General features: G+C 62.4%; 38 protein-coding genes (1 of these 38 running past the window's edge). 22 read left to right on the top strand and 16 right to left on the bottom strand.

Going from position 1 to position 41,225, the window contains the following annotated elements:
• Nucleotides 1-239 precede the first annotated feature (239 nt).
• Complete coding sequence (gene tyrS / locus C8D92_RS08285) at nt 240-1,448, bottom strand: tyrosine--tRNA ligase (RefSeq protein WP_116919030.1); 1,209 nt, start codon at nt 1,446-1,448, stop codon at nt 240-242.
• Nucleotides 1,449-1,764: 316 nt separating this feature from the next.
• Here tyrS and C8D92_RS08280 point away from each other — a divergent pair, with 316 nt between their 5' ends.
• Nucleotides 1,765-3,231 (top strand): OapA family protein, encoded by a 1,467-nt coding sequence (locus C8D92_RS08280; RefSeq protein ID WP_243402402.1) that lies wholly within the window; start codon nt 1,765-1,767, stop codon nt 3,229-3,231.
• Nucleotides 3,221-4,321, top strand: coding sequence for an anhydro-N-acetylmuramic acid kinase (locus C8D92_RS08275; protein ID WP_116919029.1), 1,101 nt, complete (start codon nt 3,221-3,223; stop codon nt 4,319-4,321). The genes C8D92_RS08280 and C8D92_RS08275 overlap by 11 nt, the downstream gene beginning before the upstream one ends.
• 20 nt (nt 4,322-4,341) lie before the next feature.
• Here C8D92_RS08275 and erpA read toward each other — a convergent pair whose 3' ends face one another.
• The 4 genes from erpA to argC form a co-directional block, all read right to left on the bottom strand.
• Entirely contained in the window at nt 4,342-4,695 is a 354-nt protein-coding gene (gene erpA / locus C8D92_RS08270; RefSeq protein ID WP_095609431.1) for an iron-sulfur cluster insertion protein ErpA, read from the bottom strand.
• 68 nt (nt 4,696-4,763) lie between these two features.
• On the bottom strand, nt 4,764-5,219 hold the full coding sequence (locus C8D92_RS08265) for a bactofilin family protein (protein ID WP_095609432.1): 456 nt from the start codon (nt 5,217-5,219) through the stop codon (nt 4,764-4,766).
• Between the two features lie 5 nt (nt 5,220-5,224).
• On the bottom strand, nt 5,225-5,962 hold the full coding sequence (locus C8D92_RS08260; protein ID WP_116919028.1) for a DUF6776 family protein: 738 nt from the start codon (nt 5,960-5,962) through the stop codon (nt 5,225-5,227).
• 12 nt (nt 5,963-5,974) lie between these two features.
• Complete coding sequence (argC, locus tag C8D92_RS08255; protein WP_116919027.1) at nt 5,975-7,015, bottom strand: N-acetyl-gamma-glutamyl-phosphate reductase; 1,041 nt, start codon at nt 7,013-7,015, stop codon at nt 5,975-5,977.
• A gap of 141 nt (nt 7,016-7,156) precedes the next feature.
• Between argC and C8D92_RS08250 the strand changes: the two genes are divergently transcribed.
• The 5 genes from C8D92_RS08250 to hemL are packed head-to-tail and all read left to right on the top strand — an operon-like array spanning nt 7,157 to nt 12,091.
• The gene (locus C8D92_RS08250; protein WP_116919026.1) at nt 7,157-8,944 is read left to right on the top strand and encodes a chloride channel protein; all 1,788 of its coding nucleotides are present in this window, start codon (nt 7,157-7,159) and stop codon (nt 8,942-8,944) included.
• 4 nt (nt 8,945-8,948) lie between these two features.
• Complete coding sequence (gene hemJ / locus C8D92_RS08245) at nt 8,949-9,371, top strand: protoporphyrinogen oxidase HemJ (RefSeq protein ID WP_095609436.1); 423 nt, start codon at nt 8,949-8,951, stop codon at nt 9,369-9,371.
• Between the two features lie 13 nt (nt 9,372-9,384).
• Entirely contained in the window at nt 9,385-10,167 is a 783-nt protein-coding gene (gene thiD / locus C8D92_RS08240; protein ID WP_116919025.1) for a bifunctional hydroxymethylpyrimidine kinase/phosphomethylpyrimidine kinase, read from the top strand.
• Complete coding sequence (thiE, locus tag C8D92_RS08235) at nt 10,164-10,805, top strand: thiamine phosphate synthase (RefSeq protein ID WP_116919024.1); 642 nt, start codon at nt 10,164-10,166, stop codon at nt 10,803-10,805. The genes thiD and thiE overlap by 4 nt, the downstream gene beginning before the upstream one ends.
• Entirely contained in the window at nt 10,805-12,091 is a 1,287-nt protein-coding gene (gene hemL, locus C8D92_RS08230) for a glutamate-1-semialdehyde 2,1-aminomutase (protein ID WP_116919023.1), read from the top strand. Before thiE ends, hemL begins: the two co-directional genes overlap by 1 nt.
• A 155-nt stretch (nt 12,092-12,246) precedes the next feature.
• On the opposite strand, the gene C8D92_RS08225 is transcribed toward hemL, so the two are convergent.
• Nucleotides 12,247-12,768, bottom strand: a complete 522-nt coding sequence (locus C8D92_RS08225; protein ID WP_095609440.1) for a tetratricopeptide repeat protein — start codon at nt 12,766-12,768, stop codon at nt 12,247-12,249.
• A complete protein-coding gene (gene mrcB, locus C8D92_RS08220) occupies nt 12,768-15,068 on the bottom strand; it encodes a penicillin-binding protein 1B (RefSeq protein WP_095609441.1) in 2,301 nt (766 codons plus the stop codon). The genes C8D92_RS08225 and mrcB overlap by 1 nt, the downstream gene beginning before the upstream one ends.
• Before the next feature lie 53 nt (nt 15,069-15,121).
• Here mrcB and C8D92_RS08215 point away from each other — a divergent pair, with 53 nt between their 5' ends.
• Together C8D92_RS08215 and C8D92_RS08210 are read left to right on the top strand one after the other, a co-directional pair.
• Nucleotides 15,122-16,738, top strand: coding sequence for a bifunctional aminoglycoside phosphotransferase/ATP-binding protein (locus C8D92_RS08215; RefSeq protein ID WP_095609442.1), 1,617 nt, complete (start codon nt 15,122-15,124; stop codon nt 16,736-16,738).
• 27 nt (nt 16,739-16,765) lie between these two features.
• On the top strand, nt 16,766-17,119 hold the full coding sequence (locus C8D92_RS08210) for a pentapeptide repeat-containing protein (protein WP_095609443.1): 354 nt from the start codon (nt 16,766-16,768) through the stop codon (nt 17,117-17,119).
• Here the strand turns inward: C8D92_RS08210 and sfsA are convergent.
• Nucleotides 17,101-17,817: a DNA/RNA nuclease SfsA gene (sfsA, locus tag C8D92_RS08205; RefSeq protein ID WP_095609444.1), complete on the bottom strand. Its 717-nt coding sequence runs from the start codon at nt 17,815-17,817 to the stop codon at nt 17,101-17,103. The two genes, C8D92_RS08210 and sfsA, sit on opposite strands and share 19 nt — an antisense overlap.
• Nucleotides 17,818-18,094: 277 nt before the next feature.
• Here sfsA and dksA point away from each other — a divergent pair, with 277 nt between their 5' ends.
• The 5 genes from dksA to C8D92_RS08185 all read left to right on the top strand — a co-directional run bounded on the left by dksA (nt 18,095) and on the right by C8D92_RS08185 (nt 24,100).
• Nucleotides 18,095-18,535, top strand: coding sequence for an RNA polymerase-binding protein DksA (gene dksA / locus C8D92_RS08200; protein ID WP_095609445.1), 441 nt, complete (start codon nt 18,095-18,097; stop codon nt 18,533-18,535).
• A gap of 60 nt (nt 18,536-18,595) precedes the next feature.
• Nucleotides 18,596-19,495: a tRNA glutamyl-Q(34) synthetase GluQRS gene (gene gluQRS / locus C8D92_RS08195; RefSeq protein ID WP_095609446.1), complete on the top strand. Its 900-nt coding sequence runs from the start codon at nt 18,596-18,598 to the stop codon at nt 19,493-19,495.
• Nucleotides 19,496-19,558: 63 nt separating this feature from the next.
• Nucleotides 19,559-19,735 (top strand): hypothetical protein, encoded by a 177-nt coding sequence (locus C8D92_RS15670; RefSeq protein WP_165819254.1) that lies wholly within the window; start codon nt 19,559-19,561, stop codon nt 19,733-19,735.
• Entirely contained in the window at nt 19,725-22,667 is a 2,943-nt protein-coding gene (locus C8D92_RS08190) for an ATP-binding protein (protein ID WP_116919022.1), read from the top strand. Before C8D92_RS15670 ends, C8D92_RS08190 begins: the two co-directional genes overlap by 11 nt.
• A gap of 17 nt (nt 22,668-22,684) precedes the next feature.
• The gene (locus C8D92_RS08185; RefSeq protein WP_095609448.1) at nt 22,685-24,100 is read left to right on the top strand and encodes a sigma-54-dependent transcriptional regulator; all 1,416 of its coding nucleotides are present in this window, start codon (nt 22,685-22,687) and stop codon (nt 24,098-24,100) included.
• A 682-nt stretch (nt 24,101-24,782) separates the two neighbouring features.
• Here the strand turns inward: C8D92_RS08185 and fhuB are convergent.
• The 3 genes from fhuB to C8D92_RS08165 are packed head-to-tail and all read right to left on the bottom strand — an operon-like array spanning nt 24,783 to nt 28,486.
• Nucleotides 24,783-26,795 (bottom strand): Fe(3+)-hydroxamate ABC transporter permease FhuB, encoded by a 2,013-nt coding sequence (gene fhuB, locus C8D92_RS08175; protein ID WP_116919020.1) that lies wholly within the window; start codon nt 26,793-26,795, stop codon nt 24,783-24,785.
• Complete coding sequence (locus C8D92_RS08170; protein WP_116919057.1) at nt 26,788-27,717, bottom strand: iron-siderophore ABC transporter substrate-binding protein; 930 nt, start codon at nt 27,715-27,717, stop codon at nt 26,788-26,790. The genes fhuB and C8D92_RS08170 overlap by 8 nt, the downstream gene beginning before the upstream one ends.
• Nucleotides 27,718-27,721: 4 nt before the next feature.
• Nucleotides 27,722-28,486, bottom strand: coding sequence for an ATP-binding cassette domain-containing protein (locus C8D92_RS08165; protein ID WP_116919056.1), 765 nt, complete (start codon nt 28,484-28,486; stop codon nt 27,722-27,724).
• Between the two features lie 162 nt (nt 28,487-28,648).
• Between C8D92_RS08165 and pcnB the strand changes: the two genes are divergently transcribed.
• From pcnB to pgi, 5 genes are read left to right on the top strand one after another with little or no spacing between them, the layout of a single operon-like run.
• Nucleotides 28,649-29,992, top strand: a complete 1,344-nt coding sequence (pcnB, locus tag C8D92_RS08160) for a polynucleotide adenylyltransferase PcnB (protein ID WP_116919019.1) — start codon at nt 28,649-28,651, stop codon at nt 29,990-29,992.
• Between the two features lie 50 nt (nt 29,993-30,042).
• Nucleotides 30,043-30,492, top strand: a complete 450-nt coding sequence (folK, locus tag C8D92_RS08155; protein ID WP_095609478.1) for a 2-amino-4-hydroxy-6-hydroxymethyldihydropteridine diphosphokinase — start codon at nt 30,043-30,045, stop codon at nt 30,490-30,492.
• Between the two features lie 38 nt (nt 30,493-30,530).
• Nucleotides 30,531-31,325 carry a 3-methyl-2-oxobutanoate hydroxymethyltransferase gene (gene panB, locus C8D92_RS08150; RefSeq protein ID WP_095609451.1) on the top strand — a complete coding sequence of 265 codons (795 nt, stop codon included), beginning with the start codon at nt 30,531-30,533 and terminating at the stop codon, nt 31,323-31,325.
• A complete protein-coding gene (gene panC / locus C8D92_RS08145; RefSeq protein WP_095609452.1) occupies nt 31,322-32,170 on the top strand; it encodes a pantoate--beta-alanine ligase in 849 nt (282 codons plus the stop codon). The genes panB and panC overlap by 4 nt, the downstream gene beginning before the upstream one ends.
• Nucleotides 32,171-32,182: 12 nt before the next feature.
• Complete coding sequence (gene pgi / locus C8D92_RS08140; protein ID WP_116919018.1) at nt 32,183-33,838, top strand: glucose-6-phosphate isomerase; 1,656 nt, start codon at nt 32,183-32,185, stop codon at nt 33,836-33,838.
• A gap of 61 nt (nt 33,839-33,899) precedes the next feature.
• Here pgi and folK (C8D92_RS08135) read toward each other — a convergent pair whose 3' ends face one another.
• The 5 genes from folK (C8D92_RS08135) to C8D92_RS08115 form a co-directional block, all read right to left on the bottom strand.
• Nucleotides 33,900-34,457, bottom strand: a complete 558-nt coding sequence (gene folK / locus C8D92_RS08135; RefSeq protein WP_116919017.1) for a 2-amino-4-hydroxy-6-hydroxymethyldihydropteridine diphosphokinase — start codon at nt 34,455-34,457, stop codon at nt 33,900-33,902.
• The gene (folB, locus tag C8D92_RS08130; RefSeq protein ID WP_116919055.1) at nt 34,454-34,813 is read right to left on the bottom strand and encodes a dihydroneopterin aldolase; all 360 of its coding nucleotides are present in this window, start codon (nt 34,811-34,813) and stop codon (nt 34,454-34,456) included. Before folB ends, folK (C8D92_RS08135) begins: the two co-directional genes overlap by 4 nt.
• A 41-nt stretch (nt 34,814-34,854) precedes the next feature.
• Nucleotides 34,855-35,883, bottom strand: a complete 1,029-nt coding sequence (gene tsaD / locus C8D92_RS08125) for a tRNA (adenosine(37)-N6)-threonylcarbamoyltransferase complex transferase subunit TsaD (RefSeq protein ID WP_116919016.1) — start codon at nt 35,881-35,883, stop codon at nt 34,855-34,857.
• Between the two features lie 157 nt (nt 35,884-36,040).
• A complete protein-coding gene (locus C8D92_RS08120; RefSeq protein WP_095609457.1) occupies nt 36,041-36,370 on the bottom strand; it encodes a DUF7352 domain-containing protein in 330 nt (109 codons plus the stop codon).
• Between the two features lie 111 nt (nt 36,371-36,481).
• A complete protein-coding gene (locus C8D92_RS08115; RefSeq protein WP_095609458.1) occupies nt 36,482-37,348 on the bottom strand; it encodes a LysR family transcriptional regulator in 867 nt (288 codons plus the stop codon).
• A 227-nt stretch (nt 37,349-37,575) separates the two neighbouring features.
• On the opposite strand from C8D92_RS08115, the gene rpsU reads away from it, so the two are divergent.
• The 3 genes from rpsU to rpoD form a co-directional block, all read left to right on the top strand.
• Nucleotides 37,576-37,791 (top strand): 30S ribosomal protein S21, encoded by a 216-nt coding sequence (gene rpsU / locus C8D92_RS08110; protein ID WP_095609459.1) that lies wholly within the window; start codon nt 37,576-37,578, stop codon nt 37,789-37,791.
• A 116-nt stretch (nt 37,792-37,907) separates the two neighbouring features.
• Nucleotides 37,908-39,617 (top strand): DNA primase, encoded by a 1,710-nt coding sequence (dnaG, locus tag C8D92_RS08105; RefSeq protein ID WP_116919015.1) that lies wholly within the window; start codon nt 37,908-37,910, stop codon nt 39,615-39,617.
• 180 nt (nt 39,618-39,797) lie between these two features.
• Nucleotides 39,798-41,225: the 5' portion of an RNA polymerase sigma factor RpoD gene (gene rpoD / locus C8D92_RS08100; protein ID WP_095609460.1), read on the top strand. Its footprint extends 396 nt past the window's final position; only the first 1,428 of its 1,824 coding nucleotides appear in the window; its start codon is at nt 39,798-39,800; its stop codon lies off the right edge, out of view.

Genomic DNA, 41,225 nt, shown 5'->3' with positions numbered 1-41,225 from the left:
ACCGAACCAGCGCCCACACGAATTACTCAGCCTGCTTTTTAAAGAGCTGGGCTTTCGCCCTTAAGAGACCGCGCATGATACGCCAAATCTCTTTGTTGTCAACCGTTATTTTCAAACCAATGAAAAAGCCAGAAAATCAGTCGGTTGTCTCTTCCCGAAACACCCCGCTAATGGGCTGTGCCTCGAAAGGAATGCGCATTCTACAGGGACAGCCAACACTGTCAACAACATTTCTTCAATCAATCGCCTTCAACGATCCGGACCCTGGCAATCTTCTTCTTCCCGGCCTGCAGCACCGACTCATCACCGACCCCAAACATGACACTGCCTTCCGCCGGCTGACCATCCATATAGACGGCACCGCGCTTGAGTACGTCCTTCGCTGCCGCCGCATTCTTCACCAGCCCGGCCAAGCGCAACACTCGTGCCAGCGGAAGCGCTTCCTCATCACCCAGCGCCACATCAACCGCCGGGACATTCTCTGGTATCTCCCCCAGCGCAACGAGATTGCCAGCGGACTTATGCGCCGTCTTTGCGGCCTCCTCATCATGGAAGCGGGTGATAATCTCCTCCGCCAGCAGCTTCTTATACTCCTGCGGGTTGGCCCCCTGCTCGATCGCAGCCTGGAACTCCCGGACTTCCGACAGCGGACGCAGACTCAGCAACTCATAGTAGCGCCAGAGCAATTCGTCCGGCATCGAGAGAATCTTGGTGTACATCTCACCCGGTGAATCGGTCACGCCTATATAGTTGTGAAGCGACTTCGACATCTTCTGGACGCCATCGAGCCCTTCAAGAATCGGCATTGTCAGGATGACCTGAGGCTCCTGATCATAGTGCTTCTGAAGAATGCGCCCCATCAGCAGATTGAACTTCTGATCCGTACCGCCCAGCTCCACGTCCGCTTTGAGCGCTACAGAGTCGTACCCCTGAACGAGCGGGTACAGAAACTCATGAATGGCGATTGGCTGTTCCGCCTCATACCGCTTGGCGAAGTCATCGCGCTCCAGCATTCGGGCGACCGTGTACTGCCCGGCCAGGCGAATCATATCCGCCGCACTGAGCTCATTCATCCAGTCCGAGTTGAAGACCACCGTCGTCTTCCCAGGATCGAGGATCCGAAACACCTGCTCCTTGTAGGTGGCGGCATTGCGGACGACTTCCTCGCGGGTTAATGGCGGACGGGTGGCACTCTTCCCCGTCGGGTCACCGATCATGCCGGTGAAATCACCGATCAGAAACACCACCTCGTGCCCCAGGTCCTGGAATTGGCGCAGCTTGTTGATCAAAACGGTGTGCCCGAGATGCAGATCAGGAGCCGTCGGATCGAACCCCGCCTTAATGACCAGTCGGCGCCCGGACTTCAGCTTTTCAACCAGATCCTCTTCAGGCAGCAGTTCATCCACACCTCGCTTGATGACCGCCAGGGCCTCATCGATCGTTGTCATGCGTGCGCTTCCTCGCTTTCTCGCTGCACCGGGGCCACACCCGGTTTACATGAACACAACAAAAGGCGGCAAAACATTACGCCCAAACGGGGCTCAGCTCTCAGAATGATACGATGCGCCTCTTGATAATGACGGGGGTCTGGCGACCGAACACACCGAGAAAACGCCAGCCCGTGAAGAATCGCGCCGGATTATAACAGGGCCAGCCATGAAGTCTCCCCCCGGCGGGAAGAGCCTGACGCCCCAATGGACGCTTTCTCAGCGCCCATGAGTACTCTATACTTCATCGACAAGTTGAATTGAGCGTCACAACATCATGACTCAACGCCAAAAGTCCCTGTTTAGTCTGGTCCGGGCCTTTCCCCGCCGCCACGTCGTCGCCATTGCGACCATCAGTGTTGCTGTGGCGGCCGGAATGGCAATCGGCCCCGAAGAGCCCGAAAAGACCACGCGAACCACGGTCGCACTTGCACCGCCGGAGAGGGCCGCCAATGCGACGGCTCCCGTTGCGGTCTCAACGCCGGACACGACCGACAGCGCACAAACACAGCCGACACTGCCTTCGGCAGCCAAGATCAAGCCCGCAAATCCAGCGGGCAGCGTCTCCATCGCCGAGTCTTCTCCAGAGAAACCGGAAGCCGCCCCTCCGGCGACGCCGAAGATCAACTGGCAGGCCTTTGAGATTGAATCGGGCGACAGCCTTTCGAGTCTGTTTCAGAAAGCAGGCTTCAGCGACGCGCTCATGCTGTCGGTCGTTAACGGCGAAGGCAAGGCAGGAAACATCGAGCGCCTGTACGCGGGCGAAACAATCCGCTTCGGCACCGATGCAAATGGCGACCTGACAACGATTCGCCTCAAGCGGGACCGGCTGGAATCGCTGGTGATTGACAGGAAGGACGGGGGCTTCTACGGCAGTGTCGAAACCCGCGAGCCCGACATCCAGACCGAATTCGCGACCGCCGAGATCGACGGGTCGCTTTATCTGGCCGCTCGGGAAGCGGGTCTGAACGACCGGCTGACCATGGAAATCGCCGGATTGTTTGGGTGGGAGATTGACTTCGTTTACGACATCCGCCGAGGCGATCGCTTCGAAGTGCTGTACGAAACCAAGCACCTGGATGGCGAGCGCATTGGTACCGGCGACATCCTGGCGGCCAGTTTTATCAATCAGGGCGAGCGCATTACCGCATTGCGCTACACCGACCAGGACGGCGACACGGACTACTACACGCCGGACGGGCGCAGCATCAAGAAAGAATTCCTCCGGACGCCGATTAATGCCCGCGTGTCGTCACCCTTCAACCTGCAGCGCCGCCACCCGGTGCTGGGCACTGTTCGCCCGCACGAAGGGACGGACTACGCGGCCGCCGTTGGCACCCCCATCAAGGCGTCCGGTGACGGCCGGGTTCGTTTTTCAGGGTGGAAAGGGGGCTATGGGCGTACCGTCGTCATTCAGCACGGCGACAACATTTCCACGCTGTATGCGCACATGAGCCGCATCAAGAGCAACATCGGGCGCGGCACACGAGTCGAGCAGGGAGAAATCATCGGGTATGTTGGCGCCTCCGGCATGGTGACCGGCGCTCACCTGCATTACGAATACCGCATCAACGGCGCACCGCGTAACTCACGAACAGTGAGCCTGCCAGAGGCCAAACCGGTGCCGGACTCGGAAATGCCGGCATTCCGGGCATCGACCCGCCCCCTTCTGGCAGCCCTGCGCCAGGAGGAAGGCGAGCATCAGCTGGCCCTTGGACCAAGAGCCACTGACAATGACGGCTGACATCTGGCTCGGCCTCATCTCAGGCACCAGCATGGACGGCATTGACGCCGTGCTGGTGTCCTTTCTCCCCGAACGCATCGAGATTCACAAGACCCTCTCCCACCACTACGACCCGACGCTCCGCCAGCAACTTCTCAGACTCAGTCAGAATCAGGGGACACCGGACGATGTTGGGGCCATTGATCAGGCCGTCGGCAAGACGTTCGCGGAAGCCGCCTGCCGCGTCATCAAGGAAAGCGGGTTGAACCGCGACCGAATTCGGGCGATCGGCAGCCATGGCCAGACCATCCGCCACCAACCCAATGGCGATCAGAACTTTTCCCTGCAGATCGGTGATCCGAACGTGATCGCAGAACGCACGGGCATCCAGACGGTCGCCGATTTTCGGCGTCGGGACATGGCTGCGGGCGGCCAGGGAGCGCCCATGGTGCCCGCGTTCCATCGGGCCTGGTTTGGGGATGAGGCGGAAGATCGTTGCATCGTGAACATCGGTGGCATCACCAACATCACGTGGCTACCGGCTGGCGATGCCAGTGCCGCCAACGGCTTTGATACCGGACCCGGCAATGCGCTTCTGGATGCCTGGTGCCTGGACCAGAACGGCCGCCCCTTTGACGATAATGGCGACTGGGCGCGACAGGGGCAGATTGACCAAGGCCTTCTGGAGGACATGCTGACCGACGCCTATTTCGCCCTGCCGGCCCCCAAAAGCACCGGAAAAGAACGCTTCAACCTGGAATGGATACAGACATACCGGCGGCGCCACCCGGACACCTCACCGGAGGATGTTCAGCGAACACTGTTGGCGCTGACCGTCGAGACGCTGAACCGCCAGTTGCCTGCCGGCGCCCCGAAGACGCTCTACATCTGTGGTGGTGGCGCCCAAAACCAATTCCTGATGGAGTGCCTGAGATCAACCATCAGCGCGCCAATCGACACAACCGATACGCTCGGCCTGGCACCGGACTGGGTTGAGGCCGTCGCCTTTGCCTGGCTCGCACGGCAGACACTTAACGGCCAGCCGGGCAACCTTCCGTCGGTTACAGGCGCGAACTCGCCGAAAATTCTTGGGGGGATCTGGCCAGCGTAGAGGAGCGCGCCGGCCGGCCCTCAAATCGAAAAGGAGGAACCACACCCACAGGTTGTGGTGGCATTGGGGTTGTTGACAAGGAATTGAGCACCCTGAAGCCCTTCCTGGTAGTCGATGGTCGCGCCCACCAGGTATTGGTAGCTCATGGGATCCACAACGAGCGTAACGCCTTCACGCTCAATCGTCGTGTCCTCGTCTTCCAGATCCTCATCAAACGAAAAGCCATACTGGAAGCCGGAGCAACCGCCCCCGGTGACAAACACCCTCAACTTGAGTTCCGGATTGCCTTCCTCTTCGACCAGCTCCTGAACTTTTGACACGGCACTGTCGCTGAAAAACAGTGGCGTCGGAACCTGTTCCTGGACTGCGCTCAAGGCTGCCTCCTGAACTTACCCTCGAATACTGTCTGGATTATCCAATGCCTGAGTAAAACCGTCAATTATTAAGAGGCATCGTCTTCACTCACCCCGTGCACCGGTTCATCCTGAGCGGCGGGCTCAGGATTCGCCTGCCGCAGAAGGCCGACCGGCTCTTTTCGATGGACGAGATTGCCATTCACTTCCGCGCCCATCGCCATCTGCACCAGGTTGTAGTAGACGTTTCCGGTAATGGAGGCCTTTGGGGCCAACTCCAGATGCTCAGAAGCGTAGACATCACCGTGGACGGTCCCGTTGATGATGACATGTGGTGCAACGATATCCCCATCGATTCGCCCGATTTCAGACAGTCGCAAAACGGCCTCCTCGCCTTCTTCAGACGAAACCGTACCATGGACCCGACCATCCACATGCAGCCCGCCAGTGAAGTGAACATCACCAGAAACAGCCGTCTTGCTGGAAATCAGCGTGTCAAAATTCCCGGTCGGCTTGCGGGTCTTCTGTTTTTTGTTCCCCATCATGGGTGTCAGCTCTCCACCGTTGCTTGCCAGTTAAACGTGCGTTCGCTTTGAGCCGGGCTGCGCCCTTCGGCTTTGGCCACTACCTGGACTTCAAGAGGCGTAAAGCCCTCCGGTAATGCCATTACACCCTCGATATTCTGAAAATACCGGTAGCGAAAACGAATGCCCAGCTCCTCAACCTCGCCGGAAAGTTCCCGTAACGCGATTACCCGTCGCTCACCATCCTGACGCCCGATCACATTGACGGCCACAACGCCCTCAATATAACGACGGTTGTCATCCACTTGCGTCAGGCTGAGGCTATAGGCATATCGCCGCGCCATTGGCTTTGCCTTCAACTCAAGGCGCTGTATGCGCAGTCCATCATTCGCTTCCGATGGTGCCATGATGTTTTTGTAGAACGTCAGATCCGCCTGGAGCTCATCAATCCGCCCTTCCAGAGCGGCGATTGAGTGCCGGGCATCGGCCAGCGCCTGTTCGTCGATGCGTCGCCCCCGCCTCAGCGTCACCATCTCGCGCCGGGCCTCGGCGTATTTCTCACGGACCTCGGCCAGGTCCTCCGACAGCATCGAGCGGGTCTTGGCCATGTCACTGAATCGAAAACCGCCTTCCGCCATGCCCACCATGTAACCGATCAACATACTGGCGACTGACAGGACCAACAGGATCACGAACTGCCAGACCCGACGCCCCGGCTGATGACGGACGACGACATAATCTCCGGAAGACGGTTCACTCGCCAAGCCGCAAACCCCTTACGGCAGCAGGGCAGGGATGTCCAGCCCCGCCGTTTCCGACAGACCGCACATCAGGTTCATGTTCTGAACGGCCTGACCCGCCGCGCCCTTAACGAGATTGTCAATGACCGCCGACACAATCACCACCGAGCTGTTCTCCTGGCGATGAAGGGCGATCCGGCACATGTTGCCACCCCGCACGCTGCGGGTCTCCGGATGAGTCCCAAACGGCATGACATCAACAAACGGCTCGTCGCTGAAACGTTCTTCGTAGAGCGCCTGGAGGCGGTCAAACTGAGACGGATCCTTCAGATCAGCATACAATGTGGCTTCTATCCCGCGCACCATCGGAATCAGGTGCGGGACAAACGTGACGCCCACCGGCCCGCCACTGGCCCGCTCGAGCCCCTCGCGGATTTCCGGCAGATGGCGATGGCCGGACGCACCATAGGTCTTGAAGCTCTCGCCAACTTCGCCGTGCAGCATGGCGACCTTGCCCTGACGCCCGCCACCACTGGCACCGGATTTGGCATCGGCAATGAGTCGCGATGGATCCACCAGCCGCTCCTCAAGCAGTGGCAGGAAGCCGAGCTGTACCGCCGTCGGGTAGCAGCCGGGGTTGGCAACCAGGCGGGCTTCCCGAATCCGGGAGCGGGCAGTTTCCGGCAATCCATAGATCGCCTCCCCGGCCAGCTCAGACGCTTCGTGCTTCATGCCATACCACTGCTGCCAGACCGACAGGTCGCGAAGCCGGAAATCAGCGGAGAGGTCGACGATACGGGTGCCAGCGTCCAACAAGGTCTGTACGGAGCGCATGGCCACACCGTGCGGCGTGGCAAAGAACACCACGTCGCAATCGGCCAGCTGTTGATCGTCCGGGTCGGTGAACGCCAGCCCATCGCAGTAGCCGCGCAGGTTGGGATACATGTCCGTCACCGGCATACCGGCCTCGGATCGTGACGTAATGGTCACGATCTCAGCGTCCGGGTGGACCGCCATAATCCGCAGCAACTCCACCCCGGTGTACCCGGTGCCCCCCACGATACCGACCTTGATCAACGCTGCCTCCTCGCTCTTTAATGCACATTTGTTGCAACCGAGTTTAACATGATCACGGCTCCGTTTTTGCGCCGCCAGAGGCGACGGGTACAATAACGGCTCCCCCATCGAGAAACGAGAGCAAAGGACATCAGACTCTGAATGAGCAGCTGGAAGGACCGGATCAACCTCGAACTGTTTCCCCTGTTCCGGCGGAAACTGGCCGGTGTTGACGGGCTTCCCCAGCTCACCATCCTTGGCCTCGTCTCCGGCATTATCACCGGCGCGGTCATCCTGGCGTTCCGGTTTGCGATCGAGTGGCCGCTGGCCACCTGGCTTCCGGGCCAGACCGGAGAGGCATTCGAGAGCCTCCCCCTGCTGACCCGCAGCCTTCTGCCACTTGGAGGCGCCCTGCTGCTCGGCCTGCTATTGCACCGGCTGCACATCTCGGACCGGAAAGTCGGCGTCACCTATATCCTTGAGCGCCTGAACTACCACCAGGGTTACATCTCACTAAAGAGCGCGATGGTGCAGTTCATTACCGGGGTCGGCACGGTCGTTACCGGTCAGTCCTCGGGACGGGAGGGGCCGGCGGTTCACCTCGGTGCCGCGGCGTCCAGCCTGATCGGCCAGTGGATGCGACTCCCCAATAACAGCATTCGGACTCTGGTGGCCTGCGGAGCTGCCGCTGCCATTTCCGCCTCGTTCAACACGCCCATCGCGGGCGTTATCTTCGCTATGGAAGTGGTTATGATGGAGTACACCATTGCCGGGTTCACGCCCATCATTATGGCCTCCGTCAGCGCTGCGGTCGTCACCCAGGCCGTCTACGGCACAACGCCGGCCTTCGATGTGCCTGCGCCCACCATGCAATCACTGCTGGAAATCCCCTGGATACTGGCCATCGCCGTGGCGATCGGTGTCGCATCGGCCGGTTTTGTTCGGCTCCTGGTGGCGGCCACCCGTTTCAACCACCACCCGATCACGCTCCGGATGGCCGTCGCGGGGCTCATCATGGTGCCGTTTGCGGCGTTGGTGCCGGAAGTCATGGGCATCGGCTACGACACGGTCAGCAAGGCCATTCATGGCCAGCTCACGGTGGGCGTACTGATCGGGGTCGCCCTGGCAAAACTGGTGGCCACCGCGGTCACGATCGGGCTGGGAATGCCCAGCGGCCTGATCGGCCCCACGATTTTCATCGGTGCCACTCTGGGCGGCGCGTTCGGGCTGATCGGCGCGCAGATCGCACCGAACGCTGTCTCCGGCATTGGCTTCTACGCCATGCTTGGCATGGGCGCCATGATGGGCTCCGTCCTGCAAGCCCCGCTTGCCGCTCTGATGGCATTACTGGAACTGACACGGAACCCGAACATCATCCTGCCCGGCATGCTGATTATCACCACCTCGAGCCTGATCGCCAACCAGGTCTTCGGACAGCGATCCATCTTTCTCAGCGTGCTGCGCAGCCAGGGCATGAGCTACCAGACCAACCCGGTCATCCAGGCACTCCGACGGGTGTCGGTCGCGGGCATCATGGAGCGCAGCGTACGTCGCACACGACGGAACATCACCCTCAAGGCCGCCCGAAAGCTGCTCAAGACAGAGCCCCGGTGGCTGGTCATTGATGGTCAGAAGGGCCCCACAGCGGCCATGCCGGCAGTGGATCTGGCCAGGCACCTGGAAGACCATGCCGAGGAACTGACGGCAGCCGAGGACGCGTTAGACGAGCCGGAGCCCGCTGTCATCGACCTCATGAAGATTCCGGCGAACCGGCGGGACCTGGCGCCCGTAGAATTCCAGGCCACGCTGGAAGAGGCCCTGAATCGGTTCGACGAAACCAAAGCCGAAGCCCTTTACGTGACCCGCCACGGCGCGCCGGGCATCCAACGCATTCTAGGGCTGATCCAGCGGGCCGACATCGAACACCACTACCAGTACAAGCGGAGATAACACCATGCTGTGGGTCAAGGCGTTTCATGTGATTGCCATGGTCTGTTGGTTTGCCGGCCTGTTCTACCTACCCCGGCTGTTTGTCTATCACAGCGGCGCCACGGACACTGCCAGCGTCGAACGGTTCAAAATCATGGAACGAAAGCTCTACCGGGGGATCACGACGCCTTCGATGGTGGCGACGGTCCTGCTCGGAATCTGGCTCATCAGCTATCACCCCTCGGCCTATTTCAGCCAGGGCTGGCTGCATGTGAAACTGGTTCTCGTGGCCATTCTGCTGGCGTACCATTTCTACTGCGGTTATCTGGTCCGCGTTTTCCGTGACGATGCCAATCGTCGCGGGCACATCTTTTACCGCTGGTTCAATGAATTCCCGGTACTGATTCTGACGGCGGTCGTGATACTGGCGATCGTCAAACCCTTCTGATAACGAGTAACTGATGAAACGTCCCAACGTGCTGATTCTTTCCGGCCTCGACCCCTCCGGAGGGGCTGGTCTCCAGGCGGATATCCAGGCGGTCACCGCCATGGGTGGGCACCCCCTGCCATTACTTGGCTGCCTGACGGTGCAGGACACCCATAATGTCCATAATGCAGCGCCAGTCGACGCGGACCTGATTCGTCAACAGCTTCAGGCGCTGGCGGGCGACATTCCGATCCATGCAGTCAAGACCGGGGCGCTGGGAAACGAGGCAGTGGTCTCTGTCCTGGCGGACTTCCTGGAGCAACACGGGCCGTTACCACTGGTCGTCGATCCGGTCATCAAGGCCGCCGGCGGAGGCGATCTGGCCGACGCGGCATTGCTGGACGCCATACGCACCCGGCTCTTCGAACGGGCGACGGTCATCACACCCAACGGTGTTGAACTGGCCAGCCTGGGCGGCCGTGACGATCCCGCAGAAGCGGCCAGAACACTGACCGATCAGGGCTGTCGGGCCGTTCTGGCAACGGGGGGGCACGGTAGAGGGCCCGAGGTGGTCAACCAGCTGTTCTATCAGGATGGCACATCGCAGCATTGGCGCCTCCCGCGTCACGGTGGCGAATATCACGGCTCGGGCTGCACGCTGGCAGCCGCCATCGCCTCAGGCCTGGCGGAGGGCCACGATCTGGAAACCGCCATCGACCATGCCCAACAGTACGTCCGACGTACCATCGAGCACGCGATGAACGTGGGTGGAGGACAACCCGTACCGGACCGCCATCAGCCGGGGGATCACGCATGAGGACCGTGCCGCGGGGGCTCTATGCCGTCACGGATCCAACCCTGCTGCCGGAAGACCGCCTGATCCCGGCGGTCGAAGCCGCCCTGCAGGGGGGCACGGTATTAGTCCAGTACCGGGACAAAGCCGCCGGCGAGGTGGACCGTCGCCGACGCGCGGAATCGCTGCTATCTCTCTGCCGGAACTATCATGTGCCGCTGCTGATCAATGACGACCTGGACCTGGCGCAGCGCATTGACGCCGACGGCGTCCACCTGGGTCAGTCGGACGGGCGCGTCGATGAGGCTCGACACCGGCTGGGCGATCAGGCCCTGGTTGGCAGAACCTGTCACGACCGACTCGACCTCGCCCGGGAAGCGGCCGATCAGGGCGCCGATTATCTCGCCTTCGGTCGCTTCTTTCCATCAGTGACAAAACCTGAGGCGCCCGCCGCCACGCCCGACATCCTGACCGAGGCCCAAACTCTGAACCGGCCCACAAGCGCGATTGGTGGCATCACGCTTGAGAATGCCGCCCTGCTGATTGCCCATGGTGCGGACCTGCTGGCCGTCATCGGCGGCCTGTTCGCGACAGACGATGTGGCGGCGCGGGCTCGCGCCTTCGACCAACTTTTTCATGCCAGCCCAGACAGGAGCTCCTGATGACACAGTCTGACACCCTTTTTGCGAATGCCTGCAAAGTCATCCCCGGTGGCGTCAATTCGCCGGTACGGGCCTTCAAAGGTGTTGGTGACGTGCCATTGTTCATCAAGACCGCACGTGGCGCCTATATGGTTGACGAGGACGACAACCAGTACATCGACTACATCGGCTCCTGGGGACCGATGATTCTTGGCCACCACGACCAGCGCGTCGTGGACGCCCTGCACGCACAGATTGATGTCGGCATCGGCTATGGCGCCCCGACTGCCATTGAAACCGCCATGGCAGAAAAGATCTGCGAGCTGGTGCCGTCCATCGATATGGTCCGGATGGTCAACTCCGGCACCGAGGCCACCATGAGCACCGTCCGGCTGGCCCGCGGTTACACCGGCCGCGACAAAATCGTCAAGTTCGAGGGAAATTATCACGGTCACGTCGACAGCCTGCTGGTCAAGGCGGGGTCCGGCGCATTGACACTGGGCATTCCCAATTCCCCGGGCATTCCCGCCAGCCTGGCGGAACACACCCTGACAGTCTCCTACAACGACATCGACAGCGTCCGCGAGGTCTTCCGTGAGATGGGCGACCAGATTGCCGGCATCATCGTCGAGCCGGTGGCGGGCAATATGAACTGTGTGCCGCCAGTACCCGGGTTCCTCGAAGGGCTCCGCGAGGTCTGTGACGAACACGGCAGTCTGCTGATCTTCGACGAAGTGATGACCGGCTTCCGGGTCGCCCGGGGAGGCGCACAGGAACGCTATGGCGTCACGCCCGATCTGACAGCGCTTGGCAAGGTAATCGGCGGCGGACTCCCGGTGGGCGCCTTCGGCGGGCGACGGGAGATCATGGAATATGTTGCGCCACTGGGCCCGGTGTACCAGGCGGGCACCCTCTCCGGGAATCCACTGGCCATGCGCGCCGGTCTCACGACACTGGAAGCCCTCTCAGAACCAGGCTTCCACGCCCGCCTCGAAGAAAAAGCCCAGAGGCTGACCGAGGGTCTTCAAGCCGCATCGGACAAGGCGGGCATCCCCATGGTCACACAACGGGCCGGAGCGATGTTCGGGCTCTTTTTCACGGAGGAATCCTCCGTGACGCGGTTTGATCAGGTGGCCGCCTGCGACAAGGAACGGTTTGGCGCCTTCTACAAAGGCATGCTTCGGGAGGGAGTGTATCTGGCGCCTTCGGCCTTTGAAGCCGGGTTCATCTGTGCCGCGCTGTCGGACGAGGACATTCAGCACACGATCACGGCCGCCGAGAAAGTGCTTTCTGAGCTTCCACAGTGATCGACCCATAACAAAAGAGGCCGCACATGGCGGCCTCTCTCTGCTCGCTCAGGGGAATTCGGTTACCGGGGCAGACCGCCTGACAGGGCATCGCCAAGCTGGCCAACGCCATTCCCCAGCTGGGACTCAGGCACACACCATCGCCATTTAGGCGCTTACAGGGCCCGGGCCCTCTGCTGAGCCTTCTCGGCCCCCGCCATATCCCCGGCCGAGCGCCGGATATCCGCCAGCAAAGACCACCCTGTTCGCTGCAGCGGCACACTGTCACCAGTCAGCGACAGACCACGCAGGGCGAACTGCTCCGCTCTCCCCAACTGATCGTTCGCGCGATAGGCGTGGGCCAACCGATAGTAGACCTCCGCCGAGCGGGGAGAAATACGCTGCGCCCGTTCCAGCCGTCCGATGGCGGCACCGACCTGGTCATTGCGCATCAATCGGTCGGCATCCCGTATCAGGCTCACAGCGGCAGGCGAGAGGGACGGCGCCTCACTCTGGTGACTCGGCGCCGAACGCGCCTCCACCGAAGGACGTGAGGCGGGTTCATCACCCTGCGCTTCAGACGAGGTGTCGCTGTCCACCGGCCGCTGCGCCGGAACGTAGATATCAGGTCCGGGGCCGCCGGCACACCCGGCAAGAAGAATGCCGCCCAGAATCAGTCCGCCAATTCGAGTCCCCATCAAAAGACGCTCCGCAGCCAGTTGCGAATTTGACCGCCCAGGCTGCCGGAGCAGGCCACACGATCGGTCGGCTCACTGCCCGCAATGAACGGCATATAACGGCCCTCGCCACAGCCTTCTTCGGTCAGCGCTGCCTTGTCACTGTCCACCCAGTGGTAGTTCACCTCCGCCGGCACCACCGGTGAGAAGCTGTTCTGGGGGATACGCGACATCAGATCGGCCCAGACCGGCAAGGCACCGGTCGCCCCTGTCAGTGGCGTCGGGCCGTTGTCATCCCGGCCGACCCATGAAACCGCGAGCAGGTCACCGCTGAATCCGGCAAACCAGCTGTCCCGACCGTCGTTGGTGGTCCCGGTCTTGCCGGCCAGCCCGAGTTCGCGGGGCAGATACCGATAGGCACTCTTGCCGGTGCCCTCCTGCATGACCTCCTGCATCGCATACTGCACCAGATGAACAGCGGCCGGATCGACCACCTGTTTCACCTCAAGGCCGTAGCGGGACAGGCTCTCGCCACCGGCCGTCGTCACTTCGCGGATGGTCCGCAGCGGCGTATTGAACCCGCCGGTCGCAATCCCCTGATAGAGCGACGCCACCTCTACGGGCGAGAGGGATGCCGCACCAAGCAGCATGGAAGGGTAGGTGGGGATATCACGGGCCAGCCCCAGCTTGTCCAGGGTGTTGCGCACCGCTGGAACCCCCACACCCAGGCCAAGCCGGACCGATGCCAGATTGTACGAGTGGGACAGGGCCCGATGCAGCGGCACCTCTCCATGAGCCTCACCGCTGTAGTTCTCCGGCTTCCACTCCCGACCGTTGTCGAACACCAGCGCGAACGGCCTATCCTTCAACGGCGTGACCAGCGTATAGTCCTCCGGACGCGACAGAGCAGACAGGAAGACAAACGGCTTCATGAGGGAACCGATGGGACGACGGGCATCCACCGCCCGGTTAAACCCGTCGTATTGCGACTCACGGCCGCCAACCAGCGCCACCACTTCACCACTGTCTCGACTGGTGACCACCACGGCGGACTCGAGCGTTTTCTCCGATCGGTCATTGAGACGGGCCAGGCGCTCGGCGACGGCGTTCTCAGCCGATCGCTGAATGGCCGGGTTCAGCGTGGTGAAAATCCGCAGCCCTTCACTCTGCAGGTCCTCCTGTCGATAGTCCCGGGACAGGTGGCGCTGCACCAGATCGAGATACGCCGGGTATTCGGCGCCTGTGAAGGACGGCCGGTCAACCACATCCAGCGAACGGGCCTGTGCCTGGTCGGCCCGCTCACGGCTGATATGACCGGCCTGTTCCATCAGTCGGATCACCAGATTACGGCGCTCACGGGCCCGCTCCGGGTGCCGGCGCGGGTCGAAGTAGCTGGGGCCTTTGATGACCGCCACCAACAAGGCCACTTCATGCAGATCCAGGCGTCGGAACGATTCCCCGAAATAGAACTGACTCCCCAGACCGAAACCATGGATCGCCCGGGACCCGGCCTGCCCCAGGTAGACCTCATTCAGGTAGGTTTCGAGAATGTCGTTCTTTTCATAATGCGCTTCCAGCAGAAGCGCCATGATGGCCTCGTTCGCCTTGCGCACCAGGGTCTGGTCCCGGGTGAGATAGAAGTTCTTGACCAGTTGCTGAGTCAGGGTGCTGCCCCCCTGAACCACGTGACCGGCCTGGATGTTTGCCCAGAGGGCACGCAGAATCGACAAGGGCGCGATGCCCCAGTGATCGAAGAAGTCCTCGTCTTCCGTGCTCAGCAGCGCTTCCCGGAACAGGGCCGGCGCCTCATCCAGCGATACCAGCACCCGGTCCTCGCCGTGAGAGGGGTAGATGCCCCCCACCTGCACCGGCTCAAGGCGCATCACGCGGGTCGTCGGCCCTTTGCGAACCTGAAAGGCTTGGACCCGGTCGCCGTTGATGGTCAGCGAGATTTGCCGCGCCGGTTGCTCCCCATCCGGGAAGCGAAAGGCACGGGTGTAAATCGTAAAACGCCCTCCGGAACGGCTGTAGCTGCCGGGTTCCGACGGGAGGCGTACCGGCTCGTAACCGAGGCGATCCAGCTCGTATCGCAGGCTGTCCACGCTGATCGGGGCGCCATCGTAGATCTCAAGCGGCCGCGCGAAAACACGGGACGGCACCTCCCAGCGTCGTCCTTCAAACTTGGAAGTCACAACAGCATCGAGATAGACCACCCAACCGGCCAGGATGATCAGCGCAACGATAACGAGTTGCCAGATCAGCCGCCGCCAGGGATGACTCGGAGACTTCTTGGAGGAACGGGCCTTTTTCATGCGGCGCATTATATACAAATATCCCTTTCGCGCCGTTAAGATACAGCAACAAACACTGATAAATGGCCAAGGAGAACTCTGTGAGCAGCGAGCTGATCAGCGCCCTGCAGGACCCTGCGCTCTACGATCACCCGGTGGATGGTTTCCGGGTGTTCGAAACCCATATTTCCTGGGTGATTCTGACGGGCGAGTTTGCCTACAAGATCAAGAAGCCAATGGACTTCGGCTTCCTCAACTTCTCGACGCTCGAGCGCCGCAGAACCTTCTGCCATGAAGAGGTCCGTCTCAACCGCCGCATGGCGGACAGCCTCTACCTGGACGTGTTGCCCATCACCGGCAGCGCCAGCGCCCCGGTCCTCAACGGCGACGGCGAGCCGTTCGAGTACGCCATCCGCATGCGCCAGTTCGATCAGGCCGGGATGCTGGACGGCATGCAGGAGCGTGGTGAGCTGACGAGCGGGATCATCCGGGATCTGGCTCACCAGACCGCCCTGTTCCACCGCAACCTGCCCACTGATCCGCCGGATGACGAACTGGGCACCGCGGGCGCCATTGGCAGCGCCATGCAGGAGAACTTTGATCAGGTCCGGCCCATGCTTGAGGACGCCGATCTGCTCCGGCAGGTGGATGAGCTGGAGGCCTGGACCCAGTCTACCTTCGAGCGGCACCGGGACCGTATCCAGAAACGCCGGGATGATGGATTCGTCCGCGAATGCCACGGTGACCTGCATTTGTCGAACATCACCCTCCAGAACGGCCAGGCTACCGTTTTCGACTGCATTGAGTTCAACGACTCCTTCCGCTGGATCGACGTCCTCAACGATCTGGCGTTTCTACTCATGGATCTTGAGTCCCGCGACGAGTACGGCCTCGCCACGGAGGCACTGAACACCTGGCTGGAATACACAGGCGACTATGAGGGACTGGCGCTGCTGCCGCTTTACAAGGCGTATCGCGCCATGGTCCGGGCCAAGATCGCGCTGTTCACCCGTGAGAATCCGGACCTGGACGACGAGGCAAGGGCCGAACTGCTGGACAGTTACCGCCGCTATGCGGCCCTGGCCGACACCTACACCCGAATCCCGAACGCCTACCTGCTGGCCACAACCGGACTTTCCGGCAGCGGCAAATCCGTCATCAGTGCAGCCCTGTCCCGCAGCCTCGGGCTGGTTCGGCTTCGCTCCGACGTGGAGCGCAAACGCCTGTTCGGGCTCGACCCACTGGAACAGAGCCACAGCGAACAGGAGGGCAATCTGTACACCGCCGAGGCAACGCGCGAGACCTACGACCGGCTGAGTCAGCTTGCCGGCGCCCTGCTCCAGGCTGGCATGCCGGTCATCGTCGATTCCGCCGCGCTCAAGCAGCAGGAGCGGGAGCAACTGGAGTCGGTCGCCGCCAATCTGGGGCTTCCGTTCTGCCTGATTGACTGCGAGGCGCCGGAAGAAACCCGACGCCAGTGGGTCCGCGAACGTCAGGGCGACGCATCGGAAGCCACTGAGTCGCTGCTCGACGCCCAACGGCAGTGGGCCGAATCGCTGACGGAAGAGGAGCGCACCCACACCATTCATGTCCGCACCGATGCGGAAGGCGCGGCGGAGCTGCTGGCCGAACGCATTCGCGGGCATTTCCGGGTCGACCCGCGCACGGATCACCCAGGCGAGTCGGCGTCACCGGCCTAAGCACTCAACAAACGGGGAGGCATCACCGTGGAAGAAGACATTCACACCATTGATCACCCGCTTTACCAGACTCTGCGGAACGAAAACATTGACGCGTTCAACGAGGCCAGGGAGCGACTTGAGACGCTGCCGGACTTCGCCCATGGCGACTTCCGGGGACTGGACCTGCGAGGCATGCATGCCCAGGGCCTGAACATGAGCCACGCGTATTTCCGGGGCGCGGATCTTCGAGGGATCGACCTGAGCGAGACCATGCTCGAGGGCGCCAGCATCGCCGGCGCGAAGATCTCAGGCTGCCTGTTTCCGCGCGAGCTGCACGCTGATGAAATCGTGATGTCCCTGAACCACGGCACCCGGATGCGCTACAACATGGGGAAGTAGACATCGACCGGATGCGTCAGAGTGATGGCCTGGCCGGTGATGTCCGCTTGCCAGGCCATCACCTCGACGCCAGCCGCCAGCGCCTCCCGAAGCAGGCGCCCGTAGGCCGGGTCAATGTGATCGGCCGGCACCACCGAGCGGATGCCGGTGTGATTGACACAGAAGAGCAGGACCGCGCGGTCGCCAAGCCGGACCTGCTCCATCAGTTCCCGGAGGTGCTTCTGACCGCGAGTGGTGACGGCATCGGGAAAGTACCCCTGCCCTGATTCGGCCAACGTCACGTTTTTCACTTCCACCCAGGCGTCCGCCCGACGGGCATGCCCCGACAGGTGCAGATCAATACGGCTTTTCTCCTGCCCGTAACGCACCTCGGAACGGATCGTCGGATACCCCGCAAGCTCCGGCACCCCGCCCGACTCAAGCAGCTCCCGAACCTGCCGGTTCGGTCGTGCCGTATTGATACACGCGATCTCACCCGGCGACGTCTCCACCAGTTCCCAGGTATACCGCAGCTTGCGTTTTGGATCGCTCGACTCACTGAGCCAGACCCGGCTCCCCGGAACACAGCAGCCCAGCATGGAACCCGTGTTGGGGCAATGCGCCACCACCTCGGCCCCGTCGGTCAGCCTGATATCGGCCAGAAAGCGTTTGTAGCGGCGCACCAGGACCCCCTCAATCAAGGGCGGCGAAAAATCCATTGCAGGCCTCTTGCTCCGTTCCTCATCAAGGCGCGTATTATGGGCCAGAGAGTGGACTGATTCGACCCGTGTCTGCGCCGTGTCACGGGGCTGGTACACCCCTCGGTAATCTGCTATTTTCCGCAGATTCGCCGGTCTGCCGGGTCGGACCAAAGGGGCAGCATCTGCTACGCTTGACGGCTGCGGTGACCGGTCGTCAGACCCTCCCAGGGAACGGGCCTCCGGCGGCATCCCGTGCCGGAGTTTTTACCGGAGCACAACAAAGAGGCTGTTTTCTATGCCGAACACAGACGACAAGATTCAGGAAAGCCTGGGCAACTTCACCCCCTACGAGCAGGGCAAGGGTGAAGAGTACATGAGTGACGAGATGCTGGAGCATTTCCGGCAGTTGCTGATGGAATGGAAACAACAGCTCATGGAAGAAGTGGACCGCACCATGCACCACATGCAGGAGGAGGCGGCCAATTACGCCGATCCCAGCGATCGGGCCACCCAGGAAGAAGAATTCAGCCTGGAGCTCCGGACCCGGGACCGTGAACGCAAACTGATTCGTAAGATCGACCAGACCATCGACCGGATCGATAAAGACGATTACGGCTTCTGCGATCAGTGCGGCATTGAGATCGGCATTCGTCGTCTGGAGGCCCGGCCCACGGCGACTCTGTGCATCGACTGCAAGACCCTGTCCGAAATTCGTGAGCGGCAGACCGGCATCTGAACCGGTGACACCGACATCACTGACCGGAGCGGGCGGAACCCGCTCCGGCCGGCCGTGATTATGACATCAGCCTACCGGGGCCGATTCGCCCCCTCACCCACCGGCCCACTGCACTTCGGTTCGCTGGTCGCTGCCCTGGCCAGTTATCTGGATGCCCGTGCCCATAACGGCCAGTGGATGGTGCGCATCGAGGACCTGGACCCGCTACGGGAACCGCCCGGTGCCGCCCGGCAGATCCTGCAAAGCCTGGAGGTCCATCACCTCCAAAGTGACGAACCGGTTCGCTATCAGTCCAATCGCCACCACGCCTATGACCGCGCGATTGAGCAGCTTCTCGCCCACCATCAGGCCTACCGGTGCCCCTGCTCGCGGCGGGAGCTGCGCGAGCATGACGGTCGCCACCCCCGCCACTGCCGGGAACAGCCTCAGCCAGCCGATCAGGCCCACGCGATCCGACTGACGCTGGACGATGCCACCATCGGCTGGACGGATCGGGCACTGGGCGAGCAGGCCGCCATCACACGCGCTGAAATCGACGACCCGGTCATTCGCCGCAAGGAAGGGTTTTACGCCTATCAATTGGCGGTGGTCGTTGATGACATGGACCAGGGCATTACCGACGTGGTCCGGGGAGACGATCTGCTGGACACCACCCCGGCGCAGATCCGCCTTTATGACCTGCTCGGCGGCACGACACCCTCCTGGCTGCACCTGCCCGTCATCCTCAACACCAGCGGCCAGAAGCTGAGCAAGCAGACCCACGCCCCGCCACTGGATGACGATCAGCCCGGCACCAACCTCTTCCGCGCCCTGCAGGCGCTCGGCCAGTCACCGCCGGCGACACTCGCATCGGCCTCACCGGCGTCGCTCATCGACTGGGGCATTCGCCACTGGCGCCCGGATCAACTGCCGGCACAGCCGGCTCCCGCGCCTGACAGCGCCGGTGACCCCATGGTATAAGGGAACCGATCCGGCTGAACGCCTTGTATTGCTCGATAGCGTCATCCCGAAAAGGACGATCGCATGTACATTTACCGGCTGGTCTTTCTGCTGGTTCTGGCCATCTACATCTTCTCGCCGAACATCCTCGACTGGTGGATCCGTCCCGGCAGCATCTGGTACTCCCCTTTCCTGGCGTGGGCCGCGCTGATTATGCTCGGTTTCTGGCTGGAGTGGCGACGGGACCCCAATGAGTTTTAGTCCACCGGTTCTGGTTACCGTCAGCCTGGGCTATCTGCTCCTGCTGTTCGCTGTTGCCTGGGTGTCAGAACGTCCCCGCGTCCCCTCACGATGGGTCCGCCATCCGCTCGTCTATGTGCTGAGCCTGGGTGTCTTTGCCGGCATCTGGGCCGTCTATGGCGCCCTGGGCATGGCGGACCAGTTCGGTTTCGGGTACCTGGCCTACTACATTGGCATCAGCGGCGCCTTTCTGCTGGCACCCGTCCTTCTGTCACCGGTGCTGCGCATCAGCCGGGCGTACCAGCTCACGTCACTGGCGGATGTGTTCGCGTTCCGCTACCGGAGCCAGGTCGCCGGCACGCTGGTCACTGTCATCTCCGGGGCCGCGATCCTGTCCCTGCTCAGCATGCAGATCAAAGCGGTGGCCGATGCGGCGGCCCTGCTGGCTCCCGACCTGTCACCCAGCGTCGCCGCCACGCTGTTCAGCCTGGCGCTGATCCTGTTCACCGCTCTGTTCGGGGCCCGGGATTCAGACAGTGGCGGCACCCATCAGGGGCTGGTGGCCGCCATCGCGTTCGATTCGCTGGTCAAGGTCGGGGCCCTGACACTGCTGGGCGCCGTTATCCTGCTGACCGTATTCGGCGGTCTGGACGATCTCAGCACCTGGCTGGCCACCAATGACCGGGGCAAAATGCCCTTCCGTCAGCCACTGCATGACGGCAGCTGGCGCGCCCTGATGCTGATGGCGTTTGCTGGCGCGCTGGTGTTGCCGCACATGTATCACATGATCTTCAGTGAGCAGCCCACCCCCCGAGCGATGGCCAAGGCCACCTGGGGCATGCCGCTTCAGCTACTGCTGCTGGCTCTCCCCGTGCCCGTCATCTACTGGGGTGCACAGGCACTGGGGGTCACGTCGCCGGCCAGTCTCCATGTGCTGGGCATTCCCATGGCACTGGGCAGCCCATCACTGACTCTGCTGATGTACATCGCTGGGCTGTCAGCGGCATCGGCACTGATCATCGTCAGCACACTGTCCCTCTCTGGCATGTTGCTGCATCACACGGTCCTGCCACTCTACCCCCCGCGGGAGCGCTCCGATATCTACAGCTGGCTGCGATGGGTCCGGCGTTCACTGATCGCCGTCACGATCCTTGCCGCATTGCTGTTCCACGAGTGGATCGGCAAGGAGCTGTCGCTCGGGGCGCTGGGCATCATCGCACTCTCCGGCGTGCTGCAATTGTTGCCGGGGGCGCTCGGCGTCATCTACTGGCCGGAGGGCAACCGCCAGGGACTGATTTCGGGCATGGCGGCCGGTATGGTGCTGTGGATCGTCACCCTGGTCGTTCCGTTCTCGACGGTCCCGGACCTGCTCACCCATCTGGGAATGCCCGCTGCAACACTGGAAACCGCCCACATCTACGCATTCGTCGCCCTGACGGTGAACGTTTCGGTCTTTGCCCTGACCTCCATGGTCAGCACCACCACGCCCGACGAGGACAGTGCCGCACAGGCCTGCTCCATGGGCGCCCTGTCCCGCCCCCAGCGTCGGGAGTTGCTGGCCGGGTCCTCGGACGAGTTCCGACACCAGCTGGCCATCCCACTGGGCGCCAACGTCGCCCGGCGCGAGGTGGATCGGGCGCTGAATGCCCTGAAACTGCCGCCCGTGGAATACCGGCCCTATCAGCTGCGACGCCTGCGGGACCAGATCGAGGTCAACCTGTCGGGCATGATGGGGCCATCGGTCGCCCAGGACATCGTCAAGCATTACCTCGGCTTCAAACCGCAGGCAGGCCGGGACCCCGCGCAGGACATCCACTATATCGAAAAAGCACTGGGGGACTATCAAAGCCAGCTGACCGGGCTGGCCGGAGAGCTGGACAACCTCCGCCGCCACTACCGCCAGACACTCCAGAACCTGCCGATCGCGGCCTGCTCCGTCGGCGACGATGGCGAGATCCTGATGTGGAACCACGCGATGCAGGCGGTCACCGGCATCGAAGCGGATGACGTGGTCGGGGCACGCCTGAGCACCCTGCCCGACCAGTGGCGGCAACTGCTCGAGGACTTTGTACTCGGGGACGAGGTGCACCGGTACAAGCACCGGCTGGACCTGAGGGGCCGCCCCCACTGGTTCAACCTGCACAAATCCACTCTGAGTGGCCCGGAACACCCTGAGGGCGGCAATATCGTACTGGTCGAGGACCAGACCGAAACCCGGCTTCTCGAAGACGAGCTGATCCACAGCGAACGACTGGCCTCCGTCGGCCGGCTGGCGGCCGGTGTGGCTCATGAAATCGGCAACCCGGTGACCGGCATCTCCTCGCTGTCACAGAACCTGAAGCTGGAGACCGACGACCCGGACATTCTCGACACCGCGGACCAGATTCAGCAGCAAACACGTCGAATCTCGCGCATTCTGCAATCCCTGATGAACTTTGCACGCAGCGGCAATCACGCTCCTGCCAACCGCTATGAGGCGGTTTCACTGCGCCGGTGCGTGGACGAATCCGTCAACCTGCTGTCATTGTCCGGAAAGGGTCGGCACCTGAGCTACGAGACCGATTGCCCTGATGACCTGCTGGTGCTGGGCGACGAACAGCGCCTGGAGCAGGTGTTCGTCAACCTGCTCGCCAATGCCCGGGACGCGTCGCCGGATGAAGGGTGTATTCGCATCAGTGGCAAGCGCGAAGCCTACTCCGCTATCATCGAAATCCTTGACGAGGGAAGCGGTATTCCGGACGACCAGCTCGATCACATCTTCGAGCCGTTCTACACCACCAAGGGCCCCAACAGGGGTACCGGCCTCGGTCTGTCGCTGGTTTACAGCATCGTGGAAGAGCATTACGGTCATATTCAGGTCGACAGCCCCGTCGCTGACGGACGGGGCACCCGCGTCCGGCTCCGCCTGCCCGCCTACGAGCCGGAGTCCGAGCCGACCGACAACACCGCGTGAGGACAGAAGTTCGAGTTATGCGTCGTATCCTGATTGTCGAAGACGAGGAAATCATCCGCTCGGCGCTGCGCAAGCTGCTGACACATGCCGGCTATGAGGTGGCGGACGCCGGCTCGGTCGATGAGGCCCGCAATCAGAACGACCTGAAACGCCTGGACCTGATCATCACGGACCTGCGTCTGCCCGGACAGCCAGGGACAGACCTGATCCGGTTGGCACCGGACACGCCGGTGCTGATCATGACCAGCTACGCCAGTCTCCGTTCGGCGGTGGATTCCATGAAAATGGGCGCGGTGGAGTACATTGCCAAGCCCTTCGATCACGATGAGATGCTGGCCTCGGTCGAGGACATTCTGGAGCGGGCCAGTCAACGGGAAGCAGCGGCGCCGGAGGACGAACCGACGCAAGAGCAGGCACCCAGCCCTGATAATGCGTCCGACCCGGCCAATCTGATGTTCGGCCAGTGCCAGTCCATGCAGCGCGTATTCCGGCTGATCCGGAAAGTCGCGCCGACCGAGACCACCGTACTGATTCAGGGTGAGTCCGGGACCGGCAAGGAGCTGGCGGCCCGGGCCCTGCATCAGCTCAGTCCCCGCGCCCGCTACCCACTGATTTCCGTCAACTGCGCGGCGATTCCCGAAAGCCTGATCGAATCCGAGTTGTTCGGCCATGAAAAAGGCGCGTTCACCGGGGCGGTATCCGCCCGGACAGGCCTGATTGAGGCGGCCGACGGCGGCAGCCTGTTTCTGGACGAGATTGGCGAACTGCCCGCCGAAGCCCAGGCCCGGCTTTTGCGCGTGCTGCAGGAAGGGGAAATCCGGCGCGTCGGCTCAACCCAGAGCAAAAAGGTCAGTGTGCGAATGATTGCGGCGACACACCGCAACCTCAAAGCAATGACCCGTACCGGCGAGTTCCGGGAAGACCTCTACTATCGCCTCAACGTCATGCAGATCCGGATCCCACCACTGAGGGAACGGAACGGTGACATCATGGGGCTGGCCAAGCGCTTTCTCCGGCGCCAGGGTGAGCAGATCGGCATCCCGGATCTGAGCCTCACTCCCGAGGCGATGCGGACTCTGGAGCGTCATCGCTGGCCCGGCAACGTGCGTGAACTGGAGAATGCCATCGAGCGGGCCTCCATTCTCTGTGACGACAACATTGTCACCCCGGAACTGCTGGACCTGGACCCGGAGTCCAGCGATGACGTTCACATTCCAGAGGGCCTGGTGGACACCAGCAATCCAGCGCCCCGCCCAGACCCTCAACAGAACGGCAACGATCTCTCCCTGGAAGACTACTTCCAGCATTTTGTGCTGGAGAATCAGGACCGGATGAGCGAAACCGAGCTCGCCCAGAAACTCGGCATCAGCCGCAAATCTCTCTGGGAGCGCCGCCAGCGTCTGGGCATCCCACGCAAAAAAGCCAACTCCTGAACCGTGATCGTTACCTGCGTGTTACCCATCGGAACACTTTCGTCATAAGAGTGAGACACAGGTAACACTTTTGTCTAAGCCAAACGCCCACCTCAAAACACCAAATCTCGTAACTTGCTGTTAATTAAGAGTTAACAAAAACTGGCACGCGCAGTGCACCCATCAGGGGCAAACAAAAACAAGAACCGAATGAACGCAGCGCCACAACAACAACAAAAAGCTGCAGAGCGCTCGGTAACAAAAACAAAAACAGAGCGCAGGCGAACTGAGTGTTTTGGGTGCTGAGCTTTTTAGTGGTGCCTGACTGTTGCGGGTTCTGTCCGGAAGACAAAAAAGAAGCGTGAACCAGACGCCTCGTCCCGGATTAATCCCGTGAACCGTCCTTACCACTCTCTGTATTCAAAGCGTTCCGCTCGCATCATTCACTCCATCTGGAGTTTGGTTCCGGTTCGGAACCGCAACAACAAAAACAATGCAGATCGTCTACTCTTCTCGGCGGGTTCGTGGTTCACGTTCCCGCTTTTTGATTTTCTGGCCTCCGGTTTTTCCTAAAGACGAACCCCGCTGCTGAGCAGATCGGCTACCTCTGGTAGTCACTCTACGAAGTGTCAAAGCCTGACCATCGGCCGGGCTTCCTGCTTTGGATGCAGTCCGGCGGCTGCAGCGTTGCCGAGTCTTGGCCTCACAACCGCCGCAGCCCCCACATGAAGTAGGCACCGCCGACCAGCGAGGCCATGATGCCCGCCGGAATCTCCTCCGGGAACAGCACCTGTCGCCCGGCCCAGTCCGCCAGCATCATCAGCGCCGCGCCACAGAGGGCCGCGCCCAGCATATGAATCCGGGCATGATGCAGGCCGATCATGCGCGCCAGGTGTGGCGCCAACAGCCCCACGAAACTCAGTGGGCCGATGATGAGCGTGGCCGCGGCGGTCATCAGCGCCGCCAGCCCGAGCAGCACCAGACGCCCCCGGGAGACGGCAACGCCGAGGCTGCCAGCCGTCGGAGCGCCGAGCGGGAGCATGTCCAGCCAGCGCGCAAACGGCCGTGTCACGATCAACAGGATGACCGCCAGAATGATCGCCGCCACGGCGGTCCACAACTCCACGAAATAGGTGGAACCGGACATCCAGGCGATCACTTCCCGACCACGGGGATCTCCACCAGAGAGCACAAATGTCTTGACCGCCTCAAACAGCGCCGTGATCGCGACACCCGTCAGCAGAACCCGTTCCGGCACGAAGCCACTGCGCCGGTTGAGCAGCACCACCAGACCCACCGTCGCCAGAGCGCTCACGGTTCCGATACCGATCATGGTCAGCGTGGAGGTAGTGCCGGGCAGCAGGTAAATCGCGCCGATAAAGCCCATGGCGGTCCCGGCGCTGATACCCAGCACCTCCGGGCTGGCCATGGGATTACCCGTGATGCGCTGCAGGATCGTGCCGGCAATGGCCAGCATGATGCCGGCCCCGGCCGCGGCCAGAGTCCGCGGCAGGCGCCATTCAAGCACCTCCGCGGACGGCAGGACGTGCCAGCCGCTCATCCCCTGCCCCACCATCAGCGCCAGCAGCAGACTCACACCACAGAGTAGTGCCAGCATGGTCAGAAGCTGGCCTGGCCTGGTGTGGCGGCCACCCGGCATGGCGTGTTCGTGAGGCTTGTCACTGCCGAGCTTCAGACGAGGGATCAGCCACAGCAGCAACGGCGCGCCCAACGCCGCCGTAGTGGCGCCGGTCGGCAGAAGAGTCGCAAATATCCCGGGAACGCGCTGGACCAACAGGTCCGTCAGCAACAGCAGCAAGGCCCCCAGCAGTGCCCCCCAGCCGAGCCGGTGCCCCACCTGTCGGGCGCCGAGAATCCGCACGATGGCCGGCGCCGCCAGCCCGATAAACCCAACGACGCCGACGGCACTGACCACCACCGCGGTCAGAAACACCGCAACACCCAGACTCCCCAGACGCAGGTTGCGGAGGGAAACACCGAGGCTGCGCGCATTGGCGTCATCCAGCTCCAGAATGGCAAGCGGGCGCAGCAGCGCAACGGCAACCGCCCCGCCAACCAGCAACCGTGGCCACAGGAAGGCCACTCCATCCCAACTGTTCTGGGTCAGCGACCCCGCCCCCCAAACCAGCAGGCCTGTCAGCGTTTCCGGGTTCAGAATCAACAGCACGGTCGCGACGGCGGACAGATACAGGTTCACCACCAACCCCGCCAGCACCACGACGGTCGGCGCGAGCTGACGACGCCAGGCCAGCAGGAACACAACGCCCATGGCGACCGCGCCCCCGGCCATCGCCACCCATTCCCGACCCCAGGCCATCAAAGCCGGCGTAAAGACCAGCGCCAGCGCCATGGCCACGTTCGCGCCCGTCGCCACGCCCAGCGTGGTGGGCGCCGCCAGGGGGTTGCGCAGCACCTGCTGCATCAACACGCCAGCAACCGCGAGACCGGCACCGGCCAGCACGGCCACGAAGAATCGCGGCCACCAGGCATAATGCATGAGCTGGCTGGCTGGCGCCTCGCCGGCCTGCCAGAGCGACCGGACGTTTTCCCAACCGGAAAGCTCGGGCGATTGCCCCGTCACGACCAACGCCAGTACGAGCAGGCCCAGCACGCCACAGAGGCGCCCCGACGTCAGCCAACGCCGGCGACCGCGCCGAGCGACGCGCCCTGTCGATGAGACCACCGACTCACTCATCGCTCTGCTCCTTCTGGTCCGGGGCCGTCAGGGCCGCAGCGATCAACCCGGCAAAACGTTGCGCCGACGGCAGAGCCCCAAAGCTCCATACCGGCGACAGAAAGATGGGATCGTACTCGGTCACCGAGGGCAGGGACTGCCAGAGGCCGCTCGTTTTCAGGGACGCACGGACGCCGGGGGGCATGGGCCGGACCACGACCAGCCGTGGGGTCTCATCAGACAGGTTCGCGGCCCGCGCCAGCGCCTCAACACCGACCATCGAGAAGCCCCAATAGTTGGTCTTGCCACGCCAGCCACTGCGCAGGCCCATCCGTTCCAGCGTCGCTGCGAACAGGCCGTGGTCGCCAAAGACACGCACGTGACGGTCGTCCATGAACTGCACCACCAACAGCGGCGGCACGTCGTCGGGCAGCCGCTGTTTCAGTTCAGCCAGCCGCGCTTCCACCCGACGGACCAGACGGTCGCCGGCGGACGGTGCACCGGTCCAGGCGGCCATATCCCGTGTCAGCGATACGAGCTTGGGCCAAAGGTCACCGTCCGGCGAGAACAGCCGCATCACAGTGGTCGGTGCAATGCGATCCAGCTGGGGCTTCACGCTGGCAATGTGCGGAGCCAGCAGAATCCGGTCAGGCGCCACATCGGCCAGCAGTTCAAGGCTGGGCTGGTTGCGCAGCCCCACATCCACCACGCTCTCGGGCACGGCCGGCTCCGACACCCAGGTCCGGTACCCGGAGAGATTCGCTGCCGCCGCCGGCGGGTGCCCCATGGCAATCAGCGTTTCCAGGAACCCCCAGTTGAGGACCACAAGCCGCGATGCGGGCACCGGCTCCTGGGACTCATCCTCCGCCGCCGGAACGATGGTGGAGAGAACCAGCAGCAGCAGCCAGAGGATGACAACGGACGACCAGACTCGCGTGCGCATCACGTTATTCGACCAAAGCAACGGGATGGCCGCCCGGATGATCGACCACATGCATGGGGATGCCGTAAATGGCGTTCAGCGTGTCCGATTCCATCAGATCCTGCGGCGCCCCCCGGGCCAGCAGACGACCGGAGTGCAGCGCGACCAGTTCATCGCAGTAACGCGCCGCCATGTTGATGTCATGAAGGACAATGACGACCCCCAGCCCCAGCTCGTGGGCCAGACGGTCAATCAGCTGCAGCACCTCGATCTGGTGCGCAATGTCCAGCGCCGCCAGCGGCTCGTCGAGCAGCAGGAACCGACTGCCCTGGGCAACCAGCATGGCCAGCCAGACGCGCTGACGCTCCCCTCCGGACAGCGTATCCACCGTGCGATCGGCAAACGCCTCGGTGTGGGTCAGCGCCATGGCCCGATCAATCTGCTCGGTATCTTTCTGCGTGAGCCGCCCCAGCAAGCCGTGCCAGGGATAGCGACCGAACGCCACCAGCTCCCGGCCGGTGAGGTTCTCCGCCGCCGGCAGCTGCTGGGGCAGGTAGGCCACCTCCCGCGCGAACGCACGATTGCCCCATTGCGAGAGCGATCGACCATTGAGGCGCACATCGCCGGAGCTGACCGGCTGTTGCTGGGCCAGCAGCTTCAGCAGCGTGGACTTGCCGGAACCATTGTGGCCGATCAGCCCATAGACCCGCCCCTCGGCAAAGGCGAGATCAACCGGTTCCAGAAGGCGCTGCTCACCGACCGAAAAACTGGCGGCTTCCACTTCAAACATCGGGTCCCCCGGGGATGCAAAACAGACGGCATTATACGAGATAATAACGAGTCTCAAAATCATTTCTTCCCGCACCCCCGGACCGTCATCCCCTGCGACCATGGGCAAGCCTCCCGGAAATCGTTAAACTCTGCGCTTTCACCCACTCACTACCGTTGTTGCATGCTCAAAACAATCCGCTCCTGGTTGCCCGGTAACGGGCGCCCCAAAAAACCGGTCTACGAGCGACGGGTCATCCCCCGGGACCAGCACACCGTCTCCCGTTCGCTGATCAGTGACTCGGCCAAGAAGGTGCTGCATCGGCTGAACAAGTCCGGCTATGAGGCTTACCTGGTGGGCGGCGGCATCCGCGACATCCTGCTGGGAGGCCACCCCAAAGACTTCGACATCGCCACCAATGCCACGCCGGAAGAAGTCCACGACCTGTTCCGCAACTCGCGCCTGATCGGTCGCCGGTTCCGGATCGTGCATGTGCTCTTCGGGCGCGAGGTGATCGAGGTCACCACCTTCCGGGGCAGCGCCGGCGACCAGGACAGTGATGACGACGAGTCGCGCGAGTCCAATGAACACGGCCTGCTGCTGCGCGACAACGTCTACGGCACCATGGAAGAGGACGCCCTGCGGCGCGACTTCACCATCAACGCCCTCTATTACTGCATTCGCGACTTCAGCGTCATCGACTACACGGATGGGGTGCGTGATCTGGAAGAGCGCCGCCTGCGCCTGATTGGCGATCCGGAGACCCGGTACCGCGAAGATCCGGTGCGAATGCTCCGGGCCATCCGCTTTGCCGGCAAGCTCGACTTCTCCCTGGCGCCGGAAACCGAAGCGCCGATTCGGGAACTGTCTTCGCTGCTGACGCACGTGCCACCGGCGCGGCTGTTTGAGGAAGTCCTCAAGCTGCTGTGTGCCGGCCACGGTCTGGCGACCTACGAGCTACTGCGGGAATACGACCTTCTGGCTCCGCTGTTCCCGGCCACTGCCGAGGCCCTGGCGGAAGGCCAGCCGGACGGTGTGATCCGCCAGGCCCTGAGCAACACGGACGCCCGGATCAGTCGTGGCAAGCCGGTCACCCCCTACTTCCTCTACGCGGCCATGCTCTGGCCCGCCCTGCAGGCGGAGTGGGAGTACCGCCAGTCCGAGGGGGAGCCGGCCCTGCACGGCGCCATTCACAGCGTCGTCGGCGAACAGCTCAACGCCACCGCCATCCCCAAGCGTTTCTCCGGTCCGATGAAGGAGGTCTGGGAGCTGCAGATGCGCCTGCCCCGGCGGAACGGCAAACGCGCCTGGTCCATTCTCAACCATAGCCGCTTCCGGGCCGCCTACGACTTCCTGACGGTACGCGAAGCCGCCGGCGAGGAAACCAACGGCCTTGGCCAGTGGTGGACCGATTTTCAGGCCGCGGATGAGGCCGGCAAGGAACGCATGCTGTCTGCCCTGGGGCCCGCCAAGGGCGGGCGTCGCCGCAAGCGTCGCAAACCCAAGTCGTCCGGACCGGCCACGTGACGACCGTAACGGCCTACGTCGGTCTTGGCAGCAACCTGGCCGATCCGCTGATGCAGCTGGCCGGCGCCATGGCGGCGCTGGCCAGCCTCCCCGAGACGCACCTGATCGCGCAATCGCCTTTCTACGCCAGTCGTCCCGTCGGCCCTCAGGATCAGCCCGACTTCGTCAATGGTGCCGCCGCGCTGGAGACGCGCCTGTCCGCCGAAGCGCTTCTGGACCGGCTCCAGTCGATCGAACAGGACCACGCCCGCGAGCGCCTCGAGCACTGGGGGCCACGAACACTGGACCTGGATCTGCTCCTGTTTGGCGATCAATGCATCCGTACTGATCGCCTGACCGTGCCCCACGCCGAGCTGCCCAACCGGGATTTTGTGCTCCAGCCACTGCTGGATATTGATCGCGACCTGACCCTGCCGGACGGCACGGCCATCCGGAATCTTCGCGATCGCTGCCCCGACAACCACCTGCGCCGACTTGCCAGCCCGGGGACGCCTGATTAGGCTAGAAAAGCCTTGATCACTCTGAACAGGTATTCTCCATGGCCGTAACCATCAAGACCCTCCGGGAGCGTAAGCAGAACGGCGAGAAGTTCGCTATGCTCACCGCCTACGATGCCACCTTTGCACGGGCCATCAGCGACGCCGGCATCGAAACCATGCTGATTGGGGACTCCCTCGGCAATGTCCTCCAGGGGCACGACAGCACCCTGCCGGTCACCATCGACGACATGGTCTATCACACAGCCTCGGTGGCCCGTGGCAACCAGGGCGCGTTCGTGATCGCCGACATGCCCTTCATGAGTTACGGCACACCGGAAAACGCCATGGATAACGCCGCACGCCTGATGCGCGCGGGCGCGCACATGGTGAAGCTGGAAGGCACGGACTGGATGGCCGATACCATCGCCCGACTTGCCAACCGTGCCGTGCCGGTCTGCGCCCACCTGGGCCTGACCCCCCAGTTCGTCAACAAATTCGGCGGTTTCCGCGTCCAGGGTCGCGGCGATGAACAGGCCGACCAGATGGTGGCACACGCCAAGCAGCTGGATGAGGCCGGCGCCGACCTGTTCGTTCTGGAATGCGTTCCGGCACCGTTGGCCAAGCGCATCACTGAGGCCGTCTCCGCGCCAGTGGTTGGCATTGGCGCCGGCCCGGACACTGACGGCCAGGTCCTGGTCATGCACGATATGCTGGGCATCAGTCCCGGCAAGCCGCCCCGCTTCGTCAAGAACTTCCTGGCGGAAAACGGCTCGATCCAGGAGGCGTTTGAAGCCTATGGGGCAGCCGTCCGCGAACGCCACTTCCCGGCCGACGAGCACACATTTCAGTCATGAAGACCATTCACACCGTTCAGGAACTGCGACAACAACTGGGCGACGAGCGGGATCAAGGCCGCCGGATTGCCCTGGTGCCCACCATGGGCAATCTCCATGAAGGGCATCTCGCGCTGGTCCGACGGGCCACCGAACTGGGCGACACGGTGGTCACCAGCATCTTCGTCAATCCCATGCAGTTCGGCCCGAACGAGGATCTGGCCCAGTACCCGCGGACGCTCCCGGACGATCAGGAGAAACTGGCCGCGAACGGCAACCACATTGTGTTTGCCCCCAACGTCCACGAGGTCTACCCGAACGGGCTGGACAACCAGACCAGCGTTTCCGTGCCCGGAGTCAGTGAAGGCCATTGCGGCGCGAGCCGGCCGGGCCATTTCGACGGCGTGTCAACGGTCGTGACCATGCTGTTCAACATGGTGCAGCCCCATGTGGCGGTCTTCGGCGAAAAGGACTTTCAGCAGCTCGCGGTCATCCGCAAGCTGACACGGGATCTGTTCCTCCCGGTCGAGGTGATCGGTGTGGCCACCACCCGGGAGTCGGATGGCCTTGCCATGAGTTCGCGCAACGGCTACCTGTCGGAATCGGAGCGGGCCACCGCCCCCGCGCTCTACCAGACACTGCTTCAGACGGCGCAGGCACTGGGGGATGGCAGCAAGGATTTCGCCGCTCTGGAGAGGGCGGCCCGGGAAGCGCTGACCCAGGCCGGTTTCTGTCCAGACTACGTTAACATTGTGAACAGTCTCAACCTGGAACCCGCAACACCGGATGATCGTCAACTCACCATCCTGGCGGCCGCCTTTCTCGGCGACACCCGCCTGATCGACAACGTTTCCGTCTCCCGCTAAGGAATGGCCGACATGCCCACCAAGCCGCTCATCGATCAAACGGAATGGCAAGCCCTGAAGGACCACCGCAGTGCGATGGATTCGGTTCACATGCGGGATCTGTTCGATCAGGACCCAGACCGCTTCCAACGTTATTTCGTGGAGGCCGCCGGACTGTCGCTGGATTACTCAAAGAACCGGATCACGCAGGAGACTCTCGGGCACCTGATGGCACTGGCCCGGGCCCGCCACCTGCCGGAGCAGATCGAGGCGCTCTTCAAGGGCGAGCACGTTAACAACACCGAGGACCGGCCTGCCCTGCATACCGCTCTGCGCAACCTTGGCGACGGGCCAGTCGAGGTGGACGGCACCGACATCATGCCGGAGGTCCGCCAGACCCTGAAACGGATGGAGGAATTCGTCTGGCGCGTGCGCAGCACCCAGTGGCGCGGCTTCAGCAACAAGCCGTTCACGGACGTGGTCAGCATCGGCATTGGCGGGTCCTTTCTGGGCCCAAAACTGGTGTCCGCCGCGCTCAAGCCCTACTGGCATGGGCAGCTGAACTGCCACTACGTGGCGAACATCGATGGTAGTCACATCACCGAGGTGCTGCGCCATATCAATCCCGAAACCACGCTGTTCCTGATACAGTCCAAATCCTTCCGGACGCAGGAAACCCTGGAGAACACCCGCATCGCCCGGGAGTGGTTTCTCCACAACGGCGGCTCGGAAGACCGGATCGCCAAGCACTTCGTGGCGGTGACCGCCAATGAGGCCGAGGCCATCGACTTCGGCATCACGCGGGACAACATCTTCCCCATGTGGGACTGGGTCGGCGGACGGTACTCACTGTGGTCCGCCATCGGCCTGCCCACCGCGCTGACCATTGGGATGGAGAACTTCCGGGGCCTGCTGGCAGGCGCCCACGCCATGGACCGTCACTTCCGTGAAGCGCCACTGGAAGAGAACATGCCGGTCATCATGGCGCTGCTGGGCATCTGGTACGGCAACTTCTGGGATGCCGACGCCCACGCCGTTCTTCCGTACGACCATTACCTGCGCGGACTGCCGGCGCATCTCATGCAGCTCGACATGGAAAGCAACGGCAAGTGTGTTCGCCGCGGTGGTGAGCCGGTGGACTGGGAAACCGGACCGATCATCTGGGGTGGCGCCGGGGCCAACGGACAGCATGCCTATCACCAGCTCCTGCATCAGGGCACGCGGCTTTCCCCCGCAGACTTCATCATGCCCCTGCACACCCACAACCCCGTGGGACAGCACCACGCCATTCTGTTCGCCAACTGCCTCAGTCAGGCGCAGGCGCTGATGCGAGGTAAAACCCGCGATGAGGCGTACCAGGAACTGCTCGATAAGGGGCACAGCGAAGACGAGGCCACCCGACTCGCCCCGCACAAGGCCATCCCGGGCAACAAGCCGTCCAACACCCTGCTGTTTGATCGCGCGACACCGCACACCATCGGCGCGCTGATTGCGCTCTATGAACACAAGACCTTCACACAGGGGGCCATCTGGGACGTGGATTCGTTCGATCAGTGGGGCGTGGAGCTGGGCAAACAACTCGGCCAAACCATCCTCGGCCGGCTCAACGCTGACAAGGACGACACCACCACCGACAGCTCAACCGACGGGCTGATCAGGCTGTTCCGAAAGACGCATGATGTGGATTAACGTCATGTGATGGCCATGGAAAAGCACGGATAGACCGATTCGAACAGTCAGTCGCTTCTTTTCAATGTCCGTGCTTTCCGTGTGTTTCCGTGGCGAACGATTCTCCCTGCGAAATCAACTCGCCCCGCCAGGTAAACGACACGGGCCACAGTGCCTGACCCCGGTCGTAGGCCGCCCAGAGTTCCCGATAGCTGCGACCATCGACCGGGTGGTGGTCGTCCGGCGCCAGTTCGGCAAGCGGGCGCAGCACGAAGGCGTTCTCGAGGATTTCGGCGCGGGGCAGCGCGACACCGGCCACCGTGCCGGCCGTATCACCGTGCGTCAGCAGGTCCAGATCCAGCGAGCGCGGGCTGAACTTGGCCGCATCCGGCGCCCGGCCATTCGCGAACTCAACGTCTTTGAGGAAATGGGACAGCGTGGCCACGCTGTCGGGGGTCTGAAAGCCCACGACAAGGTTGAGGAAATTGGTGCCATCGAACCCGACAGCCCGGCTTTCATAGACGGTCGAAATCCGCAGAGGGCCGAAACGGTCCGACAGGGCCTCCAGACCCGCCCGGATGTGACGCTCCCGATCCCGGTTACTTCCCAGGCCGATATAGACCGTGACCGACCCCGTCACGCCAGGCTCCCACGCTCAATGACAACGCCGACGTTGCGGACCCCGGGCAGGATTCCCGGTTTGCGGATCACCAGCCGCACTCCCTGGACGCCGAAACGATCCCGAATCAGGGCTGCCAGGGCTTCACCCGCCGCCTCCAGCAATTCGGGCTGATTGTCGGCGAACCAGTCGCGAACCGTTGCCGTCACCGCCGCGTAGTCCAGCGCATCGTCCACCCGGTCGCTGTGCCCCGGCGTGCGGTTGTCCCACGCAAGCGTCAGGTCCAGCTCCAGACGCTGCTGAATCTCACGCTCCCAGTCGTAGACGCCGATCACCGCATCCACGGCCAGGCCTTCGATCAATACTCGGTCTGACACAATGTCTTCCTGCTCATCGGGAGGCGGCAACCAGCCGCGCTTCACGGGATTGGCGCCAAAGAATCCAGCGGCCAGCGGGGTGTCGCGACAATGCCGGACTCGTCGTGCTGCCCCGCAAGAAGCCGCTGACACCCAGCATAAGCGATCATTGCCCCATTGTCGGTGCAGAACTCCGGTCGCGCATAGAACACCTCAGCGCGCTGCTTGTCAGCCATGGTTTCAAGCGCTTCCCGCAGGCGCTTGTTGGCGCTGACGCCGCCGGCGATCACCAGCCGGTGACAGTCCGCCGCCTTGAGCGCACGACGGCATTTGATGGTTAACGTATCGACGACGGCGGCCTCAAACGCCCGGGCCACATCGGCTTTCGCCTGTTCGTCGAGATCGCCCTGCTCCCGCAGTGCCTCAATGGTATTGCGGGTATAGGTTTTCAGGCCGCTGAAGCTGAACGCCAGCCCGGGGCGGTCTGTCATCGGACGGGGAAACCGGAACCGGCCATCGATGCCTTTTTCGGCCAGTGCCGACACCTGCGGCCCACCCGGGTAGGGCAATCCGAGCATTTTCGCCGCCTTGTCGAACGCTTCACCGGCGGCATCATCCACTGAGTCACCCAGCAGCTCGTACTCACCGATACCGGAGACGCGCACCAACTGGGTGTGCCCCCCCGACACCAACAACGCGACAAACGGGAAAGCGGGTGGATGCTCTTCCAGCATGGGGGCCAGCAGATGCCCCTCCATGTGGTGGACGCCCAGCACCGGACAGTCGAACGCCAGGCCCATGGCATGAGCGACAGAGCCGCCAACCATCAGCGCACCGATCAGGCCGGGACCGGCCGTGTAGGCAATCGCCTCCAGATCCGCGCGCGAACACCCGGCCTCCGCCAGCACCTGATCGCATAACGGCAACAGTTTGCGGACATGATCCCGAGACGCTAGCTCCGGCACCACGCCCCCGTAATCGGCATGCATGCCGACCTGACTGTATAGCGCATGGGCAAGAAGGCCCTGCTCACTGTCGTAGAGGGCAACACCGGTCTCGTCGCACGACGTTTCAATGCCGAGAACTCGCATCGGGGTGACTCCGCGGATGGGTAAGTCCCCAATGATAGCAAAATCCGAGGAGTCTCTGATGGTGGGAATCGAAGAGTGGTGGCGTGGCGACCGCCCCTGACGTCCCGCCTGGTTCAGTCGGTCACCGACCGAACCAGGCGGGACGCCGGGCCATGGTTCATGCGGCGTGAATCCAGGAACGCGATGCGTCAGCGGAGTCGCCCGGCTGCTCCTGAGTCAACTGGAAAACGTGGTACGCCTCCGGACCAAACGGGTCCACCGCCGTGTCAACATACTGATAGGAGTCGGCGATGGGCTCCCCCGAGCGGACGACACAGAACGTACTGGTCGTCTCAGGGATATCCACTTTCAGAGGCACCTCAACCCAGAGGCAGACGCGCTTCTCAGCCACAATGTACTCGCAGCGCACGACGCGCGAACCTTCTTTCAATGCCAGGGCGACTGGATCGCCGGACAGTTCCAGGCCGTATTTGTGGATCGTCTTCATGGGATGCCCTCCTTTACTGCATTGCTGACCTCAGAGACAGCATCGCCGAAATGCACCGTCGATAAAATCAGTTTTTATCGTTTTTTTGTTCGAATTTTACGATTTTTCAGGTCAGCCACAGATGGCGGCAACTCCCGGATGCTGCAACCCGTTAAGCCGGGTAATCGCATAGAGCTGATCTTCGACGGCATCAACCCGGCCTACCACATCAACCTCGTACTGGCGGCAAACCTCATCGGCAATCACCGTCGGCGCGGCAAAGACCCCGAGCCCAGACCGGCCAAACACCTTGATGAGTGCGCTGTCGTCAATCTCGGCGGCCTCCCGGACCACCACACCATGATGCTGCAGCCACTCCATCAGGGACTGATAGTACGGCGCCTCCAGGGCATTCGCGAGAAACGGAACACCATCCAGGCTCTGGGGAAACCCCTCTTTCAAACCGGCCGCCAGTGTCGGTTCGGCAAAAAGACTGATCGAGGTACTGCCGACAGGGTGAAGATGCCAGCGGAACTCATCGTCCGCGGGCGGGACCCGATCGGTGAGCACCACCTGGAGCTCCCGCCCCCGCAGGGCGCGTATCAGGTCGGCCGGTGTGCCGGTGCGGCATTTCAGCGTGAGCGGAACCGCGGCTTCCAGGGCCGGCGCAATCAGCCGGTAGGCCAGCAGCTTGTGAATGGACGCTGAAATGCCGATATTCAGCTCCAGTGACTGCGTCTCATTCTTCTGGGACAGGTAGTTTTCCAGCTGCATCGCCGTCTGAAACATGGCATCGGCGTAGCGGAACACACCATGGCCACGATCAGTCAACTGCAACGAGCGCCCCCGTCTGACAAACAGCTGAACACCCAGCGACGACTCCAGGCTGGCGACCTGTCCACTCAACGTCTGAGGCGCAAGGTGAAGGCATTCACTGGCCCGGGCAACGGAGCCCTCCCGGGCCACCACCCAGAAATAGTGCAGATGTTTGAAATTCATAGTCTCTCCACAAATACCGCTGAAACGCCATCGACAGATGGCCCGCCGGGGAAAACCGGCCCCGGAACTTTACAAGCGCTGGGCGAGAAGATATAGTCCCACACCCTTAAACCGCCGACTGGCTGTTTTTTAGACATCAACAGCCACAGACGGTCATCGCAAGTCACCGCAAACCGACGGTGGCGAACAGGATTGTTTACCAGACATCAAAGGTAGGTGATTGCCGAATGCCCTCTGTTAAAGTGAAAGAGAACGAGCCGTTTGACGTAGCCCTGCGTCGTTTCAAGCGCTCCTGCGAAAAAGCCGGTGTTCTTTCCGAAGTGCGTCGTCGTGAGCACTATGAGAAGCCGACAGCCGTTCGCAAGCGCAAGGCAGCTGCGGCCGTCAAGCGCCATCTCAAGAAGCTGCAGCGGGAACAGCGCCGTTTCGAGCGCATGTACTGATCTCGTCAGCACGCGCTGACCAGCGGCGAAGGCGCCATTGCTTTCGCCAAGGGTAAAATGCCGCCGGAGCACTGCTTCGGCGGCATTTTTGGCTCAGGGTTCCCTGCGGAGACGTGATGAGCGGCCTCATCCCCCAACGCTTTATTGAAGAGCTGATGGACCGAATTGATCTGGCGGAACTGATCGGCGGTCGCGTTCAGCTCAAGAAAGCGGGGGCGAACTATAAGGCACGGTGCCCGTTCCACGACGAAAAAACACCGTCCTTCAACGTTCGTCCGGACAAGGGGTTTTACCACTGCTTTGGGTGTGGCGCCCACGGGGACGCCATCAGCTTCCTCCGGGAAATGGACGGACTCAGCTTTACGGAGGCGGTCGAGGACCTGGCAAAACGCGCCGGGCTCGAAGTGCCTTACGATGAATCCGTTAAGCAGGAGATTCAGCAGGCGCGCACGCTGACCGAAGCGCTCGATTTCGCCGGCGGTTTCTATCGCAAGGCCCTAGAGCGCTCCGATGCCGGCTATGCACGGGAGTACCTGAAGGGACGGGGGCTGGATGCCGCCACGATTGATCGCTACGGCCTCGGGTTTGCACCCCCGGACGGTGACGCGCTCTACCGGGCCGCCGGGCCGGATCTGGGGAAGCGACTGATCGAGACCGGCACGGTATCGGACCGGTTTGGACGACCGCGCGACCTGTTCCGCAACCGGATCATGTTCCCGATCCGCAACTCGCGCGGCCGAACGGTTGCGTTCGGCGGGCGCACACTGGGCGACGACAAGGCGAAATACATCAATTCGCCGGAATCCGACGTCTTCCACAAAAGTCGCGAGATCTATGGGCTCTACGAGGCCCGACAGGCGCTGCGCCAGGTCGACCGACTGCTGGTCGTCGAAGGCTACATGGATGTGATCGCCCTGGCCCAGCACGGCATTCATGAAGCGGTGGCGACGCTGGGCACCGCCACAAACACGGACAGCCTTCAGGCGCTGCTGCGCCATGCCCGGCACATCGTCTTCTGCTTTGACGGCGACACCGCGGGCTTCCGCGCGGCCGACAAAGCCATGGAGAATGCCCTGGAACTGCTGAACGATGGTATGCATCTGCAGTTCCTGATGCTGCCGGAGGGCGAGGACCCGGACACCCTGGTGCGCCGGGAGGGCGCCGAGGCATTCCGTGAGCGCATTGAGTCGGCCAGCCCCCTGTCGCGCTTCCTGTTCGATCGTCAGCGCACGGGGCTGGACCTGACCTTGGGCGAGCACCGGGGCGAGTTGCGCACGCGCGTAAAACCGTTGCTGAACAAAATGCCCTACAGCGCCCTCCGTGACGCGATGTGGCAGGAGCTGCGCCGCGTTTCCCGATTCGACCCGAGGGAACGCGCCAAAAGCGGGAACGGCCCGGAACCCGCCAGGGAAGAACCGGTCGAAATCAAAGTGGACAAGGCCACCAGCCTTTGCCTTGGATTGGTGGAGGCTCCGGAACTGGCCGCCGACGTTCAGGAGCACGCCCGGCACGACCGCGCCCTGGCCGACGCCGTGGCGCTGGCGGACTGGATACAGGAACAGGGCATTCGTGACCGCAGTGCGCTGTTTCGGTCATTGGCGCTGGACGCCAGCGCCCGGCAACGCTTTTTCCACCTGTTTGATGGACTGGAATACGTACCGGCTCGAGAGCAGGCCCTGGCAACCGTCCAGGACATGCTTCAGCCGGACAACGAAGCCCGGCGGCGATCACGAATCAATACGCTGATGCGACGGATGGCCAGCGGCGAATGCACGGACGCCGAACGCGAGGAATTGAAACGGTTAACCAGCGGCAATGGGTCTTAAGTGACTCTTCATGCCGCGCAAAATCAGCGGGTTAACAGGGCGGGCCGAACCGGTGCCTTGAAACGGGCACGCCCCGCCCTCAGTTCGTACAAACCGAGGCCAAGTGGCAGAGCCAAGGCTCGAACGCTATAATGGCTGTTTATCTTTTCACCTTTTCACGAGTGAGTCCATAGGGTGTCTATGTCAGGCAACGCGCAGAAGTCACAGCTAAAAGACCTCATTGCACGGGGTAAAGAGCAAGGGTACCTGACCTACGCCGAGGTGAACGACCACTTGCCGGAGGATATCGCCGATCCGGATCAGGTGGAAGACATCATCCGGATGATCAATGACATGGGCATCCAGGTGACCGAAGAGGCGCCGGACACCGACGAGCTTCTGATGACGGACGGCGACTCCGCCGCCGACGAAGCAGCGGCCGCGGAAGCCGCAGCGGCTCTGGCCGCGGTGGAAACCGACGCCGGCCGCACCACTGACCCGGTGCGCATGTACATGCGCGAGATGGGCACCGTCGAGCTGCTGACCCGCGAAGGCGAAATCGTGATCGCCAAGCGCATCGAGGAAGGTATCCGGGACGTCATGGCCGCTGTGGCACATTTCCCCGGCACTGTTGGCACGGTCATCCAGGCCTACGAGCGCATCATCGAGAACGAAGGTCGGATCAGCGACATCGTTACCGGTTACCTCGACCCGGACGGCGCGGAACCCTTCATGCCCGAACCAGAACCCTCGGCCTCGGAAGACGATGAAGACGACGAGGAATCCGAGAAGGAAAACGGCCCGGACCCGGAAGAAACCCGCCTGCGCTTCAAACTGCTGGGCGAGAAGAAAGCCGCCGCGGAAAAAGCGCTCGAGAAACACGGGCGGGACAGCAAACAGGCTCAGAAGGCACTGGACGAACTGGGCGAGGTCTTCGCTCCGTTCAAGCTCTCCAACAAGGCGTTTGAAGAGCTGGTCAACCTCGTTCGCTCGACCAACGAAGCCGTGCGCGAGAACGAGCGGGCTGTTATGCAGATCTGCGTGAAAGAATGCCGCATGCCCCGCAAGGAGTTCATCAAGAGCTTCCCGGGCAACGAGACCGATCTGGACTGGGCGCAGAACGCGGCCAATTCCGACAAGAAGTACGCGGCGGCCCTGTCGGAGCGGGTGGACGAGATTGCCCGCCTGCAGAAGCGGATTGTGAACATCCAGCAGGACGTCGACCTGACTGTTTCCGAAATCAAGGAAATCAACCGCCGCGTCTCCATCGGCGAAGCCAAGGCCCGTCGCGCCAAGAAAGAGATGGTCGAGGCCAACCTGCGGCTGGTGATCTCCATCGCCAAGAAGTACACGAACCGCGGTCTGCAGTTCCTTGACCTGATTCAGGAAGGCAACATCGGCCTCATGAAGGCGGTCGACAAGTTCGAATACCGCCGTGGTTACAAGTTCTCGACCTACGCCACCTGGTGGATCCGTCAGGCCATTACCCGCTCCATCGCGGACCAGGCCCGGACCATCCGGATTCCGGTCCACATGATCGAGACGATCAACAAGCTCAACCGGATCTCCCGGCAAATGCTGCAGGAGATGGGCCGCGAGCCGACTCCGGAAGAGCTGGGCGAGCGCATG

The sequence above is a fragment of the Tamilnaduibacter salinus genome, assembly GCF_003096655.1.
GTDB lineage: Bacteria > Pseudomonadota > Gammaproteobacteria > Pseudomonadales > Oleiphilaceae > Tamilnaduibacter > Tamilnaduibacter salinus.
Note: the sequence above shows the minus strand (reverse complement) of the source record. Positions and strands in the feature narration are given on the sequence as shown.

Excerpts from the sequence above, each read along its gene's own strand:
- C8D92_RS08215 (WP_095609442.1), top strand. The coding sequence starts at position 15,122 with ATGGCCAAGGAGAACTCTGTGAGCAGCGAGCTGATCAGCGCCCTGCAG.
- fhuB (WP_116919020.1), bottom strand. The coding sequence starts at position 26,795 with ATGAGTGAGTCGGTGGTCTCATCGACAGGGCGCGTCGCTCGGCGCGGT.
- tyrS (WP_116919030.1), bottom strand. The coding sequence starts at position 1,448 with ATGACAACGATCGATGAGGCCCTGGCGGTCATCAAGCGAGGTGTGGAT.
- pgi (WP_116919018.1), top strand. The coding sequence starts at position 32,183 with ATGCCCACCAAGCCGCTCATCGATCAAACGGAATGGCAAGCCCTGAAG.
- sfsA (WP_095609444.1), bottom strand. The coding sequence starts at position 17,817 with ATGGATTTTTCGCCGCCCTTGATTGAGGGGGTCCTGGTGCGCCGCTAC.
- gluQRS (WP_095609446.1), top strand. The coding sequence starts at position 18,596 with ATGACATCAGCCTACCGGGGCCGATTCGCCCCCTCACCCACCGGCCCA.
- C8D92_RS08185 (WP_095609448.1), top strand. The coding sequence starts at position 22,685 with ATGCGTCGTATCCTGATTGTCGAAGACGAGGAAATCATCCGCTCGGCG.
- C8D92_RS08275 (WP_116919029.1), top strand. The coding sequence starts at position 3,221 with ATGACGGCTGACATCTGGCTCGGCCTCATCTCAGGCACCAGCATGGAC.
- C8D92_RS08120 (WP_095609457.1), bottom strand. The coding sequence starts at position 36,370 with ATGAAGACGATCCACAAATACGGCCTGGAACTGTCCGGCGATCCAGTC.
- C8D92_RS08225 (WP_095609440.1), bottom strand. The coding sequence starts at position 12,768 with ATGGGGACTCGAATTGGCGGACTGATTCTGGGCGGCATTCTTCTTGCC.
- mrcB (WP_095609441.1), bottom strand. The coding sequence starts at position 15,068 with ATGCGCCGCATGAAAAAGGCCCGTTCCTCCAAGAAGTCTCCGAGTCAT.
- hemL (WP_116919023.1), top strand. The coding sequence starts at position 10,805 with ATGACACAGTCTGACACCCTTTTTGCGAATGCCTGCAAAGTCATCCCC.
- panB (WP_095609451.1), top strand. The coding sequence starts at position 30,531 with ATGGCCGTAACCATCAAGACCCTCCGGGAGCGTAAGCAGAACGGCGAG.
- rpsU (WP_095609459.1), top strand. The coding sequence starts at position 37,576 with ATGCCCTCTGTTAAAGTGAAAGAGAACGAGCCGTTTGACGTAGCCCTG.
- C8D92_RS08115 (WP_095609458.1), bottom strand. The coding sequence starts at position 37,348 with ATGAATTTCAAACATCTGCACTATTTCTGGGTGGTGGCCCGGGAGGGC.
- thiD (WP_116919025.1), top strand. The coding sequence starts at position 9,385 with ATGAAACGTCCCAACGTGCTGATTCTTTCCGGCCTCGACCCCTCCGGA.
- C8D92_RS08265 (WP_095609432.1), bottom strand. The coding sequence starts at position 5,219 with ATGATGGGGAACAAAAAACAGAAGACCCGCAAGCCGACCGGGAATTTT.
- dnaG (WP_116919015.1), top strand. The coding sequence starts at position 37,908 with ATGAGCGGCCTCATCCCCCAACGCTTTATTGAAGAGCTGATGGACCGA.
- tsaD (WP_116919016.1), bottom strand. The coding sequence starts at position 35,883 with ATGCGAGTTCTCGGCATTGAAACGTCGTGCGACGAGACCGGTGTTGCC.
- dksA (WP_095609445.1), top strand. The coding sequence starts at position 18,095 with ATGCCGAACACAGACGACAAGATTCAGGAAAGCCTGGGCAACTTCACC.
- C8D92_RS08250 (WP_116919026.1), top strand. The coding sequence starts at position 7,157 with ATGAGCAGCTGGAAGGACCGGATCAACCTCGAACTGTTTCCCCTGTTC.
- C8D92_RS15670 (WP_165819254.1), top strand. The coding sequence starts at position 19,559 with ATGTACATTTACCGGCTGGTCTTTCTGCTGGTTCTGGCCATCTACATC.
- hemJ (WP_095609436.1), top strand. The coding sequence starts at position 8,949 with ATGCTGTGGGTCAAGGCGTTTCATGTGATTGCCATGGTCTGTTGGTTT.
- pcnB (WP_116919019.1), top strand. The coding sequence starts at position 28,649 with ATGCTCAAAACAATCCGCTCCTGGTTGCCCGGTAACGGGCGCCCCAAA.
- panC (WP_095609452.1), top strand. The coding sequence starts at position 31,322 with ATGAAGACCATTCACACCGTTCAGGAACTGCGACAACAACTGGGCGAC.
- C8D92_RS08280 (WP_243402402.1), top strand. The coding sequence starts at position 1,765 with ATGACTCAACGCCAAAAGTCCCTGTTTAGTCTGGTCCGGGCCTTTCCC.
- C8D92_RS08190 (WP_116919022.1), top strand. The coding sequence starts at position 19,725 with ATGAGTTTTAGTCCACCGGTTCTGGTTACCGTCAGCCTGGGCTATCTG.
- folK (WP_095609478.1), top strand. The coding sequence starts at position 30,043 with ATGCAGCTGGCCGGCGCCATGGCGGCGCTGGCCAGCCTCCCCGAGACG.
- C8D92_RS08170 (WP_116919057.1), bottom strand. The coding sequence starts at position 27,717 with ATGCGCACGCGAGTCTGGTCGTCCGTTGTCATCCTCTGGCTGCTGCTG.
- thiE (WP_116919024.1), top strand. The coding sequence starts at position 10,164 with ATGAGGACCGTGCCGCGGGGGCTCTATGCCGTCACGGATCCAACCCTG.
- C8D92_RS08165 (WP_116919056.1), bottom strand. The coding sequence starts at position 28,486 with ATGTTTGAAGTGGAAGCCGCCAGTTTTTCGGTCGGTGAGCAGCGCCTT.